The 57,671-nt window shown below is 43.9% G+C and carries 51 protein-coding genes and 1 pseudogene (2 of these 52 cut by a window edge); 24 read left to right on the top strand and 28 right to left on the bottom strand.

The window, feature by feature from the left end:
• From sps_RS06435 to sps_RS06465, 7 genes are all read right to left on the bottom strand, one after another.
• Positions 1–1,469: the 5' end (the start) of a PAS domain S-box protein gene (locus sps_RS06435; RefSeq protein ID WP_077751784.1), read on the bottom strand. 4,072 nt of this gene lie to the left of the window's left edge; only the first 1,469 of its 5,541 coding nucleotides appear in the window; its start codon is at positions 1,467–1,469; the stop codon falls past the left edge of the window.
• Complete coding sequence (locus tag sps_RS06440; RefSeq protein WP_077751785.1) at positions 1,459–1,752, bottom strand: hypothetical protein; 294 nt, start codon at positions 1,750–1,752, stop codon at positions 1,459–1,461. Before sps_RS06440 ends, sps_RS06435 begins: the two co-directional genes overlap by 11 nt.
• 165 nt (positions 1,753–1,917) lie before the next feature.
• On the bottom strand, positions 1,918–3,852 hold the full coding sequence (locus tag sps_RS06445) for an ATP-dependent DNA helicase (RefSeq protein WP_179948394.1): 1,935 nt from the start codon (positions 3,850–3,852) through the stop codon (positions 1,918–1,920).
• A gap of 176 nt (positions 3,853–4,028) precedes the next feature.
• On the bottom strand, positions 4,029–5,261 hold the full coding sequence (locus tag sps_RS06450) for an HD-GYP domain-containing protein (RefSeq protein ID WP_077751786.1): 1,233 nt from the start codon (positions 5,259–5,261) through the stop codon (positions 4,029–4,031).
• Between the two features lie 324 nt (positions 5,262–5,585).
• Positions 5,586–6,233 (bottom strand): helix-turn-helix transcriptional regulator, encoded by a 648-nt coding sequence (locus sps_RS06455; protein ID WP_077751787.1) that lies wholly within the window; start codon positions 6,231–6,233, stop codon positions 5,586–5,588.
• Between the two features lie 87 nt (positions 6,234–6,320).
• Positions 6,321–7,595, bottom strand: coding sequence for an L-cysteine desulfidase family protein (locus sps_RS06460; protein ID WP_077751788.1), 1,275 nt, complete (start codon positions 7,593–7,595; stop codon positions 6,321–6,323).
• Positions 7,596–7,729: 134 nt separating this feature from the next.
• Entirely contained in the window at positions 7,730–8,110 is a 381-nt protein-coding gene (locus sps_RS06465) for a RidA family protein (protein ID WP_077751789.1), read from the bottom strand.
• 292 nt (positions 8,111–8,402) lie between these two features.
• Here sps_RS06465 and sps_RS06470 point away from each other — a divergent pair, with 292 nt between their 5' ends.
• Together sps_RS06470 and sps_RS06475 are read left to right on the top strand one after the other, a co-directional pair.
• On the top strand, positions 8,403–9,146 hold the full coding sequence (locus sps_RS06470) for an AzlC family ABC transporter permease (RefSeq protein WP_077751790.1): 744 nt from the start codon (positions 8,403–8,405) through the stop codon (positions 9,144–9,146).
• Positions 9,147–9,149: 3 nt separating this feature from the next.
• Positions 9,150–9,494 (top strand): AzlD domain-containing protein, encoded by a 345-nt coding sequence (locus sps_RS06475; RefSeq protein ID WP_149027230.1) that lies wholly within the window; start codon positions 9,150–9,152, stop codon positions 9,492–9,494.
• Positions 9,495–9,620: 126 nt separating this feature from the next.
• Here sps_RS06475 and sps_RS06480 read toward each other — a convergent pair whose 3' ends face one another.
• Positions 9,621–10,553 carry a DMT family transporter gene (locus tag sps_RS06480; RefSeq protein WP_077751791.1) on the bottom strand — a complete coding sequence of 311 codons (933 nt, stop codon included), beginning with the start codon at positions 10,551–10,553 and terminating at the stop codon, positions 9,621–9,623.
• Between the two features lie 149 nt (positions 10,554–10,702).
• On the opposite strand from sps_RS06480, the gene sps_RS06485 reads away from it, so the two are divergent.
• From sps_RS06485 to hisIE, 9 genes are all read left to right on the top strand, one after another.
• A complete protein-coding gene (locus tag sps_RS06485; RefSeq protein WP_077751792.1) occupies positions 10,703–11,560 on the top strand; it encodes an AraC family transcriptional regulator in 858 nt (285 codons plus the stop codon).
• 502 nt (positions 11,561–12,062) lie between these two features.
• Positions 12,063–12,962 (top strand): ATP phosphoribosyltransferase, encoded by a 900-nt coding sequence (gene hisG, locus sps_RS06490; protein ID WP_077751793.1) that lies wholly within the window; start codon positions 12,063–12,065, stop codon positions 12,960–12,962.
• An 8-nt stretch (positions 12,963–12,970) separates the two neighbouring features.
• Positions 12,971–14,281 carry a histidinol dehydrogenase gene (hisD, locus tag sps_RS06495; protein WP_077751794.1) on the top strand — a complete coding sequence of 437 codons (1,311 nt, stop codon included), beginning with the start codon at positions 12,971–12,973 and terminating at the stop codon, positions 14,279–14,281.
• Complete coding sequence (hisC, locus tag sps_RS06500; protein WP_077751795.1) at positions 14,278–15,330, top strand: histidinol-phosphate transaminase; 1,053 nt, start codon at positions 14,278–14,280, stop codon at positions 15,328–15,330. The genes hisD and hisC overlap by 4 nt, the downstream gene beginning before the upstream one ends.
• A gap of 63 nt (positions 15,331–15,393) precedes the next feature.
• Entirely contained in the window at positions 15,394–16,461 is a 1,068-nt protein-coding gene (hisB, locus tag sps_RS06505; protein WP_077751796.1) for a bifunctional histidinol-phosphatase/imidazoleglycerol-phosphate dehydratase HisB, read from the top strand.
• On the top strand, positions 16,458–17,153 hold the full coding sequence (gene hisH, locus sps_RS06510) for an imidazole glycerol phosphate synthase subunit HisH (RefSeq protein WP_077751797.1): 696 nt from the start codon (positions 16,458–16,460) through the stop codon (positions 17,151–17,153). The genes hisB and hisH overlap by 4 nt, the downstream gene beginning before the upstream one ends.
• Complete coding sequence (hisA, locus tag sps_RS06515) at positions 17,150–17,938, top strand: 1-(5-phosphoribosyl)-5-[(5-phosphoribosylamino)methylideneamino]imidazole-4-carboxamide isomerase (RefSeq protein WP_077751798.1); 789 nt, start codon at positions 17,150–17,152, stop codon at positions 17,936–17,938. Before hisH ends, hisA begins: the two co-directional genes overlap by 4 nt.
• Positions 17,928–18,701, top strand: coding sequence for an imidazole glycerol phosphate synthase subunit HisF (gene hisF / locus sps_RS06520; protein WP_077751799.1), 774 nt, complete (start codon positions 17,928–17,930; stop codon positions 18,699–18,701). The genes hisA and hisF overlap by 11 nt, the downstream gene beginning before the upstream one ends.
• Before the next feature lie 94 nt (positions 18,702–18,795).
• Positions 18,796–19,434: a bifunctional phosphoribosyl-AMP cyclohydrolase/phosphoribosyl-ATP diphosphatase HisIE gene (gene hisIE / locus sps_RS06525; RefSeq protein WP_077751800.1), complete on the top strand. Its 639-nt coding sequence runs from the start codon at positions 18,796–18,798 to the stop codon at positions 19,432–19,434.
• Between the two features lie 148 nt (positions 19,435–19,582).
• Here the strand turns inward: hisIE and sps_RS06530 are convergent, their stop codons facing one another.
• Entirely contained in the window at positions 19,583–20,452 is an 870-nt protein-coding gene (locus tag sps_RS06530; protein ID WP_077755574.1) for a substrate-binding periplasmic protein, read from the bottom strand.
• A gap of 417 nt (positions 20,453–20,869) precedes the next feature.
• On the opposite strand from sps_RS06530, the gene sps_RS06535 reads away from it, so the two are divergent.
• Both sps_RS06535 and sps_RS06540 read left to right on the top strand, forming a co-directional pair.
• Positions 20,870–21,976 (top strand): phosphoribosylaminoimidazolesuccinocarboxamide synthase, encoded by a 1,107-nt coding sequence (locus sps_RS06535; RefSeq protein WP_077751801.1) that lies wholly within the window; start codon positions 20,870–20,872, stop codon positions 21,974–21,976.
• 289 nt (positions 21,977–22,265) lie between these two features.
• The gene (locus tag sps_RS06540) at positions 22,266–22,802 is read left to right on the top strand and encodes a GNAT family N-acetyltransferase (RefSeq protein WP_077751802.1); all 537 of its coding nucleotides are present in this window, start codon (positions 22,266–22,268) and stop codon (positions 22,800–22,802) included.
• Positions 22,803–22,923: 121 nt separating this feature from the next.
• Here sps_RS06540 and lpxM read toward each other — a convergent pair whose 3' ends face one another.
• The 4 genes from lpxM to pheS all read right to left on the bottom strand — a co-directional run bounded on the left by lpxM (position 22,924) and on the right by pheS (position 27,726).
• Positions 22,924–23,859: a lauroyl-Kdo(2)-lipid IV(A) myristoyltransferase gene (lpxM, locus tag sps_RS06545; RefSeq protein ID WP_077751803.1), complete on the bottom strand. Its 936-nt coding sequence runs from the start codon at positions 23,857–23,859 to the stop codon at positions 22,924–22,926.
• Positions 23,860–24,039: 180 nt separating this feature from the next.
• Complete coding sequence (ihfA, locus tag sps_RS06550; RefSeq protein WP_012142935.1) at positions 24,040–24,336, bottom strand: integration host factor subunit alpha; 297 nt, start codon at positions 24,334–24,336, stop codon at positions 24,040–24,042.
• Between the two features lie 4 nt (positions 24,337–24,340).
• Positions 24,341–26,728, bottom strand: coding sequence for a phenylalanine--tRNA ligase subunit beta (gene pheT, locus sps_RS06555; RefSeq protein ID WP_077751804.1), 2,388 nt, complete (start codon positions 26,726–26,728; stop codon positions 24,341–24,343).
• Between the two features lie 14 nt (positions 26,729–26,742).
• The gene (gene pheS / locus sps_RS06560; protein ID WP_077751805.1) at positions 26,743–27,726 is read right to left on the bottom strand and encodes a phenylalanine--tRNA ligase subunit alpha; all 984 of its coding nucleotides are present in this window, start codon (positions 27,724–27,726) and stop codon (positions 26,743–26,745) included.
• A gap of 388 nt (positions 27,727–28,114) precedes the next feature.
• Here pheS and sps_RS06565 point away from each other — a divergent pair, with 388 nt between their 5' ends.
• Together sps_RS06565 and sps_RS06570 are read left to right on the top strand one after the other, a co-directional pair.
• The gene (locus sps_RS06565; protein ID WP_077755575.1) at positions 28,115–29,617 is read left to right on the top strand and encodes a methyl-accepting chemotaxis protein; all 1,503 of its coding nucleotides are present in this window, start codon (positions 28,115–28,117) and stop codon (positions 29,615–29,617) included.
• 183 nt (positions 29,618–29,800) lie between these two features.
• Positions 29,801–32,422: a PAS domain-containing protein gene (locus sps_RS06570; protein ID WP_077751806.1), complete on the top strand. Its 2,622-nt coding sequence runs from the start codon at positions 29,801–29,803 to the stop codon at positions 32,420–32,422.
• 133 nt (positions 32,423–32,555) lie between these two features.
• Here the strand turns inward: sps_RS06570 and sps_RS06575 are convergent.
• A pseudogene (locus sps_RS06575) lies at positions 32,556–32,915 on the bottom strand (putative ATP-dependent zinc protease); the annotation flags it as partial.
• A gap of 65 nt (positions 32,916–32,980) precedes the next feature.
• Between sps_RS06575 and sps_RS06580 the strand changes: the two are divergent.
• Positions 32,981–34,137 (top strand): IS3 family transposase gene (locus sps_RS06580; RefSeq protein WP_149027232.1). Its coding sequence is split into 2 segments (ribosomal slippage): positions 32,981–33,227 and positions 33,227–34,137, totalling 1,158 coding nucleotides; the frame shifts between segments, so codons are not numbered across the junction.
• Here sps_RS06580 and sps_RS06585 read toward each other — a convergent pair.
• The 8 genes from sps_RS06585 to speA form a co-directional block, all read right to left on the bottom strand.
• Entirely contained in the window at positions 34,070–34,657 is a 588-nt protein-coding gene (locus sps_RS06585) for a putative ATP-dependent zinc protease (RefSeq protein ID WP_237158009.1), read from the bottom strand. The two genes, sps_RS06580 and sps_RS06585, sit on opposite strands and share 68 nt — an antisense overlap.
• A gap of 110 nt (positions 34,658–34,767) precedes the next feature.
• Positions 34,768–35,139: a SpoIIAA family protein gene (locus sps_RS06590; RefSeq protein WP_077751807.1), complete on the bottom strand. Its 372-nt coding sequence runs from the start codon at positions 35,137–35,139 to the stop codon at positions 34,768–34,770.
• 548 nt (positions 35,140–35,687) lie between these two features.
• Positions 35,688–36,047 carry a DUF3802 family protein gene (locus sps_RS06600; RefSeq protein WP_077751809.1) on the bottom strand — a complete coding sequence of 120 codons (360 nt, stop codon included), beginning with the start codon at positions 36,045–36,047 and terminating at the stop codon, positions 35,688–35,690.
• A gap of 116 nt (positions 36,048–36,163) precedes the next feature.
• Positions 36,164–36,739, bottom strand: coding sequence for a YceI family protein (locus tag sps_RS06605; RefSeq protein ID WP_077751810.1), 576 nt, complete (start codon positions 36,737–36,739; stop codon positions 36,164–36,166).
• Between the two features lie 166 nt (positions 36,740–36,905).
• Entirely contained in the window at positions 36,906–37,547 is a 642-nt protein-coding gene (pdxH, locus tag sps_RS06610) for a pyridoxamine 5'-phosphate oxidase (protein ID WP_077751811.1), read from the bottom strand.
• A 30-nt stretch (positions 37,548–37,577) separates the two neighbouring features.
• Positions 37,578–38,513, bottom strand: coding sequence for an agmatinase (speB, locus tag sps_RS06615; protein WP_077751812.1), 936 nt, complete (start codon positions 38,511–38,513; stop codon positions 37,578–37,580).
• Between the two features lie 24 nt (positions 38,514–38,537).
• Positions 38,538–39,500 (bottom strand): hypothetical protein, encoded by a 963-nt coding sequence (locus sps_RS06620; protein ID WP_077751813.1) that lies wholly within the window; start codon positions 39,498–39,500, stop codon positions 38,538–38,540.
• 58 nt (positions 39,501–39,558) lie between these two features.
• On the bottom strand, positions 39,559–41,472 hold the full coding sequence (speA, locus tag sps_RS06625; protein ID WP_077751814.1) for a biosynthetic arginine decarboxylase: 1,914 nt from the start codon (positions 41,470–41,472) through the stop codon (positions 39,559–39,561).
• A 340-nt stretch (positions 41,473–41,812) separates the two neighbouring features.
• On the opposite strand from speA, the gene sps_RS06630 reads away from it, so the two are divergent.
• The 4 genes from sps_RS06630 to sps_RS06645 all read left to right on the top strand — a co-directional run bounded on the left by sps_RS06630 (position 41,813) and on the right by sps_RS06645 (position 45,363).
• Entirely contained in the window at positions 41,813–42,649 is an 837-nt protein-coding gene (locus tag sps_RS06630) for a CvfB family protein (RefSeq protein WP_077751815.1), read from the top strand.
• A 130-nt stretch (positions 42,650–42,779) separates the two neighbouring features.
• On the top strand, positions 42,780–43,466 hold the full coding sequence (locus tag sps_RS06635; RefSeq protein WP_077751816.1) for a YceH family protein: 687 nt from the start codon (positions 42,780–42,782) through the stop codon (positions 43,464–43,466).
• 158 nt (positions 43,467–43,624) lie between these two features.
• Positions 43,625–44,467 carry an ABC transporter permease subunit gene (locus sps_RS06640; RefSeq protein WP_179948395.1) on the top strand — a complete coding sequence of 281 codons (843 nt, stop codon included), beginning with the start codon at positions 43,625–43,627 and terminating at the stop codon, positions 44,465–44,467.
• Positions 44,464–45,363, top strand: coding sequence for an ABC transporter ATP-binding protein (locus sps_RS06645; protein ID WP_077751818.1), 900 nt, complete (start codon positions 44,464–44,466; stop codon positions 45,361–45,363). Before sps_RS06640 ends, sps_RS06645 begins: the two co-directional genes overlap by 4 nt.
• Before the next feature lie 492 nt (positions 45,364–45,855).
• Here the strand turns inward: sps_RS06645 and sps_RS06650 are convergent, their stop codons facing one another.
• From sps_RS06650 to sps_RS06665, 4 genes are all read right to left on the bottom strand, one after another.
• Complete coding sequence (locus sps_RS06650; protein ID WP_076409593.1) at positions 45,856–46,062, bottom strand: cold-shock protein; 207 nt, start codon at positions 46,060–46,062, stop codon at positions 45,856–45,858.
• A 299-nt stretch (positions 46,063–46,361) separates the two neighbouring features.
• The gene (gene rlmA, locus sps_RS06655) at positions 46,362–47,165 is read right to left on the bottom strand and encodes a 23S rRNA (guanine(745)-N(1))-methyltransferase (RefSeq protein ID WP_077751819.1); all 804 of its coding nucleotides are present in this window, start codon (positions 47,163–47,165) and stop codon (positions 46,362–46,364) included.
• Positions 47,166–47,187: 22 nt separating this feature from the next.
• Entirely contained in the window at positions 47,188–48,003 is an 816-nt protein-coding gene (locus tag sps_RS06660; RefSeq protein ID WP_077751820.1) for a hypothetical protein, read from the bottom strand.
• Positions 48,004–48,430: 427 nt separating this feature from the next.
• Positions 48,431–48,928 carry a hypothetical protein gene (locus sps_RS06665; RefSeq protein WP_077751821.1) on the bottom strand — a complete coding sequence of 166 codons (498 nt, stop codon included), beginning with the start codon at positions 48,926–48,928 and terminating at the stop codon, positions 48,431–48,433.
• A 436-nt stretch (positions 48,929–49,364) separates the two neighbouring features.
• On the opposite strand from sps_RS06665, the gene sps_RS06670 reads away from it, so the two are divergent.
• The 4 genes from sps_RS06670 (at position 49,365) to cdd (ending at position 56,543) form a co-directional block, all read left to right on the top strand.
• Positions 49,365–49,667, top strand: coding sequence for a hypothetical protein (locus sps_RS06670; protein ID WP_077751822.1), 303 nt, complete (start codon positions 49,365–49,367; stop codon positions 49,665–49,667).
• 1,404 nt (positions 49,668–51,071) lie between these two features.
• Positions 51,072–53,825, top strand: coding sequence for a glycosyl hydrolase family 18 protein (locus sps_RS06675; protein ID WP_077751823.1), 2,754 nt, complete (start codon positions 51,072–51,074; stop codon positions 53,823–53,825).
• Positions 53,826–54,144: 319 nt separating this feature from the next.
• Complete coding sequence (gene sbcB, locus sps_RS06680) at positions 54,145–55,557, top strand: exodeoxyribonuclease I (RefSeq protein WP_077751824.1); 1,413 nt, start codon at positions 54,145–54,147, stop codon at positions 55,555–55,557.
• Positions 55,558–55,652: 95 nt separating this feature from the next.
• A complete protein-coding gene (cdd, locus tag sps_RS06685) occupies positions 55,653–56,543 on the top strand; it encodes a cytidine deaminase (protein WP_077751825.1) in 891 nt (296 codons plus the stop codon).
• A gap of 95 nt (positions 56,544–56,638) precedes the next feature.
• On the opposite strand, the gene sps_RS06690 is transcribed toward cdd, so the two are convergent.
• Entirely contained in the window at positions 56,639–57,514 is an 876-nt protein-coding gene (locus sps_RS06690) for an NAD(P)-dependent oxidoreductase (RefSeq protein ID WP_077751826.1), read from the bottom strand.
• A gap of 72 nt (positions 57,515–57,586) precedes the next feature.
• Positions 57,587–57,671, bottom strand: the 3' end of a protein-coding gene (locus sps_RS06695; protein ID WP_077751827.1) for an acyl-CoA thioesterase. Its footprint extends 395 nt past the window's final position; the window shows 85 of its 480 coding nt (coding positions 396–480); the start codon falls outside the window, past its right edge; the stop codon is at positions 57,587–57,589.

The following is a 57,671-nucleotide window of genomic DNA, read 5'->3' on the forward strand; positions in this document are numbered from 1 at the left end:
TCGTGCAATGCAGTACCTAATCTGTCTTTATCACTCTTGATCACCACTTCCTTGGTAAAATCACCGCTGGCGAGTGCATCGGCCTGATTGGCAACACTGTTTAAATTACGCAGCATCTCCTTTAATGCAAGGCCCAACACATCTTTATCTGACGCTAACTTTGTTACTTGATCTAACTCACCAGCCGCAATTTTTTGTGCCAGGTTGGCTTTATCTTTTAGGGTCACCATCATCTGCTTCATCTCGGCAAAGATACCTTGTGCATTTTCGTCTCCCTTCAGCTCTACATTCAGATCGCCATTGGAGACTTTTCTGGCTATTTCAGCGATATAAGCAGGCTCTCCACCTAACTGGCTCACAATGCGCGTTGTTAACCTGAACGCAATGCCCAAGCCCACAAAGATGGCTAATAATGTGCCGAAGATAGTCGTCTGGGTGACTAAAGACTCAGTGTCTGCCAAAGACTCTTTTCGCAGTGCTAACAATATGAGCTCTGTATCCCTAAATTTTTCTATTTTATCTCGAAACTTATCGAAATAAACTTTACCTTTTGCCTCTCCTACCAGATCAGCCATATCATCCATGGTTTTTGCATCGCCAATCTCCCGCCGTAACTCAATTTGTGACTTCACCACCTCGCTTATCCAACTATCTATGATGGTTTGGCTTCCCGCTAAGGTTGACACTTGCAGCGTGTTATCCGCTACAAACACAGATAACTCTTCCTGCAACTGGTGAAAGCGGACACTTCCCTCTTTATAAGGGTCAAGAAAATGCTCTTGTCCCGACAATAAGAAGCCGCGCATTCCGGTTTCCATATCGACGGCAGCAGCAAGAACGCCTTGAGCCATGGTGATTGCACGATAGGAATGGACCTCTACCTCCTCAAGCCGTTTAAGATCTTGGGTATTTGTGCTGCTCTTGAGTCTATCGTGGCTCTTCTTGACTGACTCTTTTTCACGTTCGATAAAAATCTTTATGTGTGCCCTGAATTTATCGAAATACTGTTTTCCCCGCGCCTGCTTGATCACATCAGCCATGTCATTCATCGACTTGCTGTCACCAATCTCTGCTCTTAAGGCAATCACAGGCTTAGTGACTTCAACGTGCCACTCATCTATGGTCGCCATTATTTCCTCGAGCAGACGCACCTGTTCAGGGTTATCTTCGACATCAATTATCAGTGACTTGACCTGTTCATGAAAGACTTCATCTCCTCTCTCATAGGGAGTTAAGAACTCACTTTTACCCGCCAGCAGATAGCCCCTCATCCCTGTTTCCATGTCTATGGCTATGGTTTCAATTTCTGCCGCTTTAGCTAATACATCATGAGTATGGTTTACCCAATCCAGATCGTCTTCCAGAGACTTAATACTAAAAAACACCACTATAGCGATACCTAGCATAAATGATAAGATCACTGCGTAGCTCATCAACAATTGGGTTCTAAACTTGAGATCAGTCAACATTATTTAACTCCGAGCTTATGCTTAAAAACCAGATGCGCATGATGGATAATAACTTTTCGAAATAGGTCTCTTGCTCTAACGAGTGGAGTTCAATCTGAGTCACGCTCTTCATTAAGGGTTGATCAATTTCGGCCACCTCTTCAATCTCTATGCTTATAAGAGACATTAGCCTCACGGCGTAAGAGCCAACCATGACCATCAAAAAAAGATTGAGCACTCCAGCCAACAGCTGCTTCTTAACTATGGTGAGCTTAATTGAAGAACGTGTTTGAAAGTCAGCCATCTAGAAACCTATATCAGTGCATTTGGCATGCAGATACTTATTTGGCATCCTCTCTAAGCTGGATGGAAAGGACCCATGATATCTATCGGTAACTAAAAGCATAGTTAATAAAACAAAATTATGGGCGGCAGCTAGGATTGGGAATGAGAAAAGATAAGAAAGGCACTATTTTATCTGCTGTAAGAAACTCACCACCTTATCCATATCACGGGTTCGACTCATGGGGGGAAGAGAGTTCAAAAATGCCTGACCATAATCACGATTGACTATGCGATTATCACATAGAATCAACACCCCTTTATCTTTTTCATCTCTGATCAAACGACCAACACCTTGATTAAGTGATATCACAGCTTGAGGCAAAGAGAGCAAAGTAAAAGGATCGCGTCCGTCTCTGGACACACTCTCGGCTCTAGCTCGATACAAGGTGTCACTGGGCGAGACGAAGGGGAGCTTATCGATAATGACACAGCTGAGTAATTTACCACGTACATCGACGCCTTCCCAAAAAGCGCCGGTACCCAGTAATACGGCATTACCGAGTTGCCTGAATTTCTTCATCAGGCTCTGTTTACTGCCCTGGCCTTGAACTAACAAAGGGTATTGAACACGACTTTGAAGGCGAGCAGCCACGGCGTTCATCATACGATGGCTGGTAAACAAGATGAAAGTTCGGCCCTTTGCTGCGTTAATTGCCTTCACAGATACGTCGATTAGTTCCTTAACTGCTGCTTCATGATTACTTACTTTTGAGAGATGACGCGGCACACACAACAAGGCATTGGATCGATAATCGAAGGGGCTTTGCAAAATTAGCTGCTGGCTCTTATCTATGCCTAGCCCCTTAGTGAACAGGCTTAAGTCACGATTAATCTGTAGGGTCGCCGATGTAAAAATCCAGCTTGTATGAGCATCAAATAACTTCTCGCACTCCTTAGCAACATTGATTGGCGCAATACTCAACGTCAGGTATCGGTAACCATATTCAATGCTGTAAGCTGCTTGATTATTTTCACACTGAAAAAACACTCCCATCTTATTCGAGAAAGCCACCAAATTTTCAGTGCATTCATCCAATGCTTCACTACGGCCTAAATGCGCTAATAAGAGGCTCTCCAACACCTTCAACTCTTCTATAATCGCCCAAGAGGCCGATGCTATGTGTTTATTACCCATCAACAGACGCCAATCGGTCGCAAAAGCATCGTACATCTGTTGATGCCAACTTTGTAGTCGGCTGATACAACGAGAAGCTAACTGCTCAATCTGAGCGGAATCTCTCAGCTCAGTTCGATAGACGGTTATGATCTGTTCTAATAAGCTATCTAAGCTTCGAGTTGAAACTCGCTGACCAAAATAGGTCACTGCTATATCGGGTAATAAATGGGCTTCATCGAAAATAACCACATCAGAGTCGGGTAAAAGTTCGGCAAAACCAGTTTCTTTGAGGATCCTGTCGGCGAAGAACAGATGATGGTTCACCACGATAATTTTAGCGTCCATGGCACGGACTCTAGCCTTACGAGTAAAACAAGTCTCATAGTGAGTGCACTTTTTCCCGGTACATTTATCCCGTTGGCTAGCTATGAGTCCCAAGGCATCTGAATTTTCTGACACTGAAGTCAAGCCCCCAAGATCGCCATCAGTAGTCTGCCCCGACCACTGATTTATTCGTAAAAGATCGTCTAATACCTTAGGCTCATGTGATTCACAGGCCTCTAGCTGTTTATCTAATAGCAGTTGGCACAAATAATTACTGCGACCTTTGAGGAGCGCCAGTTTCGGAGCAAGAGCTAACATGTCGAGTAAGGCTGGAAGATCTTTGTAAAAAAGTTGTTCCTGAAGATTTTTACTGCCAGTACTGACGATGATCTGTTTACCGCTTAACAAAGCAGGAATTAAATAAGCATAGGTTTTACCCACCCCTGTTCCCGCTTCGACAACCAGATTGCTTTTGCCATTAATGGCGTTGCTGACCGCTGAGGCCATCTGCTTTTGAACGGTTCGGGTACTGTACCCCTTAATATACTTGGCGAGTACGCCATCGGCATCGAAGGCTTGTTCACTGTCGATTGTCAGTTTGCTTATCAAGGCGTTCACTTATTGAGCTGTAAAGCTAAAAATCATCATTAAACCAGCATTATCCTTGTTTATTACAAGGCATCAAGGCTCAGGAGATAAATTTAAGCAGGAATAAGGAAAGAAAAAGTGGCTGTGCTATGCTAAAAAGCTACGCCCTTAGTGACCATCAGTCGATACCAAGCAGCTATAGCAGTTTAGTCAATAAAAGTAGCCTTGAAGAAGCCCACCAAATTCAGACTAAACTCCTCAGGCTTTATACATCTGTCGATCTGGTCCTTGTATTTAGACTCACTAAGATCGATCTCTTCCATGGCGATAGCTTGTTTCAATCTGGCATTGTAAAAAATACGAACATAAGGATTCAGTGGCTTACTCTTATTGAGTTTACTGATTAGGCCAATTTTTCCACTGTTAAGACAGACTAACGTTCCCACAGGGTAGACACCTAAGCATTGAATAAATTGCTCAACCAAGGCCTCATCATAATAAGTGGGAGATTCCTTAATCAGGTTTTTAAATGCGGTTATCGGATGCATCCCAGATCTATAGACACGCTCCGCAGTCATGGCATCGTAACTGTCTACTATGGCGATCATCAGTCCATATTCAGAGATCTCATCTCCTTCTAATTCATGTGGATAGCCAGTACCATCTATACGCTCGTGGTGCTCCCTCACCATGCTGATGGCGATATCTGAGATCTCTGGAGTCTCTTCCAGCACCCGGAGGCCCAATAACACATGATCTTGCATCATCTTATATTCCACCTGGGTAAACTTCCCCGGTTTATTAAGGATCTCATCAGGTACTAATACCTTGCCGATATCATGAAGAAATGCGCCTAAGGCCAACTCCTCTATGCTTGGCTTATCGAAACCTAAGTGTTTGGCAAAAATCGTCATCAAGATACAGACGTTTAATGAATGCTCAACTAGATACTCATCTTTGATCCGTAGCCGCGACATACAAGATAAGGCGTCTTGGTTTCTAAATATCGAATCCACCATAGCATTGGTGCTCTCTTGCACCGCTTCAACATCGATCACTTTACCTTCAGTGATTGAAGCTAGCATTTTTTGCTGTAACACTTTGGCATTTTGGTAGAGTGTGCTGGCTTGCTTCATCTCCTGTTCGAGTGAAACCTGAGTCTTATCTTTCTGCTGATTTTTGGGCGGTGTTTCAGAGCTAGGCTCCAGCATCACCTTATCGATCTGATCTGTTTTCTTCTCTTTGGACGGATCGACACAGACTCGCTTGACTCCAGACTTAACCAGCTTGCTCACGCCTTCATCATTGAGGATATAGCCTTCAGATTTCATGCTCAACTTTTGATTATCGGTGGAAATAGACACTACATACATACCCGGCCTTAACTCGACGATAGGAATGTCGTTGAATGTATTTTCACTAGTCTTCTCACTTCCCATCCTATTATCGCCTCGGTATTCAGCTATAGATCACATTGGCTAACTTGTGGAAACCTTGACGGTATATGCCAGAAGCCTAAGGTGATGACATGAGTCAAGCTCATCTAAAAGTATAGTCTTCAACCGCGGCAATGAAGGGCGGTTTTATGATAATGCGATTGGTATTATCCAATCGAGAATTAGAGGTTGAACAAGAGTTTATAGCAAGGCTAAATCTGCTAACTTTCGAATACTAATCATGAAATTAGTATTTTCAGGCTCAATCAAATTTAGTTATTAAGTGATAAAAAGCCCCAAAATGGGGCCTGAAAAGTATAGAGCTTGTTAGCTGGTTTTCAAATCCCTCAGATAACGATAAATGGTATGTATAGAGATATCTAATCCCTTAGCCGCTATCTGAGCACTGTCTTTGAGATCGAAAATACCAAGTTCATTGAGGCGTATGACTATCTCACGGTTTTTCTTCGAGGGTGACAGACTACTATCAGCCATCACTTGAGCGCGCACACTTTCGATAGAACTTTGCATCATCTCATCATTACTACGCGCAAATGTCTCAGGAGAGAAACTAGCATCGACCTGTGGTGTAAGTCCCGGGAGCAAGGTCGCCATTACAGACTGAAACGGTGCATCCAGATTCGAGTTAATACACAATAAACCAATAGCATCTTGTTGGGCGTTGCGGATAACAATAGTAATGGAGCGTAAGGTTTTACCGTCCGGGCTCTTAGTCAAATAAGAGTCTGAGATATCCTGACCAGTATTGAGCTTCATCAGTGCCAAGTTAGTGATAGGCGCCCCCACCGAACGACCCGTAATGTGGCCATTGGCTATTTTAGTGATAGAGGGATTGCTCACATCTAAACTGTGAAGCAACACTTCGGTATGCTCGCCATACATAGCGGCAATACCGTCGACGATATTTTCACTGGCTTTAAGGATTGCATGATCTGTTTCACTTAACTCTCGCACTCACCGTCTCCCTGAACATAATCCGCCGACACTGTTCGAATCGGCGGTATAAGGCCTGCTCGTCACATTTAAGCCTATATGACCTATTTAAGCCGACATTATATCAATGATTGTGGTGTCTGTGGAGACCATACCTTGGGTAACTAACTGACCAATATTGCGTATTGTGTGTTCCACATCCTCGGCAACGATACCCTGATCTTGAGCCGCTGTGCTCTGGATGGCCAGCATAAAGGCATTAACAGCGCTGCCGGTCGAGGTCTTGACCTTCATGGCACAGGTCGATTTAGCCCCATCGCACACCATACCGGAGCAATCACTCAAGACATTTTGGATCGCGAAACATGACTGCTGGTAGTTGCCGCCAGCGAGATACACCATGGCCATGGCAGCCGCAGCACTGGTCACTGTGTTACCACAAAATGCCGAAAGAGGCGGATAATAGGACTTAATATAAATCGCCCCCAAATGGCTCATAATTAATGCTCTGGCAAGTAATTCGTCACTGGCCAGATAATGTTTAGCCGTGATCACCACAGGTAAGGTCGCCGCAATTCCCTGATTACCACTGCCATAGTTACTCATGGCCGGAAGGCTGGCGCCTCCCATTCTGGCATCTGATGCCGCTGCTGTTTGCATTAGAATACTATTGGCAAAATCCGCTGTCATAAAACCAGCCTGAATGCTTTTTTCTATGGTTCGCCCAACTTGCAGGCCATATTCATGTTTCAGTCCTTCGGCGGCAAGTTTTGTATTTAACTCGGCAGACTCGAGAATAAAACCAATATCCTCGAAATTAACTTGAGTCGCATAAGCATAGATACCTTCAATGCTGATATCCACGCCATCACAGATCCCAGCCGTCGAGCGTGTAGCACTCACAGCTTTAGCAAACACTATCTCTCCATTGAGGGTTTTCTCTATGATTTGAGTATGGCCACCGGATATCTCAACGCTGGCTACATCATCACCACTCTTCACGCAGACATAACAATAAATAAATTCATCGGTTTGAGTGCGACTCACAGTGACTTTTCCAGCATCTATGAGTGCCTGAGCGACTTCGACCTGAGCAGGCTCGATAGATGCCAACACTTCAAGGCCTGCCTCGGCGTCACCGCCGATGGCGCCCACTGCGGCAGCGATGGCCAGTCCTATTTTACCAGTGCCTGGAACAAACACACCCATGGAGTTTTTATACAGGTTATCGGACACCTGAACTGAGATGCTCTCAGGCTTAGATGCCAACATTGACGCTGCTACAGCGGATGCGTAAGCGGCGCAAATAGGTTCGGTACAGCCCAGTGCAGGCTTGACGACGGCGTTAAGAATGTCTTGGTATTGCTGCCATTGATGTTTCATAGGGTCCCCTCAATGCTCTTGTGTAATAGCAAACAGTCATTTGAGATAATCCAATTGCTCAAGGCTATTTGCATCATTTGCTAAGTAATTATTTACTCAGGCTTTAATTAAGTGCTTTTACTCATTGATTTGTACTACTTGCTAAAAGCGATAGCTTCAATCTCAACTTTGACGCCAAGGGGTAAATCTTTAACGGCAAAACAGCTTCGAGCGGGACATTCAGTACTGAAAAACTCTTGGTAAACCTGATTGAACGCGGCGAAGTCTGCAATATCTGACAAATAACAGGTGGTCTTCAATACTGTGGCTAACTCCCCTCCTCCGGCTTCCAACACCGATTTAAGATTCTCCAGTGACTGACGAGATTGCGCTGTTATGCCCCCCTCGACAACGCCGCCGCTTTGCTTGCATACGGGCAACTGCCCCGAGGTAAAGATGAGGTTGCCATAAGCATTACCGTGGGAATAGGGACCGATGGCTTCAGGTGCGCTGTCTGATGTGATGATCTTTTTCATGATAAACCCTAATTATTTAACTTGTAACAAGCATAAATCCTCAACTATTTTTGCGCAAGTATTTTTGCAGTTTATTTTCACAGACTAAATACAGATCACATAACATCAAGTGAACCACGACTAAAACCCGCTACAACGAGGGAACCACTACAATTAACGCTCACTAAGTTCATTAAAGTGCCATAACTTGATCAACCTCAAATTTATTTGATTTTTTAAAATACTTCTATTGATAAACACCTTTTAGTCAAATATATTTGCATCAAGACAACTTAATTAACTAAGGTCAAACATGAACACACTCATCAAAGGCGGTTTGAAAGCGATCTTCCCCTTATGTATAGGGGCCTTTCCCTTTTCATTTATTGTCGGGGCGATCAGTATCAATGCCGGGATGACATTAATGCAGAGTACTTTCTGGTCATTTACTGTATTTGCAGGCTCTTCCCAAATGGTGGCGCTCGGCTTAATACAATCGTCAGCCAGCATCTTAGTCATCATGATCACCACCTTTATTATCAACCTGCGTCACTTGCTCTATAGCGCATCTTTGTCAGAACACATCAAAGATTATCCAATGCACATAAGAGCACTCATGGCATACGGACTCACTGACGAGGTTTATGCGGCCACCATAGGCGAGGTTAAACAAGAAAAGGCAGGGAGACACTGGTTCTATCTCGCCGCCATGATGGGCTTTTGGATGAATTGGGTATTTGCAAACTTTCTTGGCGCCTTAGTCGGATCTTCCTTCCCAGAGATAGCCCATTACGGCCTGGATTTCGCTATGGTAGCGGCATTTATTGCCATCGTTATTCCCCAAGTTAAGAGTCGTGAGTGCATCGTCGCCGCTATCGTAGCTAGCGTAACAGGCATATTACTCTCTGGGCTGCCCTACTCTTTAGGATTAGTCGTCGCCGCTATCACGGGAGTCTACGCAGGCTATAGAATGGATATTTCAACCGAGAGAATGGCGGCACAAGCCAAGCAAGACACAGAAGTACAATCTCTTCCCGCCGTACACAGTGAGGCTTAAATTATGGAACAAGTTCACAGTCAACTAGATATGAATAACTTCTTACTCATCACCTTAGTGATGGTTCTAGCCACCTTTATCATACGTTTCTCGGTTATCTGTATGGCTGGCTCATTCGACATGCCGGAGAGACTAAAGAAGACCTTAAGGTTCGTACCGGTAACGGTACTTCCGGCAATTATCGCCGTAGAGATCTTAGGCTCAGGCTCCAACATGGAATTTAACTTACATAATCCTAAGGTACTTGCTGCTATTGTCTGTACCTTAGTGAGCCTTCGCTTTAATCTCATCTGGGTTGTGGTGAGTGGTATCGTATCCTTGCTTTTTTTCCAACACTTCTTATGTTAATTCAGATAAATATAGCCCTCCTCAGCTAAACTGATATTGAGTGTAGGGCTGTAAGTCATGTCTGTTTCAATCATTATCCAAGGTAAGAATGCGTTAGCTACGATTTCCAAACCATCGAGGTAACACTTATGCCGTTCGACACCGCCAGCGGTTATATCTGTTAACAACGGCCCTGCAGTGAGCACTCAATGCTACTGGTTTTAATTGCGTTATGAGATTACCGCTAATCACTAACACTAAACCAAGGCCAGAGAAAAGGCTCCACTGATAATCCTCAAAAATACTCGACACCATAAGAGCAACAATCGGCGTGATCAGCATCAGATACGATGCTTGATTTGCGCCTAATCTATCTACCAAGATCAAATACACAGTAAATCCGATCACAGATGCTGGAACAGCCAGATAAACTAGACTCATCAGATATTTAGGACTCATGTCGATTTCAAAACTTAAGCCTTTGAGGGTAATGATGATAAACAACGCAATACACCCATATACCATGGCATAACTCGTCGCGGTAAAAGGTTGAATCTGCTTGCGACTATTATAGATGCTGATCATATTGCCCATAGAGAAACACCAAGTACCCATTAACGACAACATTAAGCCATAAAGCAGATCTTTAGACAGCTCAGCTTGAATGAGATCGACGCCAAACAAGAGGCAAATACCACTCAAGCCCACCACGACACCGAACCAGAAATTCGGTTTGACTTGAGTGCCATAAATTAACCTGCCATGAACGGCATTAAAAATGGGAGCCGTGGCCATCACCACAGCGGTCAAACCACTGGCAATATAATGAGTTGCACCGTAAAAGGCTAGGAAGTTACAACAAAACAAACACACGCCTTGAAGCGCAAAAAACACATGGTTATCTGGCTTAGTTTTCTGAAACTTCTTAAACACAATGCCTATCAAAAACATCAATATTGCTGCGCTGACAAATCGATAAAATATTGAGATTTCTGTGGGTACACTTCCCTCCTGCCATTTAATGGCTATCCAGGAAAATCCCCAAACGAATATCATTAACAAATATAAGATTGCCGTCATACTATGCCTTATTCAAACCCAATGCTTGAGGGGAATTATGACGTCTGAGTCACTCATTATCTGTCACGTTCCGGGGATAAATAACACAATCTTGCGGTTAGTTTCTTTGTAGGTTTGAGCGTAAGGGGTCAAGAGGTTATGCTTTAGCCATGACAACCAATAAGCACATTAGTTTTAATCAATCTCACAAACTTTGTTTTCGCCAGCAGACGCTAACAAATAACCTCGGCTGGGCTCATTATCAAAATAGTCAGGAGCGTTTATTCTACGTCAATGAGAAACAACACACCCTAAGTATGTACCTTAGCGGCGGTTATCAAACCCACCGTACCGATGTGCGATCTGGATTCGGTGCTCCGGGACGATTTTGTTTGATGCCTAAAGGCAGCGAGAGTCGTTGGCAACTTGGGACTCCCCAGCAATTTATGCACCTTTACTTCGATGACAGTTACCTAAAGCAACTGGCCATTGAAGTATTCGATATGGACCCACGCACCATAGCCTTACCTGAATTGACCTTCTTCGAGAATCCTGGACTAGAGTCACTTTATCGATACAATATGGCTCAAGCCAACTGGCATCAAACCAGTCCGCTGGCCCTTGAGCAGGTGACCAATACCATACTGGTTTCACTGCTACAAAACAGCACTATGACTAAACATGTCGGTCAGTTAAAAGGAGGCCTTTCTCCCGCAACCGTCAAAAAAGTCAGGGACTTTATCCACGCCAATTTCTATCGTCAGATATTTTTAAGTGAATTAGCCTCACTTGCTCAGCTGAGTGAATATCATTTTTGCCGCATGTTTAAGGAAAGTTTTGCCCGCACGCCACAAGCGTATCTCACCTATGTCAGAATCGAGCAGGTCAAGCACCTTATCAAGACAACATCTGATAATTTAATGGATATCGCGTTGAACTGCGGATTCTCAAACCAAAGCCATATGGGTCGATACTTTAAGAAACAATTAGGCATCACACCAAAAGCTTACCAAAAGAACCTGTTTTAAAAACAAGAGTAACTCATTAAAAAACCAAGTAATCCGTATGAAATTCTGTCATGTTCGCTGTTCTAAATACAAAACAGGTCATCTCCCCCTCTAGGAACCATGCTTATCTCTATAACTTATGCTTGAAGAATATTCATAGGCCTAAATTAGTGGTTGCAATCAATTACGAAAATGTTTAGTTTAAATATCAACACAGGCAAGTAAGCTTGTGAAATTATTTTGAGTCATCAGGCTCAGCACTTAATCAAGAAAGAGACAAAATTATGATACAGCTTCTGAACACTATCCATCATCATCACCATATGCGGTAGCCTTCGGAAGCTCACTGCCGAAGGACTATTTCCTTCCGGCGGTTGATTCAAGAATATCAAGAACCCCTGGAAGGAATTCCGGGGGTTTTTCGTTTTACAAATTTTGCAATTATCCAACTGACTTATAAAGATAAAATCAGTTGGATAAAAAATTAAACCAGATATTTGAATCAACTTATAGGAATTACATCATGTCAGAGTCAAACAGATTACGTATCGCTATCCAAAAGTCCGGTCGCCTCTCGAAAGAATCGATGAAGCTGCTAAGAAGCTGTGGTGTAAAATTTAACATCAACGAGCAACGCCTCATCGCACACTCAGACAATTTGCCCATCGACCTGCTACGCGTCCGTGACGATGATATCCCGGGTCTGGTGATGGATGGTGTGGTCGACTTGGGGATCATAGGTGAGAACGTGCTCGAAGAGGAGCAAATTGAACGTGAGAGACTCGATAAGCCTTCACGCTGTATCAAACTTAGAGAGTTAGATTTTGGTACCTGCCGCCTGTCGCTCGCCGTACCCAATGAATTTTGTTATGAAAATGCCGAGTCTCTTGAAGGCCTGCGTATCGCCACTTCTTACCCTAACCTGCTTCGTCGCTATATGCAGAAGAAAGGCATCACCTACAACGATTGTATGCTCAAGGGCTCGGTAGAAGTTGCGCCGCGAGCGGGTCTGGCCGATGGTATCTGCGATCTGGTTTCAACCGGTGCCACATTAGAAGCAAATGGCCTGTATGAAACTGAGGTCATCTACCGCTCAAACGCCTGCATCATTCAGTCTACGCAGACTCAAACCCAAGATAAACAAGCCTTGATCAACAAGATTTTATCTCGCATCAATGGTGTGGTTCGTGCCAAAGAAAGCAAATATATTTTGCTACACGCGCCGACAGAGACACTGGAGCAAATCGTTGCCCTACTCCCTGGTGCTGAAAATCCAACAGTGCTGCCCCTCAACGATGATACCAATCGCGTCGCCATCCACGCCGTCAGCACAGAAGATTTGTTTTGGGACACCATGGAAGAACTAACAAAACTCGGCGCGACTTCTATCTTAGTGATGCCAATTGAAAAGATGATGGGGTAATAAAAAACATGCAGATCCTCAATTGGCAAGATTTAAACCAAACAGAGCGTAGAACGGCCCTGAGCCGTTCGGCTCTGGTCGGGGATGAAAGCCTGGAGCAAAGTGTCTCGGCCATCGTTAACAAGGTTCAAACTGATAAAGATGCTGCGCTGTTATCTTACAATCAGCAGTTTGATGGCGTGAGCCTAACTGAACTTAGGTTATCGGCTGAGCAAATCGATGCAGCCTGTGCTCGTGTCAATGGGGATATCAAGCAGGCCATCGCACAAGCCATGGCCAATATAGAATCATTTCACCAGGCGCAAAAATTTGCACCTATCAGCATCGAAACTCAAGACGGCATACGTTGTGAGCTTAGATCTGAAGCGATTGAAAAAGTGGGCTTGTATATTCCAGGTGGCACGGCGCCGCTAATATCCACCGTGATGATGCTGGCTCTACCTGCAAAAATTGCAGGCTGTGAGCAGCGAGTCTTGGTCAGCCCACCACCGATCAACGATGCCATCGTGTATGCAGCGAAACAATGTGGGATCAATGAGATTTATCAAGTCGGCGGCGCACAGGCCATCGCAGCATTAGCCTTTGGCACAGAATCAATTCCGGCAGTAGATAAGATATTTGGCCCGGGTAACCGCTTTGTCACCGAAGCCAAACGACTGGTGTCTCAAGACAGCCGCTGTGTGGTGAGCATCGATATGCCAGCAGGCCCCTCCGAAGTACTCGTCATTGCCGATAAAACGGCAAACCCTGAATTTATCGCTGCAGATCTCTTGTCTCAGGCCGAACATGGCCCCGATTCACAGGTCATGTTAGTCACCAATTGTGAAACCTTGGCCAATAAGGTCAATGCAGCCCTCAATCGTCAACTCGAAGCCCTGCCGCGCATGGAGATAGCTCAGCTAGCCCTGGAGTCCAGTCGCACTCTGTTAGTTACAGACATGAAGCAAGCGACCCTTGTGTCTAATCTGTATGGCCCTGAGCATCTGATAGTTCAAACAGAAACACCTCGTGAACTGTTGAACTCGATTCGCGCAGCAGGCTCTGTGTTCCTAGGTGCTTACACCCCTGAATCGGTTGGCGATTACGCCAGTGGCACTAACCATGTCCTGCCAACATACGGTTATAGCCGTGCTGTTTCCAGCCTGTCTCTGGCTGATTTCTCTCGCCGCTTTACAGTGCAGGAACTCACAGCCGACGGTCTTTTAGGCTTAGGTGAAACCGTGATGACCTTGGCAGCTGCTGAGCAGCTCGATGCCCACAAGAATGCGGTTAAAGTACGCCTAGATAGCTTGAGTTTACAGGAAGGGAAAGCATCATGAACTTAGAGAACTCAAACACACTTGCCCAGCGCTTAGCGCGCCCAGAGCTGCTTAATTTACAGCCTTATCAGTCGGCGAGACGTATCGGTGGGCAAGGTGATATCTGGATCAATGCCAACGAGTCTCCCTTTAATAATGCAGCACTGGCCGATATCAACCGCTATCCAGAGTGCCAGCCACCAGCGCTTATCTCTGCATACAGTCGTTACAGCGGTGTAGCCAAAGAATGCATCATCACCAGTCGCGGCGCAGATGAGGCCATTGAGCTGCTCATTCGTACCTTCTGCGTGCCAGGTCAAGACAGCATTGCCTGTTTTGGGCCGACTTATGGCATGTACGCCATCAGCGCTCGAACCTTCAACGTTGGGGTTAGCGCGCTAACATTGACTGATGATTACCAACTGCCACAAGACATTGCCTCTCAAGTCAATAATGCCAAGCTGGTGTTTATCTGTAACCCCAACAATCCCACCGGTACCGTTATCGACAAGGCATCGATTGAGCAAGTGATCAATCAGTTGCCCGATAGCCTAGTCGTTGTCGATGAAGCCTATATTGAGTTTTGCCCAGACTATAGCGTGGCAGACCTTATCAAGAAATACGATAACTTAGTCGTGCTCAGGACCCTATCCAAAGCCTTCGCACTGGCTGGCGCACGCTGTGGTTTTATGTTATCGAACCCAAGTATCTGCGAGATGGTGATGCGCGTCATTGCCCCCTACCCGGTGCCGCTACCCGTTGCGGAACTGGCTACCAGTGCATTAAGCCGAGCTGGGATCAAACTGATGCAGCAACAAGTCAGCGAATTAAAGCGATGCGGAGCACGCTTAAGTGATGCCCTCCAGAGCTATGGTGCCAAGGTACTCCCAGCTAACGGCAACTTCGTATTAGCCCGACTCGATGCTAATTCAACTCTCTGGGATGTTTTGGCTAAGGGCGGCGTCGTCGCCCGCTCCTATAGTGACCCAAGCTTAGCTAACTGTATTCGTTTTAGTTTTGCTAATAATAAACAGACCGACTACCTTCTCGATTTACTTGCGTCAGGCTGAAACAGCTTACTGTACCCAAATTAATAATTAGATAGACAAGATTTTATTTTAAGGTGAAAGAGCATGAAACAGAAAATTCTATTTATCGATCGTGATGGCACCATCATCGAAGAGCCAGTAACAGATAAACAGGTTGATAGCCTAGCAAAGCTCGTCTTTGAGCCCCAGGTCATCCCCGCTCTGTTAAAGCTGCAAAGCGCAGGTTTTCGCTTAGTCATGGTGAGCAACCAAGATGGTCTGGGAACCCCTTCCTTCCCTAAAGATGACTTCGATGCGCCCCAAGACATGATGATGCAGATCTTAGGCAGTCAAGGCGTCAAGTTTGATGAAGTGCTTATCTGCCCTCATTTTGATGATGAGAATTGTAGCTGTCGTAAACCTAAACTTGGCCTGGTTAAAGATTATCTCACCTTAGGTAAGGTAGACTTCACCCAGTCTGCCGTCATCGGCGATCGTCACACAGATATGGGCTTAGCCGAGGCCATGGGAATTGAGGGTCTGTTGTATGACCGTGAAAACCTAAATTGGGATGACATCGCAGCACAGCTGCTGCACACAGATCGTATCGCGACTGTGGTGCGCACCACCAAAGAAACAGATATTCGCGTGACTATCGATCTCGACTCACAGACTAAAGGCAAGATAGAAACCGGTATAGGTTTTCTCGACCACATGCTGGAGCAGATCTCCACCCATGGCAACTTCAAGATGGACGTTAAGGTCGATGGCGATCTCGAAATAGACGATCACCACAGCGTAGAAGACACGGCACTGGCTATCGGCGATGCCTTAAGGCAAGCCCTTGGCGATAAGCGTGGTATAGCACGTTTTGGTTTCAGTATCCCAATGGATGAAGCGAGCGCCGAATGCTTACTCGATCTGTCCGGTCGCCCTTTCATTAAGTTCAGCGGTGAGTTTGAGCGTGAGATGGTTGGTGAGATGGCCACCGAGATGGTACCGCACTTCTTCCGTTCATTTTCAGACGGATTACGTTGTACCTTACACCTCAAGACCCTGGGTGATAACGATCATCACAAGGTTGAAAGTCTGTTTAAAGTTCTGGGCCGCACCCTTCGTCAGGCCGTGAAAGTCGAGGGCGACCTTTTGCCCTCGAGTAAAGGTGTGCTATGAGCCAACGCACGCATTCTACCGTGATAATAGACACGGGCTGCGCTAACTTAAACTCGGTGCGTTATGCCTTCGAGCGTCTAACAAAGGATGTGGTGATCAGTGATGATCATCACGTTATAAAAGCCGCCCAGCGTGTGGTGCTCCCTGGCGTCGGCACCGCAGGTGCCGCGATGGCATCCCTCAACAACAAGCAACTGGTCAAGCTGATTCAAAAACTTCACCAACCTGTGCTTGGTGTGTGTTTAGGCATGCAGATGATGTCAGATAAATCAAAAGAACAAGGCGGACGCGACTCTAGTAACGAGACACTTGGTGAAAAGACAGATTGTGAATGTTTAGGGCTCATCCCCACTTCAATTACAGATTTAGACAGCCAGGGCTTGCCTCTGCCTCATATGGGCTGGAATCAAATCAGTCCTTCGTCTCATCCATTGTTTACAGGCATTCCCGAGGGGAGCTACCTCTATTTCGTTCATAGCTATAGGGCGCCTCTGAGCGAATTTACTATCGCGACATGTGAATATGGCGAGCATTTCAGTGCCGCTATCGCTAAAGATAACTTTATGGGCGTGCAGTTCCACCCAGAAAAAAGTGCAGAAGTTGGCTCGCAAATATTAAGTAACTTTTTAGCCATGAACACTCAATCACTTAACCAAACAGGTTCGGAACTCAATAGGGAGAGCAGAGCATGATCATTCCGGCAATCGATCTCATTGAAGGTAAAGTGGTTCGTCTCTACCAGGGTGACTATAACCAGAAGACTACCTTCGATCTTTCTCCACTTTCTCAGCTTAAATCCTATCAAGACCAAGGCGCCAGGTGGCTGCATATCGTCGACCTTACCGGCGCGAAAGATCCCGGTGCACGCCAGACTGAGCTAATCTCAGAGCTGGTTGCTAGTCTCGATGCAAACATTCAAGTAGGCGGTGGTATCCGCTCTGAAGCGCAAGTAGCAGAGCTGTTAGAGATTGGCGTTAAGCGTGTGGTTATTGGCTCCTTAGCGGTAAAAGAGACCGAGTTAGTACAGAGCTGGTTTGAAAAGTATGGATCTGAAGCCATCTGTCTGGCACTGGACGTCAACATTAATGATAGCGGTGAGAAGATCGTGGCGGTATCAGGCTGGCAGAGTGGCGGCGGTAAGTCTCTTGAGTCTTTGGTTGAAGCCTTCACACCTTATGGACTAAAGCATGCCTTAGTGACAGATATCAGCCGTGATGGCACGCTTAAGGGCGCAAATACCGAGCTATATAAAGAAATTGCCACCTCTTACCCCGAGATTAACTGGCAAGCATCCGGCGGTATCGCCACTCTTGATGACGTTGCAGCCGTACGTGATAGCGGCGCTAATGGCATCATCATAGGTAAGGCGCTGCTCATCGAGAACTTTACCGTTAAGCAAGCTATTGAGTGCTGGCCAAATGTCTCGGTAGACATAGAATTAAGAGCAAACAGCTCGGGAGAAAAAGATGCTCGCTAAGCGTATTGTCCCCTGCCTAGATGTTAAAGATGGCAAAGTCGTTAAAGGCGTACAGTTTAGAAACCATGAAATTGTCGGTGATATCGTGCCTTTAGCGGCACGTTATGCCGAAGAAGGCGCCGATGAACTGGTGTTTTATGATATTACCGCCAGCGCCCATGACAGGGTTATCGACAAGTCTTGGGTCAGCCGCGTCGCGGAGCAGATAGATATTCCCTTCTGCGTCGCTGGTGGTATTAAAAGCATAGAACAGGCACGTGAGAAGCTCGCCTTTGGCGCCGACAAGATCTCAATCAATTCACCTGCCTTGACCGATCCTAGCTTAATTGAACGCTTGCAGGATGAGTTTGGCAGGCAATGTATCGTCATAGGCATAGACTCCTATTACGATGCCAATAGCGACAGCTATAAAGTCAAACAGTTTACCGGAGATGAAGCCGCCACCAAGGACACTCAGTGGTTTACTCAAGACTGGGTGCAAGAAGTCCAGAAACGTGGTTGTGGCGAAATAGTCCTCAATGTGATGAACCAAGATGGTGTACGTCAGGGCTATGACTTAAAACAGTTGTCCATAGTACGAGAAATATGCGATGTTCCCCTGATCGCCTCAGGTGGCGCCGGTACCATGGCACATTTTAAGGATGTATTTGAGATAGCCGGCGTCGATGCAGCATTGGCGGCCAGTGTATTTCATAAAGGGATCATAGATATTCAAGCACTTAAACGCTATCTAAGGGCTCAGCACATCGCCATCAGATACTAACTCGTTTTCAATCGTCTCATTCATCTTGTCTTAGCCTGGCTTACCTTAGTCAGCGAAATACAGATAACATGAATCGATATCGGTAGCAGGAAAAATAATGACACAAACAAACACGAATGAAGCACTTGAAGGTCAACTGGATTGGGAAAAGCAAGCAGGCTTGATCCCGGCAGTGGTGCAGAACCACCTCTCAGGCAAGGTATTAATGCTTGGCTACATGAACCGAGCAGCATTAGAAAAAACCCTTGCAACTAAACAAGTGACATTTTATAGCCGCTCTAAGCAGCGTCTATGGACCAAAGGGGAAGAGTCTGGCAACACACTGGAATTAGTGGCCATCGACAAAGATTGTGATAACGACAGCTTGCTGGTGCAGGTCATTCCCAATGGGCCCACCTGCCACCTCCAACGTGAGAGCTGCTGGCCAGATGGTAATGCCCACCCCTTTATCGATAATCTGGCGAAGCTTATCGCCTCTCGTAAGGGCGATGATCCTAAGTCTAGTTACACCGCACACCTGTTCGAACGTGGCACTAAACGTATCGCCCAAAAAGTTGGCGAAGAGGGTCTGGAGACCGCCCTGGCCGCGGCCACTAACGACAAACCAGAATTGATCGATGAAGCATCTGATCTCATGTATCACCTGCTGGTTTTACTCGAAGATCAAGACTTAACCATGAATGATATTACCAACAACTTGATGCAGCGACACACCGCCGCCTCAGAGTCTTGAGCATCGATCTTTGTCGATAATTAATGACGATAGAAAAAGAGCGCGTTCAGCGCTCTTTTTTGTAATGAAGACATGTCCCCTATACATGGGTAAGCAGTAAATGGCTGAGGTTTTATTGCTTCGTTTCAACCTAGGTCTAGGTCAAAGTCTAAGGCGTCCCATACTCAGCCGTCACTCGATATTTATCTAATATTTGCTGATAAACGCCATTTTGCTTTATTCTAAGTAAGCCTAAATCGAAGGTCAGCCTGAGCAGCTTGGCATTAGGATAATCTCTGGAAATCATCAGGTGAAACGCGTCACTGCTTTCGGGTCTACTGGCCACCGCATACTTATCTATTTTATCTGGCGCCGTTTCGCGAATTAAATTCCAGCCAACCAGCTCATCAATAAGTGTAAAATCAATTCTCTGCATCAGTAGCATTTCTATGTTCTGTTTATCTGATGTCACATAATGTGCAGCTATGCCTGCCAGTTTAAAGCTGTTTTCATACCAATAGCCTCTGACACCACCGACTCTGTAGTCTTTAAAGTCAGTTAATACTTCCCACTCAAATCCATAGGGAAACCTATCTGTGTTATAGAAAAATTTCGGGAAAAAAAATAGCACAGGTTCTGAGAAATCAAATACTGACTCTCTGGCGGGATTTTTTAAATAGGGAAAGGTCGCAAACGCCCTACCGGCCCCCACCGTTTTCTCGCCCCTTACCCAAGGTTGAAACTGAAATTCAACCTGGTGATTCATCTCTTGAAAAGCCGCAGACACAATTTCCGGAAACAGACCACTGGCTAAACCGCCGGAATTGATCACATAGGGCGCATAGGCACTGGTCACGAATATAATGGGCTTAGCCCTACCGCTTGTATTGGGCGACTCTGTTACGGTCCCAGCAGTCGCGAAAGAAAATACTGCCCCTAGTGACCAAAGTAGCGCTAATAATAAAGTAAGCCCACACTTATACCAAGGGTCTGCTTTATCAAAAGTAGCCCTGAGTTTATCGCTCTGTTGGTAAAACACGCTTAGCTCACTTTTCAAATATTCAGCCAGCTCCTGATCCTTGATGGGTTAATTGGAATAAACGCCATCTATCTATTGTAATAGCAGGCTCAACAAAAAAGATGAAGATAGCGGTTAATTTTTACTATCAGGTTTTATGAGCTAAACAGTTTTTTTGTATTTTATACTGACTTTTACGCTGCACTCAGAATCGAAATAGCACTAAATCTATCCTTTTAAGATTAAATTCAGTTTGACTAACACCTTCTGAACTATCGATATAGCCAGAGTAAAGGTTAACCAATCATTCTGGATAAAGTCAGTCAAAAACAGTCAATTCTCCTTTTACCATAGTGTTGGAAAATGTAAGTTCTGTTACAATCCACTCGATTATGTACACCTACTACAACCAATAACATAGACCATAAAAAATATCCTATGAATCATTCAAACAAAGTTCTAGCAGTAAATGATGATCTGCCTATCCGCACAGATAAGCCAGTTCATTCAGGTAAGGTACGCAGTGTCTATTGGCTTACGGCTGAGGATAGTGCCCGTCTAATCGAACAGAAAGGTTATGACGTACCTAAAGATACGCCACTGGCGATCATGGTGATTAGCGACCGAATTTCAGCATTCGATTGTGTCTGGCAAGGTGAAAATGGCCTCAATGGCGTCCCCGGTAAAGGTGCTGCACTCAATGCCATCTCGAACCACTGGTTTAAGTTATTCAAAGAGAAAGGCTTAGCCGATAGCCATATTCTGGACGTCCCTCATCCATTTGTTTGGATTGTTCAAAAAGCCCAGCCCGTGATGGTTGAAGCGATAGCCAGACAATACATTACTGGCTCTATGTGGCGCGCTTACACTAAAGGTGAACGTGAATTCTGTGGCATAACACTGCCTGAAGGCCTTAAAAAAGACCAGAGGCTACCTGAGCTATTAATCACCCCCTCTACCAAAGGTGTGCTTACTGGCCTTGAAGGCGTACCAGAAGCCGATGATGTCAACATTTCACGAGCCGATCTTGAGCGTCATCTACAAGGCTTTAATTTCCATGCAAAATCGGATATTGACCTGTACGAGAAGCTATTAAAAGAAGGCTTTGCCGTGATCAGTGACGCCCTTGCCGCGCAAGATCAGATCTTCATCGATACCAAGTTTGAATTTGGCTATGTCAAAGGCGCCGATGGTAAAGAGAAACTTATCTATATGGACGAAGTGGGTACTCCTGACAGCTCACGCATCTGGGATGGTCCGGCGCATCGTGAAGGTAATATCATAGAAAAATCGAAGGAAGGCTTTAGACAGTGGCTACTTAACCACTTCCCAGACCCTGATATTCTTCTCAACAAAGAGCGCATGCCTGAGCGTTTCTCACTGGCACAAGATAACAAATTACCAACTCAAGTGATGATGGATATCTCCAACACTTATGTTGGCATCGCAGAGAAGGTTATCGGTGAGAAGCTACATATCAGCGAGAATCCGAAGCAAGAGATCATCGATATTCTTCGCAATGATTATCAACTGATTGCAGACTAAGCGCTTGCAACGAATCTGAGTAGATATCGTCGAATGACTTAACTCATATCAAGTCGCTCGCATGTAAGTCACTCAAATCAGGCCGCCAACTCTTCCGAGAATTTGCGGCTTTTTTGTGTATCACATTCCTCTGCCATTGGACAATTACCCTTTCTTCCACATGCCTCTACCAAGACTAACCGACTAAATCAAAACAATAAAATCCTAATACCAATCGAAATAATCCACACTAGAGTATTCATAAAAAGTATGAGAATCTTAGGCAGTATTTAAAAACCAAGGAGAGGCAGTGCTGTTATCGAATCAAAGAATAACGCTTTCACCATTCGATGAAACGGATAGAGATCTGTTTATAGAGTTTTTCATGGACCCCGAAACCATGAAGCATGTTTATGCGCCTTTCACTTACGAAGAAGCGGTTGCAGCTTTTGAGATAAAGTCACGGCCTTGGACTCCCGAAAGTAACAGCTGGCTATCATTTAGCATATCATCCCTCGATTCTGGCGAGAAACTGGGGCACTTAGGCCTCAAAATTATTAACCATGAGGCTAAAATTGCTGAAGTTGGTTATATGATCAAACAAAGTGCGCAAGGCAAAGGCTTTGCTGGTGAGGCATTAAATTTGGTTAAAGATTACGGATTCGAAGAGCTGCAATTAAACAAGTTAACGGCGACATGTTCAGTAGAAAATACTGGATCATTTAAATTGCTCGAAAAACTGGGTTTTATTCGTGAAGGCTGTTTGCAACAGAATTCGATAATCAACAACAGGTATGTGGATGACTATGTCTATGGGATCTGTAAATCGCATATTGCTGAAATCTAACACTTGTACCTTGCTGAGCTTATTATTTGACTTATCAACAAGTCGCAAGGATGGTCATATATGCGAAAAGGGTAGAGCCAAATCATTTTTCTTTCGCTCTACCCTTTATTCAGTACCAAGCTCAATACAGCGGGGCTTCGCCTTCGGGTCGTGTCTTCAGCACCTTAAGAAACCACATATACTGCTCAGGGTAAGCCAAGATAACCTGCTCTACCGCCTTGTTCAGCGCTAAGGCTTCATTCTCTTTCCCCTTCATTTCTTCAGGGGCGATGGCTGGCATCACGGTCAAATCATAGCGACGCGCTTTTTGATCGTAACCTATCTTCACCGGCATCACCTGAGCATTTCCGGCCTGAGCTAAACGGCCCACAACGGGCAAGGTGGCTTTAACCGTACCTAAGAACGGCGCAAAGATACTCTTCTCCGGGCCAAGATCTTCATCGGGCAGATAAAAAAAGCTGTTGTTATTCTTAAGCTCAGATAATAGGGCGCGAATACCCGCCTCTCGCATGTAGATGTTGCCACCGAGTGAGCTGCGCATACGGTTGTTAAACCAGTTAAACAGGCCATTTCTATGTGCCTTGGCCATGCTAACCATAGGAAGGTCTAAATTGAGTCTCAATCCTGCGTATTCGATCCCCCACACATGAGGCATAATGAAGACCACAGGTTGACCCGCCGCCCTCGCCTGCTCTACATGTTCAAAACCTATGAGATTGACTCTGCGTCTGAGATTGACTCTGGAACGTACCATCAGCTCAGATTGCGCCAGCAGTATCATCACGAAGTTTTCAATATTCTCATTGATCAGAGACTCGATCTCTTGTGACGACTTTTCGGGAAAACAGATGGTCAGATTCGTTCTAGCCACCGAAATAGGCTTTTTAGCTATCTTAGTGACTAATTTTGCCAGTTGCCGTGCAATAGGATCACGCAACCAAGCCGGCATAAGCCCAAACAGAACCAAGATGGCGATACCAATCCAAGTAAAAAAATACTTAGGATGCAATAAATCGAGTGTAAAACGACGATCAAAATACTTTGGCTTTCTCGACAAGATACTGGCCTCGAGCTAGAAATAAAAAGAAACATGACATCATCAAGATGAAAAAAGCTAATTAAACAAAGAGTAAGCACTCATTGTTTAATTAAACACCTAAAAGACGATGAAAAGATGACCGAAAAGAAACAGAAAAAGCCACTCGCTTGAGTGGCCTTAACTTGAACTACAACGAAATTACTTTTTCGCGTTAGCTTCTTCTACGCGGCTTTTCAACTTCTGTCCTGGACGGAAGGTGACGACGCGACGAGCTGAGATAGGGATATCTTCACCTGTCTTCGGGTTTCTTCCCGGTCTTTGATTCTTATCTCTAAGGTCAAAGTTGCCGAAGCCAGATAACTTGACCTGCTCACCACTTTCGAGCGCTTGGCGAATTTCTTCGAAAAACGTCTCAACCATCTCCTTAGCTACACGCTTATTAATTCCAAGCGTTTCAAAAAGATGCTCTGCCATTTCGGCTTTGGTAAGTGCCATACTTTTAATCCCTCAACAATGCGTTGAACTCTGACTTGAGTGCAGAAACCACTGAATCAACCATCTCAGCTATCTCTTTTTCTTCAAGTGTACGAGTGTTATCTTGTAATGTAAGTGCGATCGCTAGGCTCTTTTTGCCTGACTCAACGCCTTTACCTTGGTATACATCGAATAAGTTTATGCCAACCAACTGATTTTGGCCAACTTTTCTTATCATTTTTACAACATCACCAGCAGAAATATTGTCATCTACAACCATAGCTATATCACGGCGATTGGCCGGGAACTTAGATACAGCCTGAGCTTGCGGTAAACTAGCATGCAATAAAGCGTCTAATTCAAGCTCGAAAACAATTGTTTTACCATTGAGACCAAACGGCTTTTCTAAGCTCGGATGAACCGTACCTATAATACCTATGACCTGATCATTTCTTAATATTTCAGCACATTGCCCCGGATGAAGCGCAGGATGAGTTGCTGATCTAAAAGTAAATTCTCCATCGGAAACTGTCAAGCCGATAATTGCTTCAAGATCGCCCTTTAGGTCAAAAAAGTCAGCCGTCTTAGATTCCATTGACCAATGTTCGTCATTCTGATTACCAGAGATCACAGCAGCAAGCATAGGCTGTTGACGCACATTTGAATCAGCTGATGTATCCGGCACGAAACGAAGCCCGGTTTCGAATAAACGAACTCGATTTTGCTGACGACTCTGGTTGTGACCAACAGCCCCTAGCAAACCGGTAAACAACGACAGTCGCATTGCCGACATCTCGATAGAGATAGGATTAGGTAAGATCATAGCCTCACAGCCAGGATGTACCTTATCTTGAAGCTTAGGGTCGACAAAACTGTAGGTAATGGCTTCCTGGAATCCACGCGCCACCAACATGCTACGCACACGCTTTAAACTGATGTTAGACTCTTTATGGTCCGGCATGCTCAAAGAACCAACGGGCGCAGTATTAGGTATGTTGTTGTAACCATAGATACGAGCGACTTCTTCGATCAAATCTTCTTCGATGGCCATATCAAAACGGTACGTTGCAGTCACAACATTCCATTGATCAGCGATGAATTCGACGACAAATCCCAGACGTTCAAGAATTTCAGTCACTTCAGCGTCAGAAATATGATGACCTAAGATGCGATCTAGCTTACTGCGACGCAAGGTGATCGAGACGGGCTTAGGCAGATGCGCGTCAGATTTAGCTTCAACAACCGGTCCGGCTTCACCACCACAGATGTCCAACACTAAACGTGTCGCTCTATCCATCACCTTATGCTGCAGTTCAGGATCGACACCACGCTCGAAACGATGAGATGAGTCAGTATGCAAGCCAAGGCGACGTGTCTTACCTAAGATGGCCAGAGGCGCAAAGAAAGCACATTCAAGCAAGATATCTTGAGTCTCGCTGTTCACACCTGAATATTCGCCGCCAAAGACACCAGCAAGCGCCAGAGACTTCTCCTGGTCACTGATGACCAACATGTCTGCAGGCACGGTGATCTCGTTACCATCAAGCAGTGTGAGCTTCTCATCGCCTGTAGCCATGCGAACCTGAATGTCACCAGTTAGCTTAGCCAGATCGAAGGCATGCATAGGCTGACCAAATTCAATCAAGACATAGTTGGTAATATCGACAATAGGATCGATGGAACGAATACCACTGCGACGTAACTTCTCTTGTATCCAAAGTGGCGATTGAGCGTTGACGTTTATATTCTTGACCACACGGCCAAGGTAACGTGCACAAGACTCAGGCGCCTGGAGGTCAATTTGAAGTGAGTCATCGATGGAAGGAATCACTTTTTCCCACGTTGGCTCTGTCACGGCTTGACGGTTTAACACGCCAACCTCACGTGCCAGACCTGACATACCGAGACAATCGGCACGGTTTGCCGTGAGATCGACATCGATAATCGCATCTTCCAGGCTCAAATACTCACGTATATCGACGCCAAGTGGCGCATCTGTGGGAAGTTCAAGGATACCGTCACTCTCGATATCTATACCAAGCTCACCGTAAGAACACAACATACCAAATGAAGGTTCACCGCGAAGCTTTGCCTTCTTGATTTTGAAGTTACCCGGCAACACAGCGCCGACCATAGCAACGGCAACTTTCAAACCTAAGCGACAGTTCGGTGCGCCACAAACAATGTCGATAAGTTCATCTTGACCGACATTAATTTTTGTTACACGTAGCTTATCTGCATCCGGATGCTGGCCACATTCGACAACTTCACCGACGATAACACCGGAAAACTCACCGGCAACGCCTTCGACACCATCGACTTCTAAACCAGCCATGGTGATTTGATGTGACAATTCGTCACGGCTTATGCTTGGATTAACCCACTCACGGAGCCAAGATTCACTAAATTTCATGCTGTACTGCTCCGTTATTTAAATTGCTTGAGGAAACGTAGGTCATTTTCGAAGAATGAACGCAGATCGTTAACGCCGTAACGCAACATAGATAGACGCTCAACTCCCATGCCGAAAGCAAAACCGGAGTATTTTTCAGGATCGATACCAACACTGCGCAAGACATTGGGATGTACCATGCCGCAACCAAGCACTTCTAACCACTTACCATTTTTCCCCATCACATCCACTTCAGCCGATGGCTCAGTGAACGGGAAGTAAGAAGGACGGAAACGTACTTCTAAATCTTCCTCGAAGAAATTGCGTAGGAAATCGTGCAATATGCCTTTTAGCTCGGCAAAGTTGACGTTCTCGGCAACCAATAACCCTTCAACCTGATGAAACATAGGTGTGTGAGTCTGATCATAATCGTTACGGTATACGCGGCCAGGTGAGATGATACGCAGAGGCGGCTTCTCATTTTCCATGGTGCGGATCTGCACACCTGAAGTTTGAGTACGCAACATCACTTTAGGATTAAAGTAAAAAGTATCATGATCGGCACGAGCAGGATGATGCTCCGAGATGTTCAGAGCGTCGAAGTTATGGAAATCATCTTCAATTTCTGGGCCCTGCTTTACGCTAAAGCCAAGCTCACCAAAGAAGGTTTCGATACGTTCGATAGTACGTGTTACTGGGTGTAATCCACCGTTATCGATTGAACGACCGGGTAGAGTCACATCTATGCTTTCAGCGGCGAGTTTTGCTGCTAGCTCTGACGCTTTTAAGCCTTCAATACGCTCAGATAATTTCTGCTGAACGGCCTGTTTGGCTTGGTTCACAGCTTGACCGAAAGCGGGTTTCTCAGCCGGGGGCAGTTTACCCATCATCTTCATCATGTCGGTTATTTTACCTTTCTTACCTAGGTATTCGACACGAAGTTCATCGAGGGCTTTAAGATCACTCGCCCCATCGATGGCCAACAAGGCCTGTTCTACGATCTCTGTTAACTGTGACATCATCTCTTCCAGTGCATTGGACCTTCTAATTAAGGCCATTACTTTGTGTTACTGTCTATTTATCTTACGAAAATAGAAAAAGAGACAAATTTTACGTGAGCTCATCCATTTTGACTAGGGCTAATTTACGCTTTTATCCATAAAATCTAGATATATCACTCTCATTGTCAGTATAACCTCCACTCCAGCACATATTAACGACTCAAAGCCTGAATATCGGGCCAATTCCTCTCTTTATAAATGTGAAATAATTGTATCCTGACAAGTATATACACAGTGATGTGAACAAAGATTAAACGATCAACTTTATGAATGCTAAATACAGGTTAAGAAATTGTAGAGACACCCGATATACATGTGTGATCACATTCAGCAACAGAGAAGTGCTATGAAAGAAGTAAAATTTCGTTGGGTAGACCAATTTCTTATCCAGATGACATTAAAAACAAAATTCGCCATTCTAGCTATTATCCCTATTCTCACCTTAATAGGACTTTCCTTTATCCTGTATAGCCAATTTATGCAGCAGATAACACAAAGCCATAATGATACGGCCCAACAACAATCAAGAGCCATAGACGAAATAGTAACACTCAGTGCTAGCTATATCCCTCAAGCGCAACAAGCTGATTATTTCAGCCAACTGACACGACTACAACGGGTTATCAAAGAGCAAAACTTGTCGCGAGAACAGGCCCAAGCGGCCAATCGAGGTGGTGGCATCGTCAAGGATAATTATCAGACACAAGCCATAGGTCCTCAGAATAATACCGGCGTTGTCGCTAGCGTGACCATGAGGGATCTCAGTACTGTTATGGATAGCTCACGAGTTTATGTCATCACCTGCTTAATGGCACTTATTTTAATCATCATTATCTCCAACTACACCATCTCCAGTTTTGTCGGCGGCGCCCTCTATACTAATGTTATGGCACTCAAGAGAGCGGCCGATGGCGATCTCACCAGTAGACTCAACTTCTTTGAAGTAAAAGATGAGTTCAGTATATTGGCAATCAGCATAGATACCTTAGTCGAGCGTCAACATAACTTAGTGACACAGTTGAGCCAGGCGAGTCAACAGATCCGTGAAGTGGTGCAATCTTTCCGACAAAATGCTCAGGAAGGTCAATCTTTAGCCTCTAATCAGAGACAACATCTCGACTCACTGGCCACAGCCATGGAAGAGATGACAGCAGCGGTCAAAGAGGTCGCGCGAAATGCCGAGCAGTCATCGATTGAGACCCAAGAGGCGAACGCTCAGGTAGATGCTGGGTCAAATGATATCGCCACCACAGTTGATGCCATCGAGATGCTATCCAATGAGATAGGTGAAGCTTCTACTGCGGTAGATACCCTAAATGACAATGCGGCAAAAATTGACGCGGTCGTTACCACAATTAATTCGATTTCAGAACAGACGAATCTACTCGCACTCAATGCCGCCATCGAAGCCGCTCGCGCCGGTGAGCAAGGTCGTGGGTTTGCCGTTGTCGCCGATGAGGTTCGAACATTAGCGGGACGAACTCAAGATGCGACTGTCGAGATTAAATCTATGATTGAGGCGCTGCAGTCCGGAGCACAAGATCTAACTCAAGTGATGAAACGCACCGTAGATAAAGCCAACGAAGGTAAGAAACATGTCCTAGATACAGGCGATGACTTGAAAGCCATTGCCGAGCACAGTGGCCGCGTATATGAGATGAGCGTCCTCATCGCCACCTCTGCCGATGAGCAATCGGCAGTGGCGAACGAAATCGCGACAAATTTGATGGAGATCCGCAACCAGTCCCATAACGTGGAACAATCGGCTAATGATTCGGTATCGGGCTGTGATGGACTCCATGCCACCGCTGAGCAACTAGATCAACTGCTGGTCGGACTCAAGATTTAGCCCCTCAAGGCTATGCTTGAGTAGATAGATCCTGATGAATAGAATGGAAATGCCCAATGCTTAACACACTGGGCATTTTTTCTTAAAAGAATCACTAAACATCGACTGGTTTAAACCGCGCAGCTTTTCATTTATGGTAGAGGTCTATCTCTCATGATGAGAGTAAAAAGGAAGTATGCCCAAATGGGAAAAAATGGACCCGATGACCAGCCCTCTTTCAAAACACATTGGCTGAACAGCTTACCCTTTAAATTTTCTATAATTCAGTTTTGTATCGTCAGCCTGATCATCGCGTCGAGTATCTGGCTTATCCTATCCATAGAGAAAAAGCACCATCAAGAGACCCAACTATCCTTAAGCCAAAATTTAGGCTTGACCATAGTCGCTCAACTTCAGCAAACCACATCAAAAATTGAAGCTCTTGCCGCCTCTATGGCCTCTATCGGCGTCACTTATGCCCATTCTCCGACTCAGCTACAACAGATAGTCCCCGCCCTCCTCGATACCGATGGACAACAATCCCTAATCGCGGGTGGGGGAATATGGCCCGAACCCGGCGCTTTCGATTCATCTAAATTGCGAGACAGTTACTTCTGGGCCCGTGATGAGCAAAATCAATTTGAGCTGATCTATGGATATAATAATGCCAATGGCTCAGGCTATCATTCTGAGATCTGGTACAAACCTACGCGTTTTTATCCCGTCGGCACCACCTACTGGTCTGATGCCTATATCGATCCACACACAGATGAGACCATGATAACCGCCTCGGTTCCCATGTGGTTAGACCACAAATTTATCGGGGTCTCTACGGTAGATCTGGCACTTTCATCACTTAAGTCCTTTTTTGATAAACTAGAGCTGCACCAAGGTTACCTGTTTGCACTCGATAGCAATAATAACCTTCTGGCTCATCCCTATGATGCTGAGGAGCGAGACTCAAGGAAACCATCGCCATACTTGAGTCACCCTTTCAAGCAATTCACTCAAGATCATCCAGCCTACGCATCAATCCTCACAGAGATAGATAAAATTGACGCTCAATTCCTAAAGCATGCCGGAACGAGCAGCACCTACGATCCATCGCAACTCAATGCATTGCTAGAGACTCTAGATGTATCTAAGCGAGACAGGCTGTCGGCGCTTATCAATGCCAATGCTAGCGGAGTATCGCCTAACTCTGAACGCACCACCAGCTTCGTCTTAGACCAAGATCCTTTACTCAAGGAACCAGTATTGGTGTCTGTGTTTCATATGCCTAGAACCTACTGGAAGATCATCTTAGTGACGCCCTTGAGTGAAGTGGGCAATAAGGATCATGCCATCGCAGCAAAGGTTGGCATCTTCTTACTCTTGACCCAATTAATTGCCCTTGTGGTGCTATTTATGTTCCAACATAGGTTGTTTATCAAGCCGATCTCCAAGATGGTCGAGTCCCTGCAAGGAGGCAACATAGCGAAATTAGAGCTCACCGCCAATCAACGTCAAGATGAAATAGGCAAACTGGCTAAGGCATTCACATCAAGAAACCAGCAGCTTGAAATTGCTTACGCCAGTCTAGATGCCGGAAACTTAGCTCTGGAACAACAACTTGAGATGCAAAAACACGCTCAAATTCAATTGAGTAAGCATAAGAACCAACTCAATGATCTGCTCAATTCATCGCAAAACCTCATCTGTATCAAGAACACTGAAGGACTATATACCTTAGTGAATGATAGGTTCTGTGAGGTATTAGGCCTGGAGCGAGATAAAGTCATTGGCGCTAAAGACAGTGACCTTTTCCCTACCCACATCGCCGAGATTATTGCCGGCCATGATAAGATCATCGCCAGTACGGAAACGCCACAAAGCTTTGAGCAACCCATCCCAACCAACCAAGGTGAAATCACTTACTTGATCACTAAATATCCCATTCAGGATGATGAAGGTCATATTTTTGCTTTAGGTGCCATGGCGTTCGATATCAGTCATATAAAAGCCGATAACCAGGAGCTAACCTGCAAGGTTGAACAGCTCAATCAAAACTTAGTTCACCGGGAGATGCAGCTGCAACAATTAAAAATGACCCTACGCCGGGTTGAACAATCGAGCATCACCATAGAAAAACACAAGCAACAATCGCTGCAACTGCAGCATATTGGAGCTCAGAATCATAAGTTAATGCCTCAACTAATTACAGATATCTTACGAGAACAACTCAAAGAGCATGAACTTATCTTCACTAAACTGAGTCAAGATAGCGCTTTGCCATTGAGGGAAGATATGTTGGATCTTATGCGCCTTGTCACAGAGCAAACCGATAAGTTACGTCACCTACTCTACATAGTCGTGCCCCAGAGCGAAGCAATTAAATCAGTTCACATAAAGCAATTTTTGGAGCATCTGTTAGCCGTATTAGGCCCGCAATTTGATGCTTGTAAGGTGACATCCAGCCTGGACTGTTCTGACTTGCTAACATTACAAGTCTCACCCTGGTCACTGTTACTCCTTTTTTATAAACTATTGCAAAACACCTTATCCCATGGATTCAACCTAAACACTGAGCATAATGAAATAACCATATCAGTGCACAAAAACGGTCAACAACTCATGATAAACATCAAGGACAATGGTGTCGGTATCGTGTCTTCGCACCTTGAAGAGATAAACAAGCAGATAAGGGATCACACCAGCACTGGCACTCTGGCAGAGTTAGCCCTCTGGTTAAAAGTTGAGTTTAACGGTGAGATAAGTGTTCACTCGGAACTATCCCAATATACTGAGGTAAGGTGTTTGCTAACCCTTACTGATGGCAGTGATTGAAGGACAATGACTAAAAGCAGTGCTTAGAAACGGTCTCTAAAAAAGCATTGAATGAATTAGATGGCGCGACTTGGGTAACCAACAAAGATAGAAAAAAGAGAGGGAACGCCCTCTCTTTTTGATATTCAGCAGATTAACGCTCCACATCTACCAGATAATGGCCCTGTAGCCAGTTTCGCCCTATGAGTAATTTATAACTCATTTTACTTCTGTCTCTGAGGTTAACTTTGACCTTATATTCCTGTCCAGGCTCTCCAATCTTGAGTTCCACCATATAGCGGATCTCGCTACCTTGGGCATTACGGATCAATGAGGTCTCGACAATCATGGCCTTCACTCGATGAGAAACGCCTTTCTCATTCTCTGTGGTAAAGCTAAGCATCTTACCGATATTAGCTTCCATATCATCGACGCCATTTTCAATTTTAAAGTCAACGGCATGAAGTGAGTTTTCCACGGCACCAGTGTCGATACGGGTCTTATAGGTCAAACCTTATTCTGGTCTAATCGATCTGGACACAATGATTGTGGATAATAGAACTATCAATCGAGGTGAGCATGAATACGAAAAGACAGTACCGAACTTATACCAAAGAGTTTAAAGAAGAAGCTTTATGCTTAATAACCGAACAAGGCTATAGCGTTCCACAAGCCGCAGACGCGCTTGGTGTCTCATCCAACCTGCTCTATACCTGGAAACAGAAGGCTGAAGAGCTAGAGAGTTCTAACGTAACTTCAGATGAGAGAGCCGAGCTTTTAGCCCTAAGAAAAGAGGTTAAGCAGCTTCGCGTAGAGAAAGAAATATTAAAAAAGGCCAGTGCCTTCTTCGCGAAAGAAATGAAGTAAAGTTTCGGTATATTCGAGACAACCGCTCTCAATTCGAAATAAAAACAGTTTGTAAGGTGCTGAACGTTAGCCGTAGTGCCTTCTATGATTGGCTATCTAGGCCCGCTAAGATTATTAGCGAAAATGAGCTAAAACTGTATCGTACGGCAAAGCGCCTTTTCAAGCGCAGTCGTAACAGCTTAGGCTCACGTCAGTTATCCAAAAAACTATGTGAAGAAGGCTATATCATCGGCCGTTATCGCACTCGCTCTATCATGCGAAAGCTTGGCTTAGTGGTGACTCAGCGCCAAGCCTATACAGTAACGACTAAGCGAAAACACAGTGATAGTGTTGCAGATAACGTGCTGAGCCAGAACTTTAACCCTGCTGAACCTAACCAAGCTTGGGCAGGTGATGTCACCTATCTGAGAACTAACGAAGGCTGGATGTATTTAGCTATTGTTATGGATTTACACTCTAGACGAATCATTGGCTGGAGTATCTCGAAACGAATGACCGTCAGCTTGGTTGAACGTGCATTACAGGTGGCTATAACACTTCGTCAACCAGGCTGCGGTGTTTTATTTCACAGTGACAGAGGCTCGCAGTATACGAGTAAGCAATTCCAAAGCTTGCTAACAAAGAGCGGAATGACACCTTCTATGAGCAGTGTTGGCGCTTGCCTAGATAATGCTGTCGTTGAACGATTTTTTGGTAGTTTAAAGCACGAATGGCTGTTGAATGTAGTTCATTTAACACGAGAGTCAATGAAGCAAGATGTTGAGGAATATATTAGGTATTACAACCATGAGCGGTTACATACTACGCTAGGTGATTTAACACCGAGCAACTATGAAAAGTTACAAAGTCAGGTGTCCAGTTGTGCTTGACCAGAATACCTGTCTCTACAATGTGAATGGGGGATACCGGGCCTATCACTTTCTTATCAGACACATCCACGATATATTTACCCTTAAGCCAGCTGCGGCCGATGAGTAATTTGTAATCCATGTGGCTTCTATCACGTAAGTTGACTAGGACTTTACGTTCCTTGCCATCAAAGCCCACATGTAACCAGACCATATAGCGGGTCTCGCGTCCCTGAGAGTTACTCACGGTGGATGTTCTTACTATTGGAGCCGATAACCTCTCTCGCTCACCAGAGGCATTCTCAGTGGTGAAATGAATGATTTTACCGACATTGTCTTTCATCTTCTTGGCACTGCCACCTTCCACTTGCAGATCAAAGGCGTTCAAGGAAGTATTTACCGCTCCAGTGTCAATTCTAGCAACGAAGGTAAGTTTCGTCTCGGCGACAGACATCTGCGCCGTTGGACCTATGATAGCTTTATCTTGTGCCAACACAGATGTAGAGAGTAACAACATACATAAACCTATTTTTTTCAGCATTATGTTTACCAACTCCAAAAATAAAATCAAAGAAAGAAATTAGACAATAAAAAGGCCGACCCTAAAGCCGACCCGATTTCAATTGGTTATCCATTAACCTTAGCGCGCGATTAACTCTCGTTATCTGCAATCCATTGTTCAGCCAAGTGGCTGTTACTTTTATCGAAAACTTTAACCGGACAGGGGATCATATAAGCCATAGCCTTCGCCATACTAGTGATCCAATCACTGTCGGTAATGATGACGACTCTTGAAAAGTCAGTCAAATGAAAAAAACCTAACATTGCATCATCCCATAGTGTTTCTACTGTGATGCCCTTAAATCCTTCATCAAACTCATACCAAAGTTTAATCGACGCATGATCTTTTAATCTTCCCTCGATTGCCGGTAGTAAACGCTTGTCATAGTCATCCCCAGTAACAACCCCTGAGGCCTTTATCGCTACGGTATCGTGATTAAACCCATCCAAAATTTCTAGCATGATGCACTCCTTGCAAAACGGTTAACAATCAACAATCAATAAATAAAATGAAAAACGAACAAACTAAACAGACAAAAGATACATAAACAATGAACCAGGTGCCTGCCTAAGTCTGCACCTGTTTTAAAGCACCTGAAATGCCGAGAAAATTGAACACCTAACCAAACAAGTATAAACGGTACAAATGGAAGTGACACAACTAATGGGAAAAAACCCCATCCAAGGTCGAACGCATTAATACTAAAGGTGTGAATCGCCCACCAAAATAGCAACAGTGCCAGATACACTGCTAAATGTTGATTGTGCGTCGAACCAGTTAAATTGTTCAAATGAGAGCCCTAAAGTTTATCTGGTATAACATTAGGCTTCTAATGAACTGACCACAAGAATGGAGATGTAAAAGACTGTAACTAAATATAAAATCTGACTAAAAATAAACATATCACTCATTTTTGTACAAAGAATATTTTGCACGAAAATAGCTAGCGCGACTAATATTGAGCGCGATAGCCATCATTAAGCTAAGGTATGTTTACTGGGAGTCATTTTTACTGCGATTCCTCCACAAGCTTAGAGATTTCTTGATCGAATAGGTTTTTGATCAAGCCAGAGAATTCAGTAATAAACAAGGTCTGCTCCGAAGTGGCATTTCTTTTAGCAACATTGGCTAATATCTCTTCGAGGTCGTAGACAATTGCATCAATTTCACGGATCACCGTATTTCTTTGAGCAAAACTCAGAGACGGGTTTTGACCACACACCATGATGATCTGCGCCGATAACTGCTCTTCGAATAATTCCATCACGGTATCGCCCGCAACAGATCCCACCTCTTGCCCCTCAAACAGACCTAAATGCTCTGTGAGGTACTGAACGAGATGCATATATCCATCTTTATCTGTAACCATCTTAAACCTTATTCACCTATTCAGTTAGAGCATGGTAGATGCCATGCTCACTGTCCAGTCTATCGAACTTTTAAACCGTTTTCATCATAGGCAAGTTAATTTGTTACATCAGGCCTTTAACGGGTTAAATTCAATACAAATGAAACGGGTACAGCCTGACTTATCGAGGTCAAACCCGCAATATCTCTTAATTTTTCAATGCCGGATGTCAGGCCAAAATTAGCCGCGTTGACTATCACAGGCTGCGTACTCACCACTAAGAGTTGCTTATTTGACAACTTAGCAATCGTCACTGTGACAGGCATAGTCTGTGTCTTGCCATGGAGAGATAATTCGACAGATATATCCATGACACTGGTACCGCCGACCGGAATATCGGCAAGCTTAGCCAGTTCGATATTCGAACTCAGTGATAAAGTCGGAAACTTACCGACCTCAAACAACAGCTCCTTCATCCGAGTATCACGGATCTCAATATTGGTCCAAACACTGGCTAACTCTATAGTCAGTGCAAATTTACCCGTATCGTCCAGCTGACCAGAGAAAGCATTAAAATGATGAACTTCGGCCACATTTACTTTCTTTGTCGAGACAAAATTCACATTTGAATTTTTACTGTCCACGGTCCAGGGCGATGCCGATGCCGTCGCGCCTATTGAACATAACAAGATCCCGATCAATAATTTATTCATACATGCTCCCTTACTCTATTACCATCATCAAATTTAATTGGATTAATTCGTTTTACTAGTAACAGTATATAAATGATTTTAAATAAGTAAATGCTGATAAAAGAAAGTAAAAAATGAAAGTGCCATAGCTACTCTCATTTTCTTACTTAAGCATAGGTGTAAGCCTTTAAGGCGCGAGCCTACTGATGTCCCAGCTGGCCGCTTCTTTAGTATAGAGGAAGCGGTCATGAAGGCGTTTTTCTCCCCCTTGCCAAAACTCAATACTGTTTGGCTTAACGATATAGCCTCCCCAAAACTTAGGCAGGGGCACTTCACCTTTACTGAACTTAGCCTTCATCTCCGCGTACTTGCTCTCTAATGCCTGGCGTGCAGAAATTTTACTGGACTGCTTAGAAACCCAAGCGGCAATCTGACTCTCTTTAGGGCGGGTAATAAAATATTTCATCACCTCAGCCGTCGATAAGGCATGAGCTTCGCCGGTTATCGCCACCTGTCGCTCTAATGAGTGCCAGGGAAATAAAATACTGACTTTCGAGTTAACGGCGATCTGCTGCGCCTTCCTACTCTCTAAATTGGTAAAAAATACGAAGCCACCAGTATCGAAACGTTTAAGCAGCACAATTCTCTGAAATGGCTGCCCATCGGCATCGACAGTGGCCACCACCATGGCGGTGGGGTCACTAAGCAAGTCACTGTCCCTTGCTTGCTCCATCCATTTAGAGAACAAGACCATAGGATCTTTTGGTAGATCCTCTTCATTGAGCCCGCCTAAGGTATATTCACGCCTGATATCACTCAGTTTTGACATTATTGCTTTCCCTACACCAGTCATTAATCGCTATTTTTTATGGGTATTTCTTTTTTTATCTGCCCACAAATGTAACATCTCAAGCCCCAGAGTCGCACCCGCTAGAGCGGTGATCTCGGCCGAGTCATAGGCTGGAGCGACTTCGACCACATCCATGCCAACCAAGTTCATGCCCCGTAGGCCACGTAAAATTTTCATGGCTTTATCACTGGTTAACCCACCGCACACTGGCGTGCCAGTACCCGGCGCAAAGGCTGGGTCTAAACAATCGATATCGAATGTTACGTACAAGGGCATATCACCCACACGCGCCTTGATTTGAGCCACGATATCGTCGGCTTTCATGTCATTGGCCGTCGCGGCATCGATCACCTGAAACTCATGTGTATCTCGATCATACTCGGTTCTTATTCCCACCTGAATCGAATGCTCAGTTGAGATTATCCCCTCTTTAGGCGCATGGTGAAACATGGTGCCATGATCGTACTTACTGCCCTGACTGTAAGTGTCAGTATGTGCATCAAAATGCAGCAGAGCCATTTTACCGTGCTTTTTAAAGTGCGCTCTGAGCAGGGGTAGAGTAACGAAATGATCGCCACCAAAACTCAACAAACCCTTGCCTGCATCTAGAATTGCCGTCGCAAAGTCTTCAACTCTTTGAGTGAAATCTGCCGAATCACCACAGTCATAAACAAGGTCACCGGCATCGACGATGTTAAGATGCTCGCTGAGTTTGAAATCCCAGGGCCAACGCGTCTCTTCCCAGGCTAAATTAATCGATGCCTGACGGATAGCACCCGGCCCCATGCGGCCACCGGAACGTCCAGTAGTGGCCATATCGAAAGGTAACCCTAAAATCACCACATCGGCATCAGATGCGATGGGATTAAAATTCAAAGGTTGTCTTAGATAACCAAAGGCATTGGAATACAATGAGTAATCAGGTTTATCTATCATGGTGGTCATACACTCTCCAGCAAATCTCAATATTTATATAATTTGGGTAAACTGCAATTCACCTTGTTGATGAACATGCTTAAAATGAACATCATAGCCAGCATCGGTGGTAATTGAGCAGGTGTTAATACTGGTATTATCTCGCCTTTTGGTGACGAGTAAGGGCCGGTCGACACAGATCAAGTCCCAACGCTCGGGCTGTAATTTCAATAAAAAATGCTCTATTAACTCGGCGGGTAAATCCTTATCAGTCAAATTGGTCTCAAAACTGCAATATGAACTCTGTTCTTGTGGGGTAATGTGCACGGTGAAATACTTATCTCCCTTTATGCCATTGAGCGAATAACCCAATGGACTAAAGAGGTGGTAGTCAAATTCGAAACCACTAAACAAGGAGCTAAGCTCGAGGGCATCACAGATCCCCTCAGCAGTCTGACAAGGTGAACGAAAGTACTCAGCCAAGGGGCCCCTTAAGTGATACATCAATAGCTCTGTTGTGGCTAACGGCTTAATGGTAACCACAGGCTTAGTAGTAGCCAGAGCCTTACCTGAATGCCCTTCGTTATTGGCGGTAAACAGATAATGATGGTGACTGTCCAGATGACCTATCCTGTATCCCTTGCCAGAAATCGTCTGAGTGATATAGGCAAGGTCTTGAGCAAAGCTTCGAATTTGTGGTTGCAGCAGATACTCATTTTTTCTCTGATAAGTCGCATATGCAATCGTCTCAGCTCCTAGCTTTTCGATGAAAAGCACCAGAGCATTGGATAACTGAGTCGCGCCACAGGTCAACATTCTTATCCGCCCGTCCCACACAAACAAGCTGGACTCGCTGAGCAGGTAAGCATCGCACGATTCATTTCTCACTGTGGAAATGATTTCGGCCCCCGCACTCGCGACTAAGGTCTGCCAAAAAGCGTAAGATAAACGTCTTAATGAAGGCGAGCCAGGCTGCACACCTAGCTCGATGATCTTTTCAGAACCTTCAAATACCATATCGCGTTACCTTGATCCAAGTATCAGTATTTAAATCCGTAATAGCCTGAGCCTATAGTTAAGTGAAGTCTTCCAGATAGGTATAGCCTTTCAAGCCAAGCTGCAACTCCTCCAGGATATTTGCACGCTCAGATTCTTCAATATGCATGTTAACCAGCTCTTCATAGGTACGCATAAATGAAACGGCATCTAAATTCACATACCGGAGTACATCCGCCACCGTGTCACCCGCTAATACAGACTCGATATTGGTGAGACCATTCTCATCGACTCGAACCACGGCAGAGTTAGTATCACCGAAAAGGTTATGCATATCCCCCAATATCTCCTGGTAGGCTCCCACTAAGAAAAAGCCAATCAGATAGGGACTCTCTGCACTCCAGGCCGGAACCGGCAAAGTGGTTTCTATGCCCTGTCCATCGACATACTGGTCGATAGTACCATCGGAATCACAGGTAATATCCAACATCACGGCGCGGCGCTCAGGCTTCTTATCCAGACCCGATAACGGTAATACCGGGAACACCTGATCTATACCCCATGCATCGGGTAACGACTGAAACAGAGAAAAATTCACAAAAAACTTATCGGCTAACTTCTCATTAAGCTCATCTATGATGGGTCTATGAAAACGATACTTAGTGCTCAGGACTCCTTGAAGTTCATGACACACCCTTAAGTTAACTTGCTCCGCCCAGGCACGCTCCGTTAGAGACAGCTGACCTAAGGCAAACAATGAGTGAGCTTCGGCTAAATCACTTTGACAATCATGATAGATCTCAATCAATGCCCGCTGATCTGCACGTCCACTCACCTCTACCCAAGATTGCCACATATTATGCAGCAGTTGGGGCGCGGCTTCATCGGGAGCATGAATGACTTCGGCCTTATAGGCTTCGGTACCGATCACGTCTGAGATAAGCACCGCATGATGAGCCGTGAGATATCGTCCAGATTCAGAAATAATTCTCGGCATCGGCTGCTGATATTCATTACAAATATCGGTCAACACACTGACTATATTGTTAGCATATTCGGTCAAACCATAATTCATCGAATTACTACTTTGACTGCGAGTACCGTCATAATCGACCGCTAAACCGCCACCAACATCGAAACACTTTACATTGGTGCCAAGTTTTTGCAGTTCACAATAGAAACGCCCGGCTTCGCTCACCCCTTGTCTTATGTCGCGGATGTTCGCAATTTGCGATCCCAGATGAAAATGCAGTAATTGCAAGGAGTCTAACATTTTCTCATCTTTGAGAGATTCGATCACAGTTAATACTTGGGCTGCAGACAAACCAAATTTAGATTTTTCTCCTCCACTGGCTTGCCACTTACCTTTACCCTGAAACGCCAGGCGTACACGTAACCCCAGTCTAGGGGTTACCCCTAGCTTTTTAGCTTCCCGGAGTATGGTTTTAAGCTCCGACAGTTTCTCGAGAACGATATAGACCTTGTGGCCTAATTTCTCACCGATAAGTGCCAGTCGGATATACTCAATATCTTTATAACCATTACAGATAATCACAGAGCTGGCCTTCTGAGCCATAGCCAAAACCGCCATTAACTCTGGCTTGCTACCGGCTTCTAGGCCGAGTTGTGGCACCTCTTTCGATTTCTGGCTGGCGAGGATCTCTTCAACGACGGTCTGTTGCTGGTTAACTTTAATCGGATACACCAGCAAGTAATCTGACTCATATTGGTATTTCTGGATAGCCAGATTGAATGCATGACAGAGACTGTTAACCCTGTGGTGCAAGATCTGCGGAAAACGAACCAGTACAGGCAGCGCGACCCCTGACTTGACCATATCCTGGGCAAGCTCATTTAAACCAATAGTAAATTCCGGATTAATTTGATCGGGAGAAACGGTGACTTCTCCTGCATCACTTATCCCATAGAGTCCCTGACTCCAATGATTAACGTTATACCCTGTGCGGGCATCATTAATAGACCAATCACTCATAATTGTTAAACCTAAATAAGAAATCAAAAACAAAGGCGATATCAACGCCCCCGCCATCACTAACCATTGAGCAATCTAGTCTGAAAACCAGCGTACAAACCAGTGTTCAGACCATAAAAATGGGGCGTAATTAAACACCCCAGACGATGCTATTGCAAGCATAAGATATAAAAATATAAAGCCAAAAATCCAGTCCAGATTAACATGATTGAAGGAAAACCCTCATTCGATGTCGTTTTTTAAACAAATTAGCGTCATAGATTAAAATCACTTAAAGATTGTTATTCAATTTTCCACTATAATCCACCATCGAAGCAGTCCCTAAGCAACAGAGAGTCACATGATACAAATAGGAAAATCTTGCACCCTCGAAGTCGTAAAACGAGTCGACTTTGGCGTTTATCTCAATGCACACGACCTAGGCCAAGTACTATTGCCTAGCAAGGTGGTCCCAAAAGAGTGTAATGTCGGTGATGAGGTCGATGTTTTTCTCTATTTAGATTCAGAAGATGCCATCATTGCGACCACCAAGAAGCCACTGGCTGAAGTGGGTCAGTTTGCCTATTTAGAAGCTGTTGCTACCGGTCAATACGGTGCCTTCCTCAACTGGGGGCTAGATAAAGATCTGCTACTCCCTTTCGGTGAACAACACAGAGAGATTGAAGTGGGCCGCTCCTACTTAGTCTATATCTACACCAGTAACGTCGATGAGCGCATTGTCGCCTCGGCCAAAGTTGATAAGTTCCTCGACAGAACGCCTCCTCCCTACGATAAAGATGAAGCGGTTAACCTGATCATAGGTGGCACCACAGATCTGGGCTACAAAGCTATCATCAACCACAGTCATTGGGGCGTTATTTTCAAAAATGAGGTTTTTCGGACCCTGAGCTTTGGTCAGAGACTGAAGGGCTTTATCAAGCAAGTACGCAGCGATGACAAGATAGATCTCATCCTGCAACAGGGTGTAAAATCCGAGTTGGATAAACATTCGACCACCATCATGTTTAAGCTTAAACAAGCTGGCGGCTTCTTGCCTCTTAACGATAAGACAGATGCAGAAGCTATCTATGCCAAACTCTCAATGAGCAAGAAAGCCTTCAAGAAAAGCATAGGTGGCCTGTATAAGAATAAACAGATCACCATATCGCCCGATGGAATTAGATTAGTAGAAGACTAAGCACTTCTGGTCGTACCTTCGAGAATTGTCTAGTTATCGTGCATAAAACCAGTAACTTATTGCTTGGCTCTTTGATTAAAAGCATGACTCTGTTATAACAAAGTCATGCTTTTTTTATGAGTTTACTAAAATGAATCTAACGCTCCATGAAGCTAGAGTGATCGGTTGTCTACTTGAAAAAGAAGTCACCACCCCAGATCAATATCCCTTATCCCTCAATTCACTCACTATGGCCTGTAACCAAAAGTCGAGTCGAGATCCGGTACTTGCCATGACAGAAGCCGAGACTCAAGCCAGTATCGATGCGCTGATGAAACGCAGGTTAGTCACAGACCAAACTGGCTTTGGTTCGCGAGTGGTGAAGTATAAACATAGATTCTGTAATACCGAGTTTAGCGATCTACAGTTCAATTCGGCTCAATTCGCCGTCATTTGCCTATTACTGCTCCGTGGTCCCCAGACACCGGGAGAGTTAAAGAGTCGAAGTGGCCGTTTACACCTTTTCAACGATGTCAGTGAAGTCGATAAGGCCTTAAACTCGTTAACACTCACTGATCCGGCATTAGTCAGGCAACTTGCCAGAGAACCAGGGAGACGAGACTCTCGCTTCATCGGTCTTTTTTCTGACGAAGTAGCCCAAGGGAGTGGATCTGATATGGCGATAACGCCAACAAGGCCTAGTTCAATAGCCCCTGCAGATTCAGTAGCAACCACTGAAGAGCAGAATCTAGCACAAGCCGATTTAGTCGCAAGAGTGACCAGCCTCGAACATGAGGTAGCTCAACTCAAAGAAGCATTGCAGGATTTACTCGACTGATAGTCGTAGCGGCATGAAACAAGATTTGACTAAATGAGATACAAGCACATATGCCTTGGTGATAAATTAGGGCTGAATGTGTTCGATGACTATATATTCTGGATTTTCTCAACTGATAATCTGAGGTCCGTATCTGTTCGATAACAATATTATAAGGGATGATTTTGGAACCTAACCTAAATACCGGCTTAGTGCGTAATACGCTCATATTAGCCAAATTTGAATTAAAGAAGCTGCTGTTTAATCCGAAAGGTTTGATCGCCCTCACCGCTTTCTCACTCGTATGGATGCTGATCTTACTCTATCCAATTCGTAGCGCCTCGGATATTCTCCTGAGCCCGGATTTCAGGCAGCTAATAGCTGGAATATTTGGCGAGTCTTCGGTGGATAGACTCTTTCAATGGCAAGTAGCTGAGATGGCTATATTTTGGGTTGCAGCCCTGTATATCTTTCCTATGTTCAGTATTTTTGTCTCCGCGGATCAATTTGCCTCAGATAAGAGCAGAGGCAGCTTTCGCTTCTTGATCTTAAGGACCGGGAGAGACAGTTTATTTTTCGGCCGCTTTATCGGCCACATGTTGATTCAGTCTCTACTATTAATGTTAACGGTAGGGGCCACGATACTGCTGGCACTGTCACGGGAGAGCAGCCTGTTACTGCCAGCGTTAGGCTCAGGCCTGATGGTGTTTATTAATATCTTCATCATCTTGCTGCCATACACGGCCTTGATGGCGCTACTCTCTTTGTACGCAAACTCCGCGAGGCAAGCCACTATCTACGCCATATTATTCTGGGCTGTGAGTGCCATAGTGATCGCTATCGTCAATAGTCAGCTCCCCGCACTTGGTGAACTATTAAGTTGGATATTACCCGGTGCTCAGCTCAGCATGATGATCAACACCCAAGGGGTTTCTAGCCTGGTCTATGCCCCAATACCTCTCATTCAAGCAGGGGTGTTACTTTTTCTTGGTAGAAGTTACATGATCAGGAGTTCACTATGAGTCTGATTAAATGTGAAAGTCTCAGTAAATCATACGGCAGTAAACTCGCACTGGATTCAGTATCACTGGAACTAAAACCCGGCGCACCGATTGCCCTCGTCGGTCCAAACGGTGCAGGAAAGACCACACTGTTTAGCCTGCTATGTGGATACTTACTGCCCAGTCACGGCAAAGTGACCATCATGGGTGAGAAACCTGGCAGCCGGAAATTACTCGGCAAAGTATCTTCCTTGCCTCAAGATGCCAGTCTAGATCCTAATCTGAACCTCATCACCCAATTCACACTATTTGGCACCCTGCAGGGGCTGACTAAAAGCCAGGCTAGGTCTGAGGGTCTACGTGTTCTGTCACTGGTGGGTCTGAGTGATGTGGTCGAGCAAAAACCAACGGCATTAAGCCATGGAATGAGTAAGCGAGCATCCATAGCTCAGGCCTTAATCGGTTCTCCTCAGCTGGTGCTATTAGATGAACCCACGGCAGGACTGGATCCAGTCAATGCCAAGGTGATCCGTGAGCTCGTCAAGTCACTTTCTCAAGATATCACCTTCGTCATTAGCTCACATAACTTAGATGAGTTAGAGAAACTCTGTGATCAGGTTCTTTATTTGGACAAGGGGAAATTAGGCCAATCAGTTTCTATGCAGGAGAACTTACTCGATGAGTACCTCACGATTTCTATGCAGGAGTGTGATAATCAGGCGTTGATTTCACGAGTCGAAGGTTTAGCAGGCATAAATTCGGTGACGCTTAAACAAGAGAATGAGTTTTTAATCCATTACGCAGCCAATCAGATCAAAGATATAGAGGTGCAGATTTTTACGCTTTTCGCCAGTCACGGCTGGAAGTACAAGGCGATACTCAAGGGCCGAACTTTAGAAGACAAGCTTTTCTCCTGATCTCATTTCAATCGATAACAAGGGCGCCCATCAGGCGCCTTTTTTACCCGCAGTTTTCTCCACGAACACTCTATACCCCGAACACTCATACAGAGCAATTCACCAGCCACAAACCTTCACACTTCTCCCTATTTCCCCTTAGGGAACACATCATAAGGACTCGCTGGGTATGTCACTATTCTAGATGGAGTAAGGTCTTATACCGATTGGTATTAGATGGGAATAGTTATGTGGGTATAAATCAGGAGTAAGAAGTCACTATGGGACGACTCTTAAAATGGCGATGACATTAGAAACCAGAATGCCTGAAGATTAGAACGCTAAGTGACGGTTGGTTGGATACTAGGAATGCGAATTAATGAGCTAGCAGAAATCACTATCACTATGATTTAAAACATTATGCTGTAAATTTTAGACAAAAAAAGAGCCGCGATAAATCGCAGCCCTTACTAATTCTTTTGGATTAGCTAAGCGCTAATCGAAAGTCCAAACTTAAACGACAGTAACGTTTTCAGCTTGTGGACCTTTCTGACCTTGAGTCACAGTGAATTGAACTTTCTGACCTTCGTCAAGAGTTTTGAAACCGTCTGATTGAATCGCACGGAAGTGAACGAAGACGTCTGGACCAGACTCTTGCTCGATAAATCCAAAACCTTTGTCAGAGTTGAACCACTTAACAACGCCAGTAACTTGAGACATGATATAAATCCTGTAACTAAATAAAAATAAAGCCAAAACGGCAGTAAAGCTGGAATATGCCGGTATTACTTATGTTAACAGGACGAACGGATCGCATTGATACATAAAAATAAGTCCAACCTTCAAGCTGCGTTCACTATAAATCATTCTCAGCCTATGTCAACAATCAAAAGCAATATGTCAGCCTAATTTCGCTTTATTTTCTGTTGCTTGTTCAAATTTCAATTAGTCAAAAATGGTGTAAAAATACTAAAAACAAACGCTTGGTTACTTTTTAACCAGCCTTACCTATTTTTAAATTAGATTGCTTTAAAAACTTCGATTTTAAAATCAAGTTCGCACTTGAGGCCTTGGCTAATCATATCGGCTTTTTGTTCTTGGGTTAACTTCCAGCTATAGGGGGTCATATTCAAGAAATGAGTGATCTCCACTTCATTAGTCAACACCAGTTCAGCCTCTAGGTTTTCTCGATGAACTAATTCGAACCCCTCAATATGACTACTCTCACTAATATGACGTTTAGGTTTATCATAAATGAGCTCTTTCAGCGCAAAGTGATGATTTTTACCTGCCGATGCCGTTATTAGGGTTCCACCCTGTTTAACCACCCGCCTAAGCTCCTCATCTAACGAGGGAGCATAGATTCTTAACATGAAATCAAACTGTTCACTTTCAAAAGGCATTTCAAATGCACTGGCGACACAGAAACTGATGTCTTTATATCGTTTCGAAGCATACTTGAGGGCAGACTTGGAGATATCTAACCCTTGCAACTCCACATCTGGCAAGCTATCAAACAGGCGGTGACTATAATAGCCTTCCCCACAGCCTATATCTAAACCTTGCTCCGCTCTTGGACAATGGAGCATGGCCAGTTCATTCACCCTATCACTAAGCAGTTGGTAATGGCCTTTATTAAGGAACTCTCTTCTGGCGAACATCATCTCTTTATTATCACCAGGATCTTTAGAACGTTTATTCTGCACCGGCAACAAATTGACATAGCCCTCTTTAGCACAATCAAATCTATGGTTATTTGAACAGGACCAGGTATTTTGTTGAAGCATCAAGGGAGTTTTACAGATAGGGCAAGCGTATTTCATTTTTTATCCAATGGTCCTAGGGTTACTCTTCATCCAAAATGAGCTCTTTAATCATTTCATTGACGGCTGGAGTCGAAAGCAGGCGATAATACTCTAATTTTCGCGCCTGAACATCATTAGTTAATTTTTGATCTGTAGCACCTTGCCAATTGGGGCGCTCCACAGATTGATTGAAGCTCCGTGATAACCACTGTTTTTTACGAGACAGCTGCGCATCTAGCTTCAACACTTCCACGCTGACATCCGGGTGCCTTAACACAAGCTCGCTACAGCCAAACCGGGAAAGATCGCTTCTGACATTTTCCAATTCGGACAGTTCCAGTAATATTTGCTCGGTACTGGAATCATACACCACCTCTCTAGATACCAAAGCTCTCGCCTGTACTAACTCTCTGGGCCCATGAAATAGGCGTAAATCTTCTTCGAGCGCTACTAACTGCCACCGAGTAGAATCGACAATACAGAAATCAGCATTTTCATTGGCTTTGAAATCTACATTTATCGCCAATCCAGATCTCAGCTCTTGTCCGCATAGAGTCGGAGAAATTCCTAAGCCGGTAAATAAGCGCCAACCTTGCCCTACTCCTCTGGAGAGTGTGCTCGTATCAGGTTTGCTCAGTATCAGCTGTGACTCGCACTTAAGGGATAAAAATGGATGCAATCTGAATAATACCGAAAATGATGTCTGGCTGACTTCCACTAGAATAAACTCACCGACATGACCGCTCATGGCTTGTAGCAAGCCAAAATCACTGACCGCTTCATTAAGATATATCTTAAGCGTTGAGCCATGATCAAAAGTAAGGATTTCAGGCTGGGTTAGCAAGGGTTCAAACATGACAAATTCACCTCAGGTTAATGAGGCAGTGTACCTTGCTTCCTTTTACAGCACCAGAGGGGTAAGAGACTAAAAACAAACAGGATAAACGAATCTGAAATTTAATTTTTAGCATTGACCCGACACTATCAAGAATAGATGGGTGACTCTGTGATCTGAGCTTGTTGTAATCTTATGGCCTTCACAATAACAAGATTTTAAGACGTTCTAACTAATAGTACAGGGCCTACCGCTTCATAAATAATAGTACAGGGCCTACCGCTTCATAAATAATACACTTTACGACAAAGCAAAACGGCTCACACATTTCTAGGCAAGCCGTTCTGTACCGATCATAAAGCAATAACTCACCCAAATTTAGTGTGCCACTACAAAAATGAGGCTTTTGGATATACTATCAAAGTGAGTAATTCATTATAATTAGTACTTAATTTCGCCCTACATACTCATGATTCGGCATATTGTAAGGGTCATCGGAACTGGTGTTTCTTGTTACTGTGTAATGATGTCCTAACTCGCCTTTTTTAAACAATACAAATTCAGCAAAGCTCGTTCCCGAACTGTAATAATTAAAAACTTTTGCATCAGGATTCTCAGGGAATGTTATTTCGATTGAGCTAATTAGACATAAATTACGCCCTATATCTCTAAAAGCTTGATGGGCAGAAAGTTTGAAAGTCGATTCACCGCACCATTTATACTTAGCTACTCCCTCTATATTTTGATCTGTTGAATTGAATACCTTTACTTGTGCATACCCACCGTCACCAGAATAATTTACCGGATCATTCTGAGCCATTTCAGCTGTTTCAGCCATGGCTGCATCTTCATCAAAATTTAAACTTTCTGTCTGTTCTGCATAAGCATAAGCTGAGGAGAGAATAAGGACAGAAGCTATCACCTTAGCTATTTTGCTATTAATCATTTTATCACCAATTATATAAAAACTTATCTTCGAGGACACACGTCACAATTAATTCAACGGCAACAGTGCAGAACAGAATTAAAACATAAAAGGCAGTATTATCGCTGCTGACCGCAAGGACAGCTTGCAATAACCCCCAATAATATCAATGTGTTAGGTGGATAACATATAAGAATCAAAAGGAACACCAATGACTATTTAAACAGCAACCTACTAAATAGCGTCAAGGGTTTAGGGTTATTAATCAGGCTAACGACAAGGGTATAATAGCAGGCAAGGCTAAGTATTTGTTATCTCTTAAAGACAAAGTTTAACCAGATATTATTCTATCTTCGTCAACTGCCTTTTAGGTGAGTTGTTCATTATTGACTAATTATTCATCCTAACCGCGAAGGTTAATTATTCATAATGGTCATAAAGTTAAAAAGGAAGAAAAATGAAAACCAGTAAAAATTTATTAGTATTTCTATATGCAAGTATATTATTTCCGCTCGTCGGCATAGCAGTAGCAAACCCAGTAGAAACCACAGAACAACTTGAAAACAACGAAGCTATCCAAAGTGAACTGCTTATGAGAAAAAACAAATATCTACCAATGAGCGAAGGTCAATACTATGACATAAGAACTTCTAGCGGCGACAAATTTAATTTATTTGTAGATAGCATTAATGGAAACTGGGTAGAAAGTGACGGTGAGTTTTTTAATACCGAGCTAATGATTTCAATAAGGCCACTTTAACGTCATAACTTAGTCGTTACGACTCCGTTAGTGGCGACACATTAAATTATGATTTAAAAAACTCTGTCTTTACCAAGTATTAATTAACCTTCATCACTTTAAAATCAGCATGATTTAATAAAATACAACTCAATTTAGCATACCAATGATGGGAAGTTCATTCAAAAAAACACTTAATAATTAAATTAAAAACTAGACTGAACTTTATCATTTCAAGGTATAGAGTTCCATTAGAGGTTCAAGTGTCACAGTGCTGGAATAGGCTAATTATCAAGAGTGATTTTTTACTTGTTTCTTCAGAAAAACAGGAGTTTCAAAGAACCACATTACAGCTTTAATAACCCTAAACCAGCATTTGAAATTTTCCATTTACTTTAGATTATTATGATTTATATCAAAGAAATAACTGAAAATTTCAAGATGAATTTACCACGATTATGGTTGGTGATTTCGCCTTTATGTCAACTGACCATAGGGAGAGTTGCTCAGTGTTACTCTATCCCTCATTCTAGTGGCGAAGGAAAGGCATTCCACTTGCTTTTTTGCGTTACTCATTATCAAACATTGCTATCTTTTTACCGCTAAGTTACTAACCTACTTAGCGGTTTTTTTTGCCTTAAATTCTTATCGTCTAACTACCTAGATTTCATTTCCGTCAACTGAGCTTTGGGGAGTTACTCGTCACCAGTCAATCATTCACTCTAGTACGGAAAGTTAGATTCCTATTTAGTTTCTCATTGACTCCAACCCACTAACCTCCCCGCGCTTGTTCAAAGTAGAAGAGCACCACATATTTCAGGACTCAACATTTTCCTGCTAAATAAGCATAAATGAGAGTAACTATATCTTTAAAATAATAATGTGTATTTACTGCTTTGATGATTGGTTAAAGTTCGTTTTAATATGACGAATATTTAGAGGTGAACTTTCGGTAAAACAGAGGCTCGCCAAACTTCAGAGAGACTAAGCCTCATTATTAATCATATAATAAGTTTATCACAGATAACCCTGACCAAATGGACAGGCACCTTGGAATAAAATAACTATGTGTGATTCGGTGGATCCCCCTAATACAGCGGTAATGCTAAAAATTAAGTTTATAGAGGTCATTAAAATAAATGTCAACTTCGACGAGAGTTGATCTTGTAAACCCCCTCCAGACTTTGAGAATAGATAAGCAAGAAAAACCAACTGCTAATTAATTTATTGAGTAAAAGCTCAAACCATCCCAAATAGATTTGTTTCAAATTGATACATTTTAACATTTGATTATATCAATAATATTCAATAGATTTGTCGTTGCTGACAGCGTTGTCATTTAAATTGGTAAAAGTAAAGATAGATCGTCTTTGTAATACATAAAGCCATTTCATTTAAAGTCAGAGATAATAAAGGGAAAGTATAATGAATTATATGAGAAGTACTTCTGTAATAACGAGAAGATTCAATAATATTATGACCGGATTAATCCTAGCAGGTTGTGCGATTTCATCAGTGCATGCATCACCTAAAGAGGGTACAGATCCTTGGGAAACTGGTTATGGGTTAACTAATGAGCGAATTGATAACTCAAAAGAAAACTTTAACACTTATGAACCGCAAAATAGTAAGTTGTTGCCGACTTCAGCTTATTTATCTAATTGGACACATTACTCCCAAGGTTTTTTGCCATCGATTGATTCATTATCCAAGTACGACACTCTTATTCTTTCTTTTTTTGGGCTATGTGGTACGGAAATCGGCGATCCTTCCATTGTTAGTGCTATTGAGAGCTTAAATAGTGTGTGTAACAACCTTCCTCTACCTGGCGGTTCTGGCGCGACTTTCGGGGAGTCATTTAAAGGAGAGAAATTTGAATTAAGATCAACCGATCCTGGAGCTGATTTTATGAAGGAATTTCCTAGCGCAGGTATACCGTCCTCCAATTGGAACTATCAACGATTAAATGAAAACCCCAGTGGTTTAATGGGAGTAATGAAAAAGTTACACAAAGAAAAAGGGACAAAAATTGCCATTAGTATATTTGGCTGGTCGCTGTCTAATATTGCTTCACAGATGGTATCGACTCCAGAAAGTCGTAAACTCTTTATAGATAGCGTATTACAATATTTAACTGCTTATCCGTTTATTGGTCAGATTGATATTGACTGGGAATACCCAGGAATAAAAGGGGCAGAAAATAATGTATTCGATCCAGAAAATGATGCTGCAAATTATGAAACGTTAATCAGAGAAATGCGCAGTGCATTTGAGACTAACGGATTTGCAGATGTGAAAATTGCGATTGCTTCTGGCGCTCCTCAAGATACCATCGATGCGGCAAAACTGAAGAAGCTAACTGAGGCTGGTGTCGATACGATTCATTTAATGACCTACGACTTTTTTGGTGAAACATGGGCAGAAAATTTAGCCCATCATACCAACTTAATGACCAATGAAAATAGTGACTGGTCTGCTGATAAGTCTATTCGGTACATGATTGATGAGCTGGATATTGATTCAAAAAGTATTCAAATTGGTTATGCTAATTATAGCCGCAATGCATTAAATGCTAATGTAGAGACAAAGAGCCCTCTTAAAGGAACTTTTACTAAAAATAATACTAGTGAATTAGTGATGGGGTCATTTGAAGGGGCTGTAACCGCCATTAATGATATTTTCACTCATTATTTGCAAGCAGATGAGAAAGATGGTTTAACGCCGATTAATAATTATCACTTATATACCGATGAACAAGCAAATGCGGATTACATGCTTCAGCCTGAAAAAGGTATTTTTATTAGCTTAGATACACCTCGTACTGTATATACCAAAGCACAATATGCAACCAAAAATAATTTAGGCGGCATTTTTACTTGGATGGCAGATCAAGATGAAGGTTTGATGCTCAATGCCGCACGTGAAGGTTTAGGCTATAAGCTTGTAGACCGTCAAATTGATATGGAAAATATCATTAACTCTTGTGGTGAAAATGTGACTCCAGAACGCTGTGATGAACTAACTCACCTATCTAGTGGCGACGTGGTAGTTAATGCGGGTGCAGATATTGAAACCGATTTTGCTATGAATACTGGCTATTCATTGGCAGGAAGTGTGACTAATGCTGATGAAATTAAAAAAACGACTTGGACACTTGGTACTGTTTCTGGGATTGCAGCAGAAAATGTACGCATTGACAATGAAGGTCAATTAGAGACTTCATTTTCAATTGTGGGCCTGACAGAGGCTCCAGCTAAAGATGTTATTGTCGAGCTTTCCTTGAACGCTGAGCTACAAGACGGCGGTACTGTTAGCGATAATGTGAAATACACACTGAAAAAAGAGGCGAGCAGTAGCGAACCAGTAATAAACGGTATCACTCCTTCGCATTACAACATGGCTATTGGAGGACCGTTGACTCTTATCGCAGATGCATCAGATCCTGAAGGCTCAGCGCTAACATATGATTGGACAGTGACAAACACTAAGTATGCTATCGCATTTGTAAATCCGAATACCAACCCAACAGATATTGACTTAGCAAGTTTAGTGAATAAACCTGAATATCATTTTGATGTGAATTTAACGGTTCGCAATGATGACGATAATTCAGACTCTGAAACAGTTACAGTTACTGTTACTGGCGATGAGGATGCGAACATCCCACCACAAGCTAGCTTTGTAATTCTTAGTAAAGAGCCAAGTGTGGGTCAAGCTGTGTTACTTCAATCAACATCGACAGATGAACTTGTTGATGAATTGAGGCTAGCATGGACAGTCTCAGTGAATGATCAATCGGTACCTGTTGTCAGCGATGGTGCAAACTATAGTTTTGTGCCTCAAGAAGAAGGCGAGTACACGATTGAGCTAAAGGTTACTGATGTATTTTCTGCAACAGATACAGCTGAGCAGTCAACAACTGTAAGTGACTCTGGTGGTATTCCTGCATGGGATGCAGCGACAACCTATAACGTTAACTGTACATTGGTGACTTATGAAGGAAACACCTATCTTAACCAGTGGTATGTAAATCCTGGGTTTGAACCTAATGAAGAATTAGCGATTTCATCACAAGAGCAAGGATGGGCTAATGCTGATCAGTACTGGTTTTTCCCAAGTGATCCGAGTGTACAATGGGCTTGTCCAGATGAATTTTCTGAATATAGCGGAAACAATTAGAGCAGCAATGTTGCGCTTCTAACAATTTATTGGGGGGCATCATTTTAGTTCTTCATTAAACATCAAAAACCAGTATCTGTTATAGATGCTGGTTTTTATATTTTATTGGGAATAGACACATGACGTGCACCTCCAATCTTCTACCGCTTTATCTAGGCTCAGCATCCGACATGTTATTTTAAATGACTTTGTTATTGGTAATGTCACTATTAATACTGCTAAATACCACTAACGGCCCAGTGTTCTCATACAGGCTAACGACAAGGGATATAATAGAATGCTATGATTATTGACAACTAATTCCTAAAAATAATTACCTATGCCTCCCAGCTCAAACCACACAATTTTTTGGCACGATTACGAGACCTTCGGTGCAAACCCGTCGAAAGACAGGCCATCACAGTTTGCCGGGATCAGAACAGATATGGATCTCAATATCGTCTCTGAACCTGTGACCTTTTACTGCAAGGTGGCAAACGATTACCTGCCCTCACCAGAGGCAATACTAATCACGGGTATCACGCCACAGCTTGCCAACCTCAAGGGCATGCCAGAAACCGAATTTATGGCTAAGGTCAATGAGCAGTTCAGTCAACCAAATACCTGTGTGGCTGGATATAACTCCATCCGCTTCGATGATGAAGTCACCCGCTATGGTTTCTATCGTAACTTCATCGATCCCTATGCTCGTGAGTGGCAAAAAGGAAATTCTCGCTGGGATATTATCGATCTCGTTAGAGCCTGTTATGCTTTCAGACCCGAAGGCATCGAATGGCCACTGAAAGAAGATGGTACACCTAGTTTTAAATTAGAGCATCTCACCAAGGCGAATGGCCTGAGCCATGAGAAAGCCCACGATGCCATGTCTGATGTATATGCCACCATAGATATGGCAAAACTCATTAAGCAGAAGCAACCTAAGCTGTTTGACTATTATTTCCAATTGAGACGCAAACAGGAAGTGAGCAAACAGATTGATGTACTCAACATGCAGCCCTTGGTTCATGTGAGCTCAAAAATCAGTGCCGAACATGGCTGCACCACGCTTATCGCCCCTGTGGCCCATCACTCCAGTAATAAGAATGCTATTATCTGTGTCAATCTCGCCATGGATATCTCTCCTCTTATCGAACTGGACGTGGAGCAGATAAGGGAGCGCATGTATACCCGCAGGGCCGATCTCGCCGCTGATGAACTGCCTATCAGCGTAAAACAGATACATATCAATAAATGTCCCTTCGTGACATCACCGAAAATACTCACCGATGAAGTTGCTCAGCGCCTCAATATCGATAAAGCCTTCGCTAGAGAGCAATACAAGCTATTGAAGCAGCATCCAGAGCTTAGGGAGAAACTGGTCGCCGTCTTCGACGTAGAACATGACAATGGCAGTCAAGATCCCGATCTACAGCTTTACAGCGGGGGATTTTTTAGCTCTGCCGATAAAGAGAAAATGGAGATTATCCGCCATACTTTGCCACAAAACCTAGCGGCCCTTGAGCTCAATTTCGATGATCAGAGGCTCAAGGAGATGTTGTTTAGGTACCGTGCCAGAAACTACACGTCAACCTTAGATGAGTCAGAGTCGATAAAGTGGAGAGACTTCTGTCAATCCAGACTCAGTGATCCTGAATATATGATGCGTTTAGAAAACCTAGTGAATGACACCACGGAAGATGAAGAGAAACAGAAGTTACTAACAGCTTTATGTCATTATCTTAGCAATTTATAGGCTTTAGTCAGATAAGTGCGACTCAGCTCTCATTAACTTTGAAACGTGCTTACTAATATGATCTTCATTAATTTAACAAAAGCAGGACATGGCAGATGCAAGATAGATTCATAAACTGTATTTCTCAGTTACCAAAACCACTCTCAGATGCACTCATTCCTTTATTGCATGCGGATTTTGCAGGCCACATCGATGCCCAGCAACTGACGGATCTAATAAAAGCCAGTGGCTTAACCGAAGAAAAGTTACTACTGGCCTTATTACCCATAGCGGCAGCCCTCGCCAGACCCCCTATCAGTGATTTCCATGTAGGCGCAATAGCTAAAGGGAAAAGCGGCGATATCTACATGGGGGGAAATATGGAATTGCCCGGTGAAGCCTTGTTTCACTCGGTACATGCTGAGCAGAGTGCAATAAGCCACGCCTGGCTCAGCGGAGAAACTCAGATAGTCGATATCGTGGTAAATTTTTCTCCCTGCGGCCATTGCCGTCAATTTATGAATGAATTAGTCGAAGGCTCTCAAGTTAAAATCCACCTGCCAGAGCAAAAAGCTCAACCGCTCACCCATTATTTACCCTATGCCTTTGGCCCATCGGATCTTAATGTCACTGCCCCACTGCTATCCAAGCAAACCCATGAGCTAAGTTTGGATAGCTCAGATCCCATGATCATCGAAGCCGTAGATCATGCCAGTTTGAGCTACGCCCCCTATACCAGTAGCTTCGCCTCTGTAGTACTAGAAACAGAAGACGGTGCTACCTATTGTGGGCGTTATGCCGAAAATGCTGCATTTAATCCCTCTATGTTACCCATGCAGATGGCACTGTCGACCATGACACGCCACAATCGAATCTTTAGTGAGATAACTCGAGCAGTACTGATAGAGTCAGCCCAAGGCAAAATATCACTAGTCGGTGCAACTATGGACGCGCTACATGCCGTCGCCGCAGTGGAACTCGAACATATCGTGTTAGATCCTGAATAAACCTAGCGATACTTCAATAAAAAAGGACTGATATTTCAGTCCTTTTTTATTGAATAACTTTTATACCAAAACTTGGTTATACCGATACATGGGCATTATTTACGGTTTTTTTCCAGCTTAGCCAGCAGACTCGAGGTATCCCATCGATTACCACCAATTGCCTGAACTTCTGAATAAAACTGATCCACAAGTGCACTCAGAGGCAAATGAGAGCCATTTTTTCTCGCTTCATTCAAGGCGATATTCAGATCTTTTCTCATCCAATCGACAGCAAAGCCAAGGTTGTACTCTCCTTGCCACATAGTTTGGTAACGATTTTCCATCTGCCAAGACTGCGCCGCGCCCTTACTGATCACTTCAATGACTTTTTCACCATCGAGCCCAGCACTACGAGCAAAGTGTAATCCTTCAGCCAGACCTTGTACCACACCCGCGATACATATTTGATTAACCATTTTAGTCAACTGACCTGCGCCGACTTCGCCTAAGCGCTCTACACAACGAGAATATGCGTTAATAACTGGCACTGCCCGGGAGAAATCAGCTTCATCCCCTCCCGTCATCACAGTCAATACGCCATTTTCGGCACCGGCCTGTCCGCCAGATACAGGGGCATCGAGAAAGCCTATGCCTGCTTTGGCCGCGATGGCTCCAATCTCTCTGGCAATATCGGCGGATGCCGTTGTATGATCAACCAAGATTGTGCCTGATTTCATACCCAGCAGAGCCCCATCTTCACCTAAGGTAACTTGCCTTAGATCCTCATCATTCCCGACACAGATAAACACCATATCTTGTCCTTGAGCAGCAAGTTTAGGTGTGATTTCATACTTGCCGCCAAATTCTGCGATCCAATCTCGGGCTTTTTGCTCCGTACGATTGTAGACGGTGACTTCATGACCCGACTTAACCAAGTGCCCCGCCATGGGATAACCCATGACGCCTAATCCGATAAATGCTAATTTTGCCATCTTACTTCCTAATTATTATTTTGGTTAACTCATAAAAAAGGCACCCCAAGGTGCCTGTTTTAATCAAATATTCTATGTGGTCACATGGGCTTCCATTTCAGCACCAATTTTCTTGCGCATCTCCATTAAACGAATAGCTGAGTCCCGTAGCTTGATA

This window comes from Shewanella psychrophila, assembly GCF_002005305.1.
Classification (GTDB): Bacteria; Pseudomonadota; Gammaproteobacteria; order Enterobacterales; family Shewanellaceae; genus Shewanella; species Shewanella psychrophila.

What these genes read in the sequence shown, in the direction of transcription:
- sbcB (WP_077751824.1), top strand. Translation starts at nt 54,145, where the DNA reads ATGCCTCCCAGCTCAAACCACACAATTTTTTGGCACGATTACGAGACC.
- sps_RS06600 (WP_077751809.1), bottom strand. Translation starts at nt 36,047, where the DNA reads ATGGTTACAGATAAAGATGGATATATGCATCTCGTTCAGTACCTCACA.
- sps_RS06585 (WP_237158009.1), bottom strand. Translation starts at nt 34,657, where the DNA reads ATGCTGAAAAAAATAGGTTTATGTATGTTGTTACTCTCTACATCTGTG.
- pdxH (WP_077751811.1), bottom strand. Translation starts at nt 37,547, where the DNA reads ATGTCAAAACTGAGTGATATCAGGCGTGAATATACCTTAGGCGGGCTC.
- sps_RS06690 (WP_077751826.1), bottom strand. Translation starts at nt 57,514, where the DNA reads ATGGCAAAATTAGCATTTATCGGATTAGGCGTCATGGGTTATCCCATG.
- sps_RS06670 (WP_077751822.1), top strand. Translation starts at nt 49,365, where the DNA reads ATGAAAACCAGTAAAAATTTATTAGTATTTCTATATGCAAGTATATTA.
- hisC (WP_077751795.1), top strand. Translation starts at nt 14,278, where the DNA reads ATGAACTTAGAGAACTCAAACACACTTGCCCAGCGCTTAGCGCGCCCA.
- sps_RS06470 (WP_077751790.1), top strand. Translation starts at nt 8,403, where the DNA reads ATGAACACACTCATCAAAGGCGGTTTGAAAGCGATCTTCCCCTTATGT.
- sps_RS06650 (WP_076409593.1), bottom strand. Translation starts at nt 46,062, where the DNA reads ATGTCTCAAGTTACTGGCGTTGTTAAGTGGTTCAACTCTGACAAAGGT.
- sps_RS06475 (WP_149027230.1), top strand. Translation starts at nt 9,150, where the DNA reads ATGGAACAAGTTCACAGTCAACTAGATATGAATAACTTCTTACTCATC.
- sps_RS06565 (WP_077755575.1), top strand. Translation starts at nt 28,115, where the DNA reads ATGAAAGAAGTAAAATTTCGTTGGGTAGACCAATTTCTTATCCAGATG.
- sps_RS06590 (WP_077751807.1), bottom strand. Translation starts at nt 35,139, where the DNA reads ATGCTAGAAATTTTGGATGGGTTTAATCACGATACCGTAGCGATAAAG.
- sps_RS06605 (WP_077751810.1), bottom strand. Translation starts at nt 36,739, where the DNA reads ATGAATAAATTATTGATCGGGATCTTGTTATGTTCAATAGGCGCGACG.
- hisB (WP_077751796.1), top strand. Translation starts at nt 15,394, where the DNA reads ATGAAACAGAAAATTCTATTTATCGATCGTGATGGCACCATCATCGAA.
- hisF (WP_077751799.1), top strand. Translation starts at nt 17,928, where the DNA reads ATGCTCGCTAAGCGTATTGTCCCCTGCCTAGATGTTAAAGATGGCAAA.
- speA (WP_077751814.1), bottom strand. Translation starts at nt 41,472, where the DNA reads ATGAGTGATTGGTCTATTAATGATGCCCGCACAGGGTATAACGTTAAT.
- cdd (WP_077751825.1), top strand. Translation starts at nt 55,653, where the DNA reads ATGCAAGATAGATTCATAAACTGTATTTCTCAGTTACCAAAACCACTC.
- sps_RS06665 (WP_077751821.1), bottom strand. Translation starts at nt 48,928, where the DNA reads ATGATTAATAGCAAAATAGCTAAGGTGATAGCTTCTGTCCTTATTCTC.
- pheS (WP_077751805.1), bottom strand. Translation starts at nt 27,726, where the DNA reads ATGTCACAGTTAACAGAGATCGTAGAACAGGCCTTGTTGGCCATCGAT.
- hisH (WP_077751797.1), top strand. Translation starts at nt 16,458, where the DNA reads ATGAGCCAACGCACGCATTCTACCGTGATAATAGACACGGGCTGCGCT.
- sps_RS06440 (WP_077751785.1), bottom strand. Translation starts at nt 1,752, where the DNA reads ATGGCTGACTTTCAAACACGTTCTTCAATTAAGCTCACCATAGTTAAG.
- sps_RS06485 (WP_077751792.1), top strand. Translation starts at nt 10,703, where the DNA reads ATGACAACCAATAAGCACATTAGTTTTAATCAATCTCACAAACTTTGT.
- sps_RS06630 (WP_077751815.1), top strand. Translation starts at nt 41,813, where the DNA reads ATGATACAAATAGGAAAATCTTGCACCCTCGAAGTCGTAAAACGAGTC.
- sps_RS06660 (WP_077751820.1), bottom strand. Translation starts at nt 48,003, where the DNA reads ATGTTTGAACCCTTGCTAACCCAGCCTGAAATCCTTACTTTTGATCAT.
- hisD (WP_077751794.1), top strand. Translation starts at nt 12,971, where the DNA reads ATGCAGATCCTCAATTGGCAAGATTTAAACCAAACAGAGCGTAGAACG.
- speB (WP_077751812.1), bottom strand. Translation starts at nt 38,513, where the DNA reads ATGACCACCATGATAGATAAACCTGATTACTCATTGTATTCCAATGCC.
- sps_RS06570 (WP_077751806.1), top strand. Translation starts at nt 29,801, where the DNA reads ATGGGAAAAAATGGACCCGATGACCAGCCCTCTTTCAAAACACATTGG.
- sps_RS06450 (WP_077751786.1), bottom strand. Translation starts at nt 5,261, where the DNA reads ATGGGAAGTGAGAAGACTAGTGAAAATACATTCAACGACATTCCTATC.
- ihfA (WP_012142935.1), bottom strand. Translation starts at nt 24,336, where the DNA reads ATGGCACTTACCAAAGCCGAAATGGCAGAGCATCTTTTTGAAACGCTT.
- rlmA (WP_077751819.1), bottom strand. Translation starts at nt 47,165, where the DNA reads ATGAAATACGCTTGCCCTATCTGTAAAACTCCCTTGATGCTTCAACAA.
- sps_RS06465 (WP_077751789.1), bottom strand. Translation starts at nt 8,110, where the DNA reads ATGAAAAAGATCATCACATCAGACAGCGCACCTGAAGCCATCGGTCCC.
- sps_RS06640 (WP_179948395.1), top strand. Translation starts at nt 43,625, where the DNA reads ATGATTTTGGAACCTAACCTAAATACCGGCTTAGTGCGTAATACGCTC.
- sps_RS06620 (WP_077751813.1), bottom strand. Translation starts at nt 39,500, where the DNA reads ATGGTATTTGAAGGTTCTGAAAAGATCATCGAGCTAGGTGTGCAGCCT.
- sps_RS06645 (WP_077751818.1), top strand. Translation starts at nt 44,464, where the DNA reads ATGAGTCTGATTAAATGTGAAAGTCTCAGTAAATCATACGGCAGTAAA.
- sps_RS06460 (WP_077751788.1), bottom strand. Translation starts at nt 7,595, where the DNA reads ATGAAACATCAATGGCAGCAATACCAAGACATTCTTAACGCCGTCGTC.
- hisG (WP_077751793.1), top strand. Translation starts at nt 12,063, where the DNA reads ATGTCAGAGTCAAACAGATTACGTATCGCTATCCAAAAGTCCGGTCGC.
- sps_RS06635 (WP_077751816.1), top strand. Translation starts at nt 42,780, where the DNA reads ATGAATCTAACGCTCCATGAAGCTAGAGTGATCGGTTGTCTACTTGAA.
- sps_RS06675 (WP_077751823.1), top strand. Translation starts at nt 51,072, where the DNA reads ATGAATTATATGAGAAGTACTTCTGTAATAACGAGAAGATTCAATAAT.
- sps_RS06480 (WP_077751791.1), bottom strand. Translation starts at nt 10,553, where the DNA reads ATGACGGCAATCTTATATTTGTTAATGATATTCGTTTGGGGATTTTCC.
- hisA (WP_077751798.1), top strand. Translation starts at nt 17,150, where the DNA reads ATGATCATTCCGGCAATCGATCTCATTGAAGGTAAAGTGGTTCGTCTC.
- pheT (WP_077751804.1), bottom strand. Translation starts at nt 26,728, where the DNA reads ATGAAATTTAGTGAATCTTGGCTCCGTGAGTGGGTTAATCCAAGCATA.
- sps_RS06535 (WP_077751801.1), top strand. Translation starts at nt 20,870, where the DNA reads ATGAATCATTCAAACAAAGTTCTAGCAGTAAATGATGATCTGCCTATC.